The sequence below is a fragment of the Nonomuraea sp. NPDC049625 genome (assembly GCF_040675285.1).
Taxonomy (GTDB): domain Bacteria; phylum Actinomycetota; class Actinomycetes; order Streptosporangiales; family Streptosporangiaceae; genus Nonomuraea; species Nonomuraea angiospora_A.
Genome location: NZ_JBFAOQ010000024.1, coordinates 1 through 57,671, shown reverse-complemented (window position 1 = coordinate 57,671; position 57,671 = coordinate 1). Strand labels below are relative to the sequence as shown.

At 67.9% G+C, this 57,671-nt stretch carries 46 protein-coding genes and 1 riboswitch (1 of these 47 running past the window's edge); of the genes, 21 read left to right on the top strand and 25 right to left on the bottom strand.

Annotation, left to right across the window (positions count from 1 at the left end; all coding sequences use genetic code 11):
- A riboswitch (TPP riboswitch) is annotated at positions 1–10 on the top strand; it begins 135 nt to the left of the window's first position.
- Between the two features lie 69 nt (positions 11–79).
- The 8 genes from AB0J87_RS56750 to AB0J87_RS56715 form a co-directional block, all read right to left on the bottom strand.
- On the bottom strand, positions 80–268 hold the full coding sequence (locus AB0J87_RS56750; protein ID WP_363983010.1) for a universal stress protein: 189 nt from the start codon (positions 266–268) through the stop codon (positions 80–82).
- 2 nt (positions 269–270) lie between these two features.
- Positions 271–534, bottom strand: coding sequence for a hypothetical protein (locus AB0J87_RS56745; protein ID WP_363983007.1), 264 nt, complete (start codon positions 532–534; stop codon positions 271–273).
- A 105-nt stretch (positions 535–639) separates the two neighbouring features.
- The gene (locus AB0J87_RS56740; RefSeq protein ID WP_363983004.1) at positions 640–1,083 is read right to left on the bottom strand and encodes a DUF2267 domain-containing protein; all 444 of its coding nucleotides are present in this window, start codon (positions 1,081–1,083) and stop codon (positions 640–642) included.
- A gap of 408 nt (positions 1,084–1,491) precedes the next feature.
- Positions 1,492–1,926 carry a CBS domain-containing protein gene (locus tag AB0J87_RS56735; protein WP_363983001.1) on the bottom strand — a complete coding sequence of 145 codons (435 nt, stop codon included), beginning with the start codon at positions 1,924–1,926 and terminating at the stop codon, positions 1,492–1,494.
- A gap of 118 nt (positions 1,927–2,044) precedes the next feature.
- Positions 2,045–2,239, bottom strand: coding sequence for a DUF1918 domain-containing protein (locus AB0J87_RS56730; RefSeq protein WP_363982998.1), 195 nt, complete (start codon positions 2,237–2,239; stop codon positions 2,045–2,047).
- A gap of 90 nt (positions 2,240–2,329) precedes the next feature.
- Entirely contained in the window at positions 2,330–2,731 is a 402-nt protein-coding gene (locus AB0J87_RS56725) for an archease (RefSeq protein ID WP_363982995.1), read from the bottom strand.
- Positions 2,732–2,734: 3 nt separating this feature from the next.
- Positions 2,735–4,072 carry an RtcB family protein gene (locus tag AB0J87_RS56720; protein ID WP_363982992.1) on the bottom strand — a complete coding sequence of 446 codons (1,338 nt, stop codon included), beginning with the start codon at positions 4,070–4,072 and terminating at the stop codon, positions 2,735–2,737.
- Between the two features lie 165 nt (positions 4,073–4,237).
- Positions 4,238–4,636, bottom strand: a complete 399-nt coding sequence (locus AB0J87_RS56715; protein ID WP_363982989.1) for a hypothetical protein — start codon at positions 4,634–4,636, stop codon at positions 4,238–4,240.
- A gap of 6 nt (positions 4,637–4,642) precedes the next feature.
- Here AB0J87_RS56715 and AB0J87_RS56710 point away from each other — a divergent pair, with 6 nt between their 5' ends.
- The 5 genes from AB0J87_RS56710 (at position 4,643) to AB0J87_RS56690 (ending at position 9,205) form a co-directional block, all read left to right on the top strand.
- Complete coding sequence (locus tag AB0J87_RS56710; protein ID WP_363982986.1) at positions 4,643–4,912, top strand: phosphoribosyltransferase family protein; 270 nt, start codon at positions 4,643–4,645, stop codon at positions 4,910–4,912.
- 218 nt (positions 4,913–5,130) lie between these two features.
- Positions 5,131–5,472, top strand: a complete 342-nt coding sequence (locus AB0J87_RS56705; RefSeq protein ID WP_363982983.1) for a hypothetical protein — start codon at positions 5,131–5,133, stop codon at positions 5,470–5,472.
- Positions 5,465–5,959 (top strand): TetR/AcrR family transcriptional regulator, encoded by a 495-nt coding sequence (locus tag AB0J87_RS56700; protein ID WP_363982980.1) that lies wholly within the window; start codon positions 5,465–5,467, stop codon positions 5,957–5,959. Before AB0J87_RS56705 ends, AB0J87_RS56700 begins: the two co-directional genes overlap by 8 nt.
- 494 nt (positions 5,960–6,453) lie before the next feature.
- The gene (locus tag AB0J87_RS56695) at positions 6,454–7,569 is read left to right on the top strand and encodes a lectin (protein ID WP_363982977.1); all 1,116 of its coding nucleotides are present in this window, start codon (positions 6,454–6,456) and stop codon (positions 7,567–7,569) included.
- Between the two features lie 64 nt (positions 7,570–7,633).
- Complete coding sequence (locus AB0J87_RS56690) at positions 7,634–9,205, top strand: lectin (RefSeq protein ID WP_363982974.1); 1,572 nt, start codon at positions 7,634–7,636, stop codon at positions 9,203–9,205.
- 273 nt (positions 9,206–9,478) lie between these two features.
- Here AB0J87_RS56690 and AB0J87_RS56685 read toward each other — a convergent pair whose 3' ends face one another.
- The 3 genes from AB0J87_RS56685 to AB0J87_RS56675 all read right to left on the bottom strand — a co-directional run bounded on the left by AB0J87_RS56685 (position 9,479) and on the right by AB0J87_RS56675 (position 14,374).
- Positions 9,479–10,477: a glycoside hydrolase family 43 protein gene (locus AB0J87_RS56685; RefSeq protein ID WP_363982971.1), complete on the bottom strand. Its 999-nt coding sequence runs from the start codon at positions 10,475–10,477 to the stop codon at positions 9,479–9,481.
- A 283-nt stretch (positions 10,478–10,760) separates the two neighbouring features.
- Complete coding sequence (locus AB0J87_RS56680) at positions 10,761–13,184, bottom strand: glycoside hydrolase family 2 TIM barrel-domain containing protein (RefSeq protein ID WP_363982968.1); 2,424 nt, start codon at positions 13,182–13,184, stop codon at positions 10,761–10,763.
- 194 nt (positions 13,185–13,378) lie between these two features.
- Complete coding sequence (locus AB0J87_RS56675; protein WP_363982965.1) at positions 13,379–14,374, bottom strand: LacI family DNA-binding transcriptional regulator; 996 nt, start codon at positions 14,372–14,374, stop codon at positions 13,379–13,381.
- A 314-nt stretch (positions 14,375–14,688) separates the two neighbouring features.
- Here AB0J87_RS56675 and AB0J87_RS56670 point away from each other — a divergent pair, with 314 nt between their 5' ends.
- The 5 genes from AB0J87_RS56670 to AB0J87_RS56650 are packed head-to-tail and all read left to right on the top strand — an operon-like array spanning position 14,689 to position 23,548.
- Positions 14,689–17,688 carry a glycoside hydrolase family 2 TIM barrel-domain containing protein gene (locus AB0J87_RS56670; RefSeq protein ID WP_363982962.1) on the top strand — a complete coding sequence of 1,000 codons (3,000 nt, stop codon included), beginning with the start codon at positions 14,689–14,691 and terminating at the stop codon, positions 17,686–17,688.
- Between the two features lie 7 nt (positions 17,689–17,695).
- On the top strand, positions 17,696–18,607 hold the full coding sequence (locus AB0J87_RS56665; RefSeq protein WP_363982959.1) for an ABC transporter permease subunit: 912 nt from the start codon (positions 17,696–17,698) through the stop codon (positions 18,605–18,607).
- An 8-nt stretch (positions 18,608–18,615) separates the two neighbouring features.
- Positions 18,616–19,536: a carbohydrate ABC transporter permease gene (locus AB0J87_RS56660; protein ID WP_363982956.1), complete on the top strand. Its 921-nt coding sequence runs from the start codon at positions 18,616–18,618 to the stop codon at positions 19,534–19,536.
- A 38-nt stretch (positions 19,537–19,574) separates the two neighbouring features.
- Positions 19,575–21,236, top strand: coding sequence for a hypothetical protein (locus AB0J87_RS56655; protein ID WP_363982953.1), 1,662 nt, complete (start codon positions 19,575–19,577; stop codon positions 21,234–21,236).
- A gap of 8 nt (positions 21,237–21,244) precedes the next feature.
- Positions 21,245–23,548, top strand: a complete 2,304-nt coding sequence (locus AB0J87_RS56650; RefSeq protein ID WP_363982950.1) for a glycoside hydrolase family 95 protein — start codon at positions 21,245–21,247, stop codon at positions 23,546–23,548.
- A 129-nt stretch (positions 23,549–23,677) separates the two neighbouring features.
- On the opposite strand, the gene AB0J87_RS56645 is transcribed toward AB0J87_RS56650, so the two are convergent.
- Together AB0J87_RS56645 and AB0J87_RS56640 are read right to left on the bottom strand one after the other, a co-directional pair.
- Positions 23,678–24,118: a DUF1801 domain-containing protein gene (locus AB0J87_RS56645; RefSeq protein WP_363982947.1), complete on the bottom strand. Its 441-nt coding sequence runs from the start codon at positions 24,116–24,118 to the stop codon at positions 23,678–23,680.
- A gap of 399 nt (positions 24,119–24,517) precedes the next feature.
- Positions 24,518–24,871: a helix-turn-helix domain-containing protein gene (locus AB0J87_RS56640; protein ID WP_350737682.1), complete on the bottom strand. Its 354-nt coding sequence runs from the start codon at positions 24,869–24,871 to the stop codon at positions 24,518–24,520.
- A gap of 180 nt (positions 24,872–25,051) precedes the next feature.
- Between AB0J87_RS56640 and AB0J87_RS56635 the strand changes: the two genes are divergently transcribed.
- A complete protein-coding gene (locus AB0J87_RS56635) occupies positions 25,052–25,918 on the top strand; it encodes an NAD(P)-binding domain-containing protein (RefSeq protein ID WP_363982943.1) in 867 nt (288 codons plus the stop codon).
- A 73-nt stretch (positions 25,919–25,991) separates the two neighbouring features.
- On the opposite strand, the gene AB0J87_RS56630 is transcribed toward AB0J87_RS56635, so the two are convergent.
- The gene (locus tag AB0J87_RS56630) at positions 25,992–26,573 is read right to left on the bottom strand and encodes a TetR/AcrR family transcriptional regulator (RefSeq protein WP_363982940.1); all 582 of its coding nucleotides are present in this window, start codon (positions 26,571–26,573) and stop codon (positions 25,992–25,994) included.
- Positions 26,574–26,666: 93 nt separating this feature from the next.
- Between AB0J87_RS56630 and AB0J87_RS56625 the strand changes: the two genes are divergently transcribed.
- Positions 26,667–27,527: an NAD(P)-binding domain-containing protein gene (locus tag AB0J87_RS56625; RefSeq protein ID WP_363982937.1), complete on the top strand. Its 861-nt coding sequence runs from the start codon at positions 26,667–26,669 to the stop codon at positions 27,525–27,527.
- 304 nt (positions 27,528–27,831) lie between these two features.
- Here the strand turns inward: AB0J87_RS56625 and AB0J87_RS56620 are convergent, their stop codons facing one another.
- From AB0J87_RS56620 to AB0J87_RS56605, 4 genes are read right to left on the bottom strand one after another with little or no spacing between them, the layout of a single operon-like run.
- Entirely contained in the window at positions 27,832–29,448 is a 1,617-nt protein-coding gene (locus tag AB0J87_RS56620; RefSeq protein WP_363982934.1) for a beta-xylosidase, read from the bottom strand.
- A gap of 43 nt (positions 29,449–29,491) precedes the next feature.
- Positions 29,492–30,376, bottom strand: coding sequence for a carbohydrate ABC transporter permease (locus AB0J87_RS56615; RefSeq protein WP_363982931.1), 885 nt, complete (start codon positions 30,374–30,376; stop codon positions 29,492–29,494).
- Positions 30,360–31,313 carry a sugar ABC transporter permease gene (locus AB0J87_RS56610; RefSeq protein ID WP_363982928.1) on the bottom strand — a complete coding sequence of 318 codons (954 nt, stop codon included), beginning with the start codon at positions 31,311–31,313 and terminating at the stop codon, positions 30,360–30,362. The genes AB0J87_RS56615 and AB0J87_RS56610 overlap by 17 nt, the downstream gene beginning before the upstream one ends.
- A 41-nt stretch (positions 31,314–31,354) precedes the next feature.
- On the bottom strand, positions 31,355–32,671 hold the full coding sequence (locus AB0J87_RS56605; protein ID WP_363982925.1) for a sugar ABC transporter substrate-binding protein: 1,317 nt from the start codon (positions 32,669–32,671) through the stop codon (positions 31,355–31,357).
- Between the two features lie 217 nt (positions 32,672–32,888).
- On the opposite strand from AB0J87_RS56605, the gene AB0J87_RS56600 reads away from it, so the two are divergent.
- Positions 32,889–33,899 (top strand): LacI family DNA-binding transcriptional regulator, encoded by a 1,011-nt coding sequence (locus AB0J87_RS56600; protein WP_363982922.1) that lies wholly within the window; start codon positions 32,889–32,891, stop codon positions 33,897–33,899.
- A 300-nt stretch (positions 33,900–34,199) separates the two neighbouring features.
- The gene (locus tag AB0J87_RS56595; protein WP_363982919.1) at positions 34,200–35,627 is read left to right on the top strand and encodes an endo-1,4-beta-xylanase; all 1,428 of its coding nucleotides are present in this window, start codon (positions 34,200–34,202) and stop codon (positions 35,625–35,627) included.
- Between the two features lie 86 nt (positions 35,628–35,713).
- Here the strand turns inward: AB0J87_RS56595 and AB0J87_RS56590 are convergent, their stop codons facing one another.
- From AB0J87_RS56590 to AB0J87_RS56580, 3 genes are all read right to left on the bottom strand, one after another.
- Complete coding sequence (locus tag AB0J87_RS56590; RefSeq protein WP_363982915.1) at positions 35,714–38,422, bottom strand: glycoside hydrolase N-terminal domain-containing protein; 2,709 nt, start codon at positions 38,420–38,422, stop codon at positions 35,714–35,716.
- A 285-nt stretch (positions 38,423–38,707) separates the two neighbouring features.
- Complete coding sequence (locus AB0J87_RS56585; RefSeq protein ID WP_363982912.1) at positions 38,708–40,063, bottom strand: lectin; 1,356 nt, start codon at positions 40,061–40,063, stop codon at positions 38,708–38,710.
- Between the two features lie 343 nt (positions 40,064–40,406).
- Positions 40,407–41,177: a FadR/GntR family transcriptional regulator gene (locus tag AB0J87_RS56580; protein ID WP_363982909.1), complete on the bottom strand. Its 771-nt coding sequence runs from the start codon at positions 41,175–41,177 to the stop codon at positions 40,407–40,409.
- A gap of 110 nt (positions 41,178–41,287) precedes the next feature.
- Between AB0J87_RS56580 and AB0J87_RS56575 the strand changes: the two genes are divergently transcribed.
- The 4 genes from AB0J87_RS56575 to AB0J87_RS56560 are packed head-to-tail and all read left to right on the top strand — an operon-like array spanning position 41,288 to position 45,548.
- On the top strand, positions 41,288–42,565 hold the full coding sequence (locus tag AB0J87_RS56575; RefSeq protein ID WP_363982906.1) for an extracellular solute-binding protein: 1,278 nt from the start codon (positions 41,288–41,290) through the stop codon (positions 42,563–42,565).
- A gap of 4 nt (positions 42,566–42,569) precedes the next feature.
- Positions 42,570–43,532 (top strand): sugar ABC transporter permease, encoded by a 963-nt coding sequence (locus AB0J87_RS56570; RefSeq protein ID WP_363982903.1) that lies wholly within the window; start codon positions 42,570–42,572, stop codon positions 43,530–43,532.
- A complete protein-coding gene (locus tag AB0J87_RS56565) occupies positions 43,532–44,359 on the top strand; it encodes a carbohydrate ABC transporter permease (RefSeq protein ID WP_363982900.1) in 828 nt (275 codons plus the stop codon). Before AB0J87_RS56570 ends, AB0J87_RS56565 begins: the two co-directional genes overlap by 1 nt.
- A 1-nt stretch (position 44,360) precedes the next feature.
- On the top strand, positions 44,361–45,548 hold the full coding sequence (locus AB0J87_RS56560; RefSeq protein ID WP_363982898.1) for a mandelate racemase/muconate lactonizing enzyme family protein: 1,188 nt from the start codon (positions 44,361–44,363) through the stop codon (positions 45,546–45,548).
- A 32-nt stretch (positions 45,549–45,580) separates the two neighbouring features.
- Here AB0J87_RS56560 and AB0J87_RS56555 read toward each other — a convergent pair whose 3' ends face one another.
- Entirely contained in the window at positions 45,581–47,083 is a 1,503-nt protein-coding gene (locus AB0J87_RS56555; RefSeq protein ID WP_363982894.1) for an arabinofuranosidase catalytic domain-containing protein, read from the bottom strand.
- 286 nt (positions 47,084–47,369) lie between these two features.
- Positions 47,370–48,107, bottom strand: a complete 738-nt coding sequence (locus tag AB0J87_RS56550; protein WP_350743100.1) for a FadR/GntR family transcriptional regulator — start codon at positions 48,105–48,107, stop codon at positions 47,370–47,372.
- Between the two features lie 337 nt (positions 48,108–48,444).
- On the opposite strand from AB0J87_RS56550, the gene AB0J87_RS56545 reads away from it, so the two are divergent.
- The 3 genes from AB0J87_RS56545 to AB0J87_RS56535 all read left to right on the top strand — a co-directional run bounded on the left by AB0J87_RS56545 (position 48,445) and on the right by AB0J87_RS56535 (position 55,481).
- Positions 48,445–50,829: an RICIN domain-containing protein gene (locus AB0J87_RS56545; RefSeq protein WP_363982890.1), complete on the top strand. Its 2,385-nt coding sequence runs from the start codon at positions 48,445–48,447 to the stop codon at positions 50,827–50,829.
- A gap of 72 nt (positions 50,830–50,901) precedes the next feature.
- The gene (locus AB0J87_RS56540; RefSeq protein ID WP_363982887.1) at positions 50,902–53,721 is read left to right on the top strand and encodes a carbohydrate-binding protein; all 2,820 of its coding nucleotides are present in this window, start codon (positions 50,902–50,904) and stop codon (positions 53,719–53,721) included.
- A gap of 11 nt (positions 53,722–53,732) precedes the next feature.
- Positions 53,733–55,481: a ThuA domain-containing protein gene (locus AB0J87_RS56535; RefSeq protein ID WP_363982884.1), complete on the top strand. Its 1,749-nt coding sequence runs from the start codon at positions 53,733–53,735 to the stop codon at positions 55,479–55,481.
- Positions 55,482–55,561: 80 nt separating this feature from the next.
- Here the strand turns inward: AB0J87_RS56535 and AB0J87_RS56530 are convergent, their stop codons facing one another.
- Both AB0J87_RS56530 and AB0J87_RS56525 read right to left on the bottom strand, forming a co-directional pair.
- Positions 55,562–56,506, bottom strand: coding sequence for an aminoglycoside phosphotransferase family protein (locus AB0J87_RS56530; RefSeq protein ID WP_363982881.1), 945 nt, complete (start codon positions 56,504–56,506; stop codon positions 55,562–55,564).
- A gap of 56 nt (positions 56,507–56,562) precedes the next feature.
- The coding region (locus tag AB0J87_RS56525) for a nucleotide pyrophosphatase/phosphodiesterase family protein (protein WP_363982878.1) at positions 56,563–57,671 on the bottom strand (1,109 nt) is incomplete at its 5' end.

The following is a 57,671-nucleotide window of genomic DNA, read 5'->3' as shown; positions in this document are numbered from 1 at the left end:
TCACAGGTCTTTGTCGTGTGCAGCCCGGGGAACTCCGACCACCGGCTCCATGGAGTAAAGCATCGACCCCCGAACGTGTTCAGTCGGCTCGGACACGTGGCCGTACGACGGCGACCGGGCAGGATGCGTACGTAGTGCAGGACATCGTGGCTGACCGAGCCGAGCGGCTCACCCCCCGGCCCCGCGAGCCCACGGCGACCAGATCGGCACGAGCGGAAGTCTCGCACGGCGCCGCGATGGGATTTCCGCGGAAGGCCGACTCGGTCACCTCTACGCGGGGATACCGCTTCGCCCATGGCGACAGAACGTCATGAACATGCTGTTGCCGCGCTTGGGCGATGAATTCGAGATCGGGCCGGAAGTTCGCGACCACCCTGCTCGACGGGAGATCCCATGCGCGACCCACAGCCGGGCTCCGCGGGCCTGCGCCTCCTCGAAGGCGTAATCGATGGCCAGGTGCACGGCGTCCTCGGGATCCAGACCGGCCACGATCTCGCCCTGCACCACGCTGGGTGTGCCGCGGACCACGATCACTGCCCGAGCGGCGGCCTCTGCCGGCAGCCGTCCGCCGCCCACAGCACCGCGGCCAGCGCTCCCCGGGAACCGTCCACCCCTACGATGATCGGCTCGGACATGCGATCAACCTGATCCGGCCGTCCCGGTGGGTTGCAACACGGTACGCACGTCCCGAGGGAGCCGGTCGAGCACATGCGTAACCGACACCTCCGAGAGCTCCCCGCACAGGAATTCCGTGACAGTGGCAGCGAACTGGGGCACATCCCTGAGCGCGACGCGGGCAGAGCGTGCGAAGTACTCGATGAACTCCTCCCGGCTCCGGCGGATCGGCACGCGGCTGGGCTCCCAGCCGTTGTAATACACCCCACGGAGCAGATCGGGCAGTTGCGCGGCCAAGTGGGCCGCGCTGTCCACGGTCAAACCGTCCCTGACCGCGTGCAGCCAGCCCTTCAACACCCGCTGGGCGAAGTCCCGGTCCTCGGTGCCGAACGCGTCAGCCAGATCGCCCAGCCATCGGTTGGTGGTCTGGACAGTGCGCTCGATGCTCTGTACTCGTGTGTGCGGCATTGTTCCCTCCCTGTGCATGCCCGCCGCCACAGAACCTTCAAGTCCGGGCAAGTAGGTCGTCCAGCGGCTCATCGCGATGGAGCCGTCCGATGGCATCGGCCGGTAGCGAGGCCACCGAGCACACCCCAAGCCGCATCGGTGGCGTAGGCGGCCGGGCAACGGTGTCGGTGACCAGCACCCGATGGATCCCGGCACGATCGAGACGCTCCGCCGCTGCCTCCACGAACAAGCCGTGAGTCGCGGCCACGACGATCTCCGGCGCCGCGCTGTGGGCGGATCGAGCACGATCAGGCGTCGCGTCCCGACCGAAACAAGCGCCTGGAACCGCTCCGCCGTCACCGGGGCCGGCTCGCTGCGGAGTCATCACTATCCACCACTCCGCCGGCAGCGGAGTATCAGGCCGGCGTGTCAGTCGAGTGCGTAAACGCGATGAACGAACTCGGCAAGCTTGTTGTCGGGCAGTTCTTTCGCGAGATCGGCCTCGCTGATGATGCCGGCAAGGCGGTGACTTTCGATCACGGGCAGGCGCTTGACGTGGTTCTGCTCCATCTTGAACAGCGCCTCCTCGAGGCTGGCATCGGCGTCCACCCATACCAGCCCACGAGCCAGCTCCCCGGCGGTGGTCTGGTCGATGTCCCCGCCGTGGGCGCAGCACTGGACCACGATGTCACGGTCAGTGACGATGCCCTTGAGCCGGTCGTCGTCCCCGCAGATGGGCAGCGCGCCGACGCCGAGATCGCACATCATCTGCGAGGCGACGCGCAAACTCTCGTGTTCGCCGATGCACTGGACCCCCTCGTGCATCACGTCCCGGGCTTTCACTCCGGTTTCGCCTATATCCATCGCTCGCCTCCCCAACAGGGTACGAAGCGCTTTCATCTGCCCCTACCCGTGCTGGTCCGAGCATGGGCAGGCGTGCCGCCGGAAGATGTAAAAATCGTTCGACGAACTCTGGGGTGCCTCATGCGTTCACGTGCTCGACCCTCGCATCGGGCCCTGGGAACACCAGGGTGTCGTGCTCTGAGTCGAACCAGTGCACCACGTAAGGCGGCGAGCCGTCCGTGTGCTCCACCTCGGTGATGACGCCGACCCGGCGCGGATCACTTTCGTGACGACCCTCGATGACCAGCTTGTCTCCAACGACAGCCTTCATCATGCACCTCCGTTGGTCCTCTCCCCTCAAGGGACGCTCTTCCCACATTCGGCATGCCGACTCCGGAGGCAGGACCCGAGCGTCGGCCGGCGGTCACACGTCAAGGGTGACCGTGCACATCCATTGGTCCCCGCGCTGCTCGAAAGCCAGCCGGTGCAGGGTGACCGCCTTGGGAACCGCCCCGATCTGCGCCATCGTCTCGACCTCTGCCGTCGCCAGCAGCAGCCCGTCCTCCTCCGGCGTGGCGCGGATGGGAACCTGGCCGGTGGTGTCCATCCGGTAGATCACCTCATCGAGCGCGGCGACGAGCCGGTCCTCCGGGCGGCCCGGCGCGACGCGCACGCGCTGCTCGGCGCACGCGACCCCACCTGCCGTGTCCAGGAAGCTGTCGCTCATGGCGACGACCGCCTCGGCGATGCACTCCATGGCCGTCGGCGCCCAGGCCTGGATGCGGGTGTCGGCCGTGTGCGGCAGCGTACGATGCCCGCGGGTCATCTCTCACCCCTTGACCACGCCCAGCGGCACCAGCCTGGCCACCTTGCGGCACAATCCCGCGCACTCGGCGGCGGTCACCACCTCGTCGACGTCCTTGTACGCGGCCGGGGTCTCCTCGGCCAGGCCTCGCCAGGTGGAGCCGCGCACGGCGATGCCACGGGCCTCCAGCCGATCGCGCAGTTCACGGCCCCTGATGGAGCGCGCCGCCCGGTGGCGGCTCTGGGTACGGCCCGCGCCGTGGCAGGTGGAATGGAACGCCTCGCCGCCGGGGACGCCGACCAGCACGTACGACGCCGTGCCCATGGTCCCGGGAATCAGCACCGGCTGCCCGACGGCCGCCAGGTCGGCGGGCAGATCTGGATGGCCGGGCGGCAGGGCGAGGGTGGCACCCTTGCGGTGCACGCACAGCAGCCTGCCGTCGTGCTTCTCGATCTTGGCGAGATTGTGCGAGACGTCGTACACCAACTCCAGTTCCGCGCCTGTGACCTCGGCGAACGCGCGCCTCACCGCCTGGCCGAGCAACTGACGGTTGGCCCGGCCATAGTTGGCGGCGGCGGCCATCGCCCCCAGGTACGCCCGGCCCTGGGGGGAGCCGACCGGCGCGCAGGCGAGCTGCCGATCCGGAACCTCGATGCCATATCGGGGCATGGCCACCTCCATCGCGCGGACGTGGTCGGTGCATATCTGGTGCCCGAGCCCGCGCGATCCGCAGTGGATCATCACGCACACCTGGCCGGCGCGCAGCCCGAAGGCGGCTGCCGCCTTCTCGTCGTAGACCTGGTCGACCGCCTGCACTTCCAGGAAGTGGTTGCCCGAGCCCAGGCTGCCCACCTGACCCTGGCCGCGTTCCATGGCCCGCGTGCTCACGTGAGAGGCATCGGCGTCGGCGACCGCTCCGCGGTCCTCGCAGCGCTCCAGATCGCGGGCGACGCCGTGGCCCTGCTCGACGGCGTAGCGGGCGCCGCCGTACAGGATGTTCTCGAGCCGGGCACGGCCGGGCGACTGCCAGACCGCGTCCCTGCTCGGGCCCCGCGGGATCGTGACGTCGAGGAGATCCATCAGCCGGTCGCGGCGCAGCCCTTCACTGTCCACGTCCGCGGCCAGCAGCCGCACCCCACAGGAGATGTCGAACCCGACCCCACCGGGCGAGACGACACCACCCGCTGTCACATCGGTGGCCGCCACGCCGCCGATCGGGAAGCCGTACCCCCAGTGGAGATCGGGCATCCCGTACGAGGCGCCGACGATCTCTGGCAGGGTCGCCACGTTGATCACCTGCTGGAGCGCCTCGTCTTCAGGCAGCAGCGCGCGGGAGGTGAACACGATTCCGGGCACTCGCATGGCCCCATGCCTGTCGACACGGAATCGATGGGAGGTTTCCTCGACGAGCTCCATCCGGGCTCCTCATGAGGGTCTGGAGACGAAACCTGTCAGACCCGCGGAACGAGCGACTCCCTCGCCCGCCTCGCGGGCAATGTCCATCCTCCCTCCCGCCGGCTGATTCCCTCAGGGGCGAAAGACCTTTAACCCCGGCCCGTTCGGCCTGATCTGGTCGGCGCAGACGGCTCGGTGCGGGCCATACCGGCGATTCTCGACGCAGACGCCCTCACGCCCCCGCTCCTTCTCGAACGAGCTGGGGCGGGACCGTTCAGCCTTGTGGCCGGCCGTGGCAGTGCCGGCCAGGTCCATGACGACTTCATCGCCGGCCCGGTGGACTCGGCGGACAAACTCCTCTAGCTCATCGGCAGTCGCCAGGTCGGGTTCCCCGCTGACCATGATGATGGTGACCCCTGCCAGGTACTGCCGCCCAAGGGCGATCCCCGCAAGCTGGGATTCGGCGCGGTCGGAGAGGGCGGCGTACGCGTGATCAATTCGGATGTCGTCCGATGGGCGGATGTGACGCATGAGGAGATGCCCGAAGTGGAGAAGCGCGAGCAGGCCGAGGTGTCGCGCCGTGCTCGCCGCTTTCGCGGCGATCGCGCACCGATCGACCTTGCGGGCCGTACGGTGATCCTGGTTGACGATGGGATCGCCACGGGCAGCACCGCTCGGGCCGCCTGCCAGGTGGCTCGTGCGCGCGAGGCCACGCGAGTGATCTTGGCGGTCCCTGTCGGAACGACTTCACCCAGATCACCGACGAGCAGGTGGTCGAACTGCTGCAGCGGGCCGCGAGGTCGATGAGCCGGTAGGCCTGGGCACGAGAGATCCGAAACTCGCGGCGGCGCACTCATCCCGAGATCCATATCCGCCTGCGGTGCGCACGCCGCGTCCGCTCAGCCGGGACCGTGACTGCCTGCCGTGCCTCGGCGAGCGGCTGCCCGGCTCTAGAAAGGCTAACGGTGTTAGCCTATGCTGATCGATATCAGCTAACACCGTTAGCCGTTGCGAAGGGGGACGTCATGAGCGTTGAGGCCATGCGGGGCCGGGGATGGGGCGCGTGGGTGCGCTGGGCGGGGTGGGTGCTGCTCGCCGGATTCCTCGGAGCGTTCGCCGTGTTCGAGTCGGCGAAGTACGGGCTGCCGACCACGGCAGCGGCGGTGGCGTTCTTCCTGCTGCCGGATCTGTCCGGCAAGGTCGCGGGCGGGCGGCGCTGGATCGTCGCGGTCGCGAACTCCGGCTGGATTCCGGTCGTGATCCTGGTCGGCTACTCCCTCTCACCGATCGCCTGGCCGCCGCTGTTCACCGCCGGGCTCGGCTGGGCGACGCGGCTCGTAGTCGGACGGGTGGTGCGGCGTGGTTGAGCGCCGCGAGCAGATCGTCGCGGCCGCGTTGGAGCTGCTGGAGGCCGACGGCCGCGAGGCGATGTCCATGCGGAGCATCGCCGAGCGCGTCGGCATCCGGGCGCCGTCGCTCTACAAGCACTTTCCCGACAAGGCGGCCGTCGAGCTGGAGCTGACCGTGATCGGGCTGACCGAGATGACCGAGGCGCTCGAGGCCGCCGAGCCCGGGCTGCTGCCCTGCGCACGCGCCTACCGGAGCTTCGCATTGGCGCGGCCGCACCTCTACCGGCTGACAACCACCAATCCGCTGCCGCGGCTGTTGCTGCCCGAAGGACTCGAGGAGCGGGCCGCCGGTCCCATCCTGCGCGCCATGCACGGCCGCGCGGATCTGGCCCGCGCGGTGTGGGCGTTCGCGCACGGGATGGTGATGCTCGAACTCGACGGCCGGTTTCCGCCCGGAGCCGACCTGGAACCCGCCTGGACCGCGGGTTGCACGACCTTCCAATGAGAGAATCGGTTCGATTAGGTGGTCGGCGCCCAGGAGGCCGGTGCGCCGGTGCGTCCTGGGCGTGCCACGCCGCCGCCGGATGAACGTTTCATCAGCTCGCCCGCCGTGACAGTGCGACCGCGCCCGGTCAGCTCTGATCGGCCCGCTTCGGCACGCGGCGGAAGAGAGCGGGCCCTTGACGGATCTTCTCGCGTCATGTTTGCTCCGCCACACCACCACCTCAGCAGGCCGGTGTGGAAGGAGCCCCGGATTGACCACAGTGATGTTAACGCTAACAACGGCATCGGAAGCCGCCGCCGGCATGCCGAAGGGGACAGCACCCGACCGTGCCCGCCGTGGGCCGGTTACGGCGACCTCTCAGCACGATGCCAAGTCGCCGATCCTCACCGAAGGAGGTCCTCGTGTCCGCAACAGGCAGGCCGGAGCGCAAGGGCATTAGCGCAAAAATTGCTACTCGATTCGACCTGCCCCCTGACCGCCACGAGGGTGGGAGCATGCGTACGTGGGGACGATGGTGCGCCGCCGCGCTGATGGCCGTGGCCTTGGTGGTAGCGGGTACGGCGATGGGGGCGGGGATAGCCGTCGCGGAGTCCAACGGCGGGGTGCGGGTCATGCCGCTGGGCGACTCGATCACCGAGGGCACGCAGGTGCCGGGCGGGTACCGGATCGGGTTATGGCAGCGCCTGGCCGCCGGCCGCTACACGGTCGACTTCGTCGGGTCGCAGTTCAACGGGCCGGGCAGCCTGGGTGACCACGATCACGAGGGCCATCCCGGGTGGCGGATCGACCAGATCGACGCGAACATCACCGGCTGGCTGCGTACGTATACACCGCGCACGGTGCTGCTGCACATCGGCACCAACGATGTCCTGCAGAACTACAACGTGGCCGGTGCCCCGCAGCGGCTGTCCACGCTGATCGACCACATCACCACAGCCGTGCCCGACGCGGACGTCTTCGTCGCCACCATCATCCCGCTGTCCAACGCCGGCCAGGAGTCGGCCGCCCGCACCTTCAATGCGGCGATCCCCGGCATCGTCCAGAGCAAGGTGAACAGCGGCAAACGTGTCCACCTGGTCGACATGCACAGCAAGTTGACGACCTCCGATCTGATCGACGGCATCCACCCCACCGCCGGTGGTTACGACAAGATGGCCGCCGCCTGGTACGGCGCGCTTCAATCGGTATCGGGCAGCATCGGCCAGCCGGGGAGCGGCACCCCTGGTGCGGGCGCGATCAGGGGTGTGGGGTCGGGCAGGTGCCTTGATGTCTCCGGCGCCTCGCAGGCGAACGGCGCGCAGGCGCAGATCTGGGACTGCAACGGCCAGGCAAACCAGCAGTGGACGCCGACCGCGAGCGGTGAGCTGCGGGTCTACGGCGGCAAGTGTCTGGACGTCTACGGCGCCGGCACCGCCGACGGCGCCAACGTCATCATCTGGGACTGCAACGGCCAGACCAACCAGCAGTGGCGCTTCAACTCCGACGGCACCATCACCGCCGTGGGTGCGAACAAGTGCCTGGACGTGCCGAACTACTCCACCGCCAACGGCGTGAAGCTCCAGATCTGGTCCTGCGGCGGCGCCGCCAACCAGCGCTGGACCCGCTCTTGACGCATGACATCCCGGTGGATCGCCCGGAGATCTCCCCCGACACCCCGGTAGGTAGAGGAATCAGATGCGCAGAATCCTTGGCTTAGCAGTGGCGGCGGTACTCGCGGCCGGCTCCGTCGTCGCGATCGGCAGTGAGACGTCGCCGGCCGCCGCGCTGGACAACGGCCTGGCCCGCACGCCCCAGATGGGCTGGAACGACTGGAACAGCTTCGGCTGCAACGTCAACGACTCCCTGATCCGTCAGACGGCTGACGCCATGGTCTCCAGCGGCATGGCGGCGGCGGGCTACACCTACGTCAACATCGACGACTGCTGGTCCACCAAGAACCGCAACTCCAACGGCGACCTGGTGCCGGATCCGCAGAAGTTCCCCAACGGCATCAAGGCCGTGGCCGACTACGTCCACTCCAAGGGGCTCAAGCTCGGCATCTACTCCTCGGCCGGAACCACGACGTGCGCGGGGTACCCGGCCAGCCTGGGCAACGAGCGACGGGACGCGGCCCTGTGGGCGTCCTGGGGGATCGACTACCTGAAGTACGACAACTGCGGTGATCACCGGGGCCAGAACGGGCAGCAGCGGTACACGGCCATGCGGGACGCGCTGGCCGCCACCGGGCGTCCGATCGTGTACAGCCTGTGCAACTGGGGCCAGGAGAGCGTGTGGACCTGGGGGATGCCGGTAGGCAACTCCTGGCGCAACACCGGCGACATCGCGGCCAACTGGAACTCGATCACGGGCATCCTGGACCAGCAGGTCGGGCTCGACGCGTACTCGGGCCCCGGCGGGTGGAACGACCCGGACATGCTGGAGGTGGGCGTCGGCGGGGTGACGGGGACCGAAGGCCGCGCGCACTTCAGCCTGTGGTCGCTGCTGAACGCGCCGCTCATCGCCGGAAACGACATCCGTACGATGAGCGCCGACACGCGTACGATCCTCACCAACACCGAGGTCATCGCGGTCAACCAGGACTGGGGCGGCAGACAGGGCCACAAGATCAGCGACAACGGCAACCTGGAGGTCTGGCGCAAGCCGATGTCGAACGGCTCGGTCGCGGTCGTCCTGCTCAACCGGGGCACCTCGACCTCGACGGTCTCCACCACCGCCGCCGCCCTGGGGCTGGGGTCCGCGTCCTCCTACTCGGTGCGCGACCTGTGGGCGCACACGACGTCCTCCTCGTCCGGGACGATCAGCGCGTCGGTCCCCGGACACGGGGCGGCCATGTACGTCGTGACCGGAGGGGGCATCGTCACGCCCCCGCCCACCGGGACGATCAGGGGCGTGGGGTCGGGCAGGTGTCTTGATGTCTCGCAGGCGAACGGCGCGCAGGCGCAGATCTGGGACTGCAACGGCCAGGCGAGCCAGCAGTGGACGGCGACCGCGAGCGGCGAGCTGCGGGTCTACGGAGGCAAGTGTCTGGATGTGTACAACCGGGGCACCGCCGACGGCACCAACGTCATCATCTGGGACTGCAACGGCCAGGACAACCAGAAGTGGCGCTTCAACTCCGACGGCACCATCACCGCCGTCGGGGCGAACAAGTGCCTGGACGTGCCGAACAACGCCACCGCCAACGGCACCAAGCTGACCATCTGGTCGTGCAACGGCGGCGCCAACCAACGCTGGACCCGCGCCTGAGCCTCGCGAAGGCGCCCAGGCCAAGCACCGTCCACTCTGTCGACCGACGGCCCTGCGCCGCGACCTACCGCACCACCGACCTGTGGTCCGGCGGCTACCAGGGCGAGGGTCACGGTGACGGCTGTGGCCTGTGCGCGACGACGCCATGAACGGCCGCGTTGGGTGCACCGCTGTGGTGGTGCGCCCAACGCGTCTTGTCCGCCCGGAAGCTCAGCGCCACCATGACCGGCGCGTGGCAAGGGGGCGGAGAGGACTGCGGTCGATCGTGCGTGATCAGGAATCGCTCTCTTGGCCGCCGTAAGCGCTCAGCAGCCGGTCGTGCTCCGCCCGGGTGAGGGGGAGCACCGAGCCGTGCTTGGCTCCGGGGGGCAGTTGGTAGCTCGTCGAGGGCATCCATTTTCCGGAGTCGAGATCGGTGGTCTCGAACGGGACGTAGTTGCGCCCTCCGAATTCGTCGATGAACATGTACCACCTCTCTTCGGTGTTCGACTTGAACACGGCCGGTCCTTCGCCACGCTCGATCTCCCCGTCGCCGATGCGGTCGGCCACGAAGTCATAAGTGGTGGAGGTCAGTTCTCGGGACTTCTCGGCGGTGATGAGCTTGGCGCTGGGCGCGGAAGGCGTCCGGTCCCGCTCGTCCTTGGTGTAACGGTAGTAGACGCCGTTGTGCTTGATCACGGCCGAGTCGATGACCGCATGCCCTGGATCGTGCCAGATCCTGGGTTCGCTGAACTCGCGGAAGTCGGTGGTGGTGGCGTACAGCATCCGGTTGTGTGTCGTTCCGGTGTGATCCGGGTCGTCCTGGGCGTAGAGCTTCGAGGCCCAGAAGACGACGTACTTGCCGAGTTCTTCGGCGTAGCACGCCTTCGGTGCCCAGGTGTTGCCCGCGGTGTCGCCGGAAACCTTGACGAGGCGCTGACCGGTCCAGTTGACCAGGTCCGTGGAATCCCAGACCACGATCGACTTGCTGCCGGTGCGCTCGGCTCTGTCCCAAGTGAGCTGTACCAGGTCCTCGTCGCCGCCGGACGTCAGCAGATCCGTGGCGATCAGGTGGAACCTGTCGCCCTCGGGGGAGCGGATCAGGAAAGGGTCGCGCACTCCCTTGGTGCCGAGGTCGGAGGTCAGGATCGGCTTTCCGGAATTCAACTCCCGGTAGTGCAACGGATCGTTGCCGAGGCTGAGCGCCATCCGGATCCGTTCGTCGTCGGCGGCGGGGCTGCCGACGAAGTAGACGAGCAGGTAGCCGGCGTAGACCGGTTTCGGCTGAGGCACAAATGCTCCTGAGCAGAGGGAAAGGACGGGTGCGCAGGGACGTACCCGCCGGCAGGGCGACCGTGATCCGTGCATTGTCCGGTGGTGAGAGAGATGTTCCGGGCCTGCGGTGTCCAGCGTGGGGGCCGACATGTGGGGATGCGGTGAGGTGCTCGCTCGTGTCGCCCGGGGTGTTCTCCAGAGAGAACGAGTCTGCGCCGCCGGTCGACCGCGACGAGCCCGTCCGGCTCGATCTGCCCCCCATGGCCTGAAGCGTGTTGGAGGAGGCTGTGATCAGGGGTGGTCAGCGACCATGGACTCTCACCTCCTTGACCTCGGCCGGAGCCCCTGGGAACACGAGCTTCACCGCGTGCAGCGCGCAGCCTCGCAGGTCGAACGACATCCGCCGCTCGGTGGTGCCGGTGGCCACCTCCTCGGCGGCCTGTCCGCCGGAGACCTCCAGCCGGTACGGCACGGCGTCCGGCTCGCCGAGGAGCACCGTGACGGTGTCCACTCGCCACAGGCCCTCGAGGTCCACGCGGATCCAGGCGCCCGGCTGGTTCGTGGCGCTGATCCAGCCCTCGCCGGTGGAGTAGTCGGTGATCAGGTGCGCCGGACGGTCGGGCAGTGAGCCGCTGCTGAAGACGGGCCGTTTGGCCGACAGCAGGCGCGGGGCGCCGGAGGAGGGCACGAACGAGCGCGAGGGCGGGCCGGGGGCCAGGCGGCGAGGTCGGCCACGCCACTGTTCCCCGCCGACGGCCTCGATGGTCAGTTCCGCCGGGGCCAGCCCGTCCGCGACGGCCCGCAGCGTGTTGGGGCCGGCGAAGTAGGAGCGGAACTCGATCGCGCCGATCCCGTCGAGCAGGCCGCGATTTTCGGGGGACAGCGTGATCGAGGTTCCGGTGGGGAAGACGCCGCCGCCCTCGACGACCTCGATGCGCACAGGGCGTTCGTCCGCGACCACGTGGCCTGACGCGTCGAGGAGTTCCACCATGATCTGGGCGTCGTCGGTGCCGTCGGTGGCGATCGTCATGCGGTCCGCGCTCAGCCGCAGGGCGGTCGCGGTGCCGGGGAGCGGCCACGGGGGCGGTTCGACGCCCCGAAGCTCGCGACGGTACCAGTACCAGGACCGCAGCGGGAGGCGGAAGTAGTCGATGAAGCCCATGCGGGACATGTCGGCCACGATGCTGCCGTGATGCATGCCGCACCAGAGCACGATGCCCGACCGCCAGGGGTGCGGGGTCTCGACGCCGTGGGCGTACCGGGGGCCGTAGGCGCCGGGGCGGTCCTCGATGAGGCTGCCGTACTCGGAGACCAGATTGGGCCACGGCGGCTTGTGGTAGAGCGATGCCCCGTCGCCGTTGTAGCCGGCCACATCCCCGAGTTCGTCGAAGCCGCGGCGCTGGGCGCCGCCCACCGCGGCCGGCCGGGTGGGGTCGAGCTCGTGCACCAGGTCGACCAGGCGACGGGTCAGGTCCTTGGCTTGCGGGATCACCTCGTCGTCGCTGAAGAACACCTCGTTGCCGGTGCTCCACGCGATGATGCTGGGGTGATTGCGGTTGACGCGGATCATCTCCGTCATCGCTCGCAGGCAGCTGTCCTCGAATTCCGCGCGGTCGGCTTCGTGCGGTGGGTAGGCGCTGGCGGTCCAGAACCCTTCGGCGCTCTGCCCGCCGATGCCCCAGAAGCACAGCTCCGACCAGAACAGCATGCCCTGGCGGTCGCACTCGGCGGCGAACTGCTCGTGGTGGGGGTAGTGCGAGCCGCGGATGAAGTTCATGCCGCTCTCGCGGATGAGCGCCACATCGCGGCGGATGCCGCTGTGGGTCGCCGCGTCGCACCACCCGGCACGGTCCTGGTGCACGTTGGCGCCGTGGATCGGCAGGTGCTCGCCGTTCAGGAAGAAGCCCTGGTCGGCGGTGAACTCGACGGTGCGCACCCCGAAGGTGGTGACGGCCTCGTCCAGGCAGCGCTCATCCTGGGTCAGGCGCTGCTCCAGCGTGTAGAGGTGCGGCGTGTCGGGATGCCACAGTCGCGCCCGGGGCAGGGTGAACTCCTGGCGGCACGTGCTCGTGGCTCCGGCCGGCACCGACACGCTCTGGCTCAACCGCAGGACCGGCTCCCCGGCCAGGTGGATCTCGGCGGTCAGGTCGCCCTCGAAGTCCGCGTCGCCGTCGTTGACCAGCTCGGTGGCCACCTCGATGACGGCGTCGCCGTCCAGCAGCTGTCGAGTGGTGACGAACGTGCCGTACCAGGCGATGCGGGTGCGCTCGGCCACGATCAGCGCGACGTCGCGGTAGATGCCGCCGTTGAACGTGTGCTCTCCGGCGCGAGGCGCAAGCCGCGGATTCCATTCGTTGCTGACCCGTACGGCGAGCTGGTTGGCCCCGGCGCGTACGGCGGTGGAGATGTCGATCGCGAAGGCCGTGTAGCCGCCGAGGTGCCGGCCCACCTGCCTCCCGTTGACGTACACCTCGGCATCCTGGAACACGCCCTGGAACTCCAGCGCGAGATACTTGCCGAGATCCTCGGGACGTATGTCGAGGACCCGCCGGTAGACGCCGCGGCCGACGTAGAAGCCGGTCTCCATGAAATACGGGATGCCGAAGGAGTGCGGCAGGCCGACGTCGTAGAGGTCTCCGTCGTCGAAGTCCTCGTCGACCGCGCCGGCGGGGTCGCCGTAGGCGAACTTCCACGCCCGGTTGATGAGCTCTCTACGACGGGTCATGACGCGTCCGTCCCGGTCTTGACGGCGGTCAGGCGCACCTGCGGGAAAACCCGATGCGCGCGACGGACTGTGCTGTAGGGCAAGGGCACGATGAACAGCTCTCCAAGGGGGAATCATGGTGGCCGTGAACGTTCACGGCCACCGTGCGAAACCTCACCGTAAAGAGCGGGTGCTTATGTGTCAATGAGCGTGCGTCAAGCGGATTCGCGCCACAGCATGCGTGGGCGCACCGTACGCCGCATGGACGGCAGCTCGGCGAAGTCGGCGGCGGCGAGCGCGTCGGCGATGTCCAGTGCGTTGCTCACCAGCGCGTGGCGATCGATGGACATCGTCGTCAACGTCGGATGCACGGCCTCGCCCAGGGTGAGACCGTCGATGCCGCAGATCCGCACCTGACCGGGGACGTCGATGCCGAGGGCGTGCGAGGCCTGCACCGCGCCGATCGCCATGAGGTCGTTGAAGACCAGCACCGCGTCCATCTCCGGATGAGCGCCGATGAGTTCGGCGAACGCCTGTCCGCCACCGGCCATCGACTCCTCGCCGATGACGACCATGTCCGCCGATTCGGCCCCGGCGAACTCCTCGAAGTACCCGCGCCGCGGGGAAGGCAGGTAGGTGGGGGAGAAGCGCAGGGAGTAGGCGGAATCGATCATGCCGATGCGCCGCGCGCCCTTGCCGCGCAGGGACTCGATCGCTTCACGCACGCCGTCGCGGATGTCGACCTCGACGGAGTGCATGCCGGGCAGGCTGCCGGTCCGCTCCAGCATCACGAGCGGGATGCCGCGGCTGGTCTTGAGGAGATCGTCGTCGTCCTGGGCGAAGTGCCCGACGAACAGGTCCACCTGGCCGGACAGCATGTCGAGCGCGCTCGCCTCGTCCTCCGTCTCCGTCGAGGCCATCACCACGTGCCAGCCGCGCTCGGCCGCGGTGTTGAGCAGGTCGCCGGCGATCTCGGTGAAGTACGGGTTGCGGAAGGAGGCCACCAGATACCCCATCGCGCGGGTCTTCTTCCGCACGACCAGGTTGCGGGCGAACCGGCTCGGCCGGTACCCGAGCCGCTGGCAGGCTTCCAGCACGCGCTGCTTGGTCTGTTCGTTGATCTCTCCCATGTCGTTGATGGCCCGGGTCACGGTCTGCCGGGAGACCCCGGCGGCCTGGGCCACGTCGTTGATCGTCACGCGTTTCGCCATCGCCGTCCTAGGTTCGGTGCCTGGATCGATCGTACTGACGGAACAGGGCCACAAGCCGTCGTCGCTCGCGACAACCTGCGGAATCCGCCCGAATCCCGACTATTGACAGCCAAACCACCGATGTTTAGGTTGTGTTTCACGCCAGTGTCGTGAACGTTCACGGTACCTGCCTCGTGAACCTTCACGGCACCGGCCCCGCCCCTGCGACCTGTGCCACGGCAGCCCCAGCGCTCCCCCCACCCGAAGGGGTGGTTCACCAGGTAGCGGGCGAGCGTGCGGATCCCATCCATCATCTTTCATGGGCCGGTGGAACATTGTCCTTCAGCGAAGCAGACCGTAACGTCTCATCCTTCGAGCCAGGCGCAGGCCGACTGAAGCCCCGCGCCGGCTCGGCCAGCAGTGCCCGCTCCATCCCCCTGGACGGTTATTGGACATTTCACCTGGCTCCCCGCCTTCGGGAAATGAGCGACGGCTTCGAGAGTCCTGACTTCGACGATTCCGCCTGGGCCACGCTGCGGGTGCCCGGGTCGTGGCAGATGGAAGGCCTCCGCGGTCCCGACGGCACCCTGCGGGAGCGCGGGCAGGCGCAATGGGGAAGACCCGCGTACACCAATGTGATCTACCCGTTCCCGATCGACCCGCCTCACCCGCCGGACGCCAACCCGACGGGGGAGTACCGCCGGGCCTTCGAGGTGGACAGGCCTGGAGCCGCGAGCTGGGTGTTGCGGTTCGAAGGCGTGGACTCCCACTTCACCGTGTGGCTCAACGGGATGGAGCTCGGCTGGGGCACCGGCAGCAGGCTGCCGACCGAGTTCGACGTGACGCAGGTGCTGCGGGAGGGGCCGAACGTCCTGGCCGTCCGGGTGCACCAGTGGTCGGCGGCGAGTTACCTGGAAGACCAGGACATGTGGTGGATCTCGGGGATCTTCCGCTCGGTCTCCCTCCTGGAACGTCCAGTGGGTGCGATCGGCGACCACTTCGTCCAAGCCGACTTCGATCACGAGGCAGGAGAAGGCATCCTCCGCGTCGAGACCGACGTCCCGGCCGTCGTCGACATCCCGGAGCTGGGCGTCACCGGCCTGCCGGCGGGCGAGAGCCTCCGCATACCCGGCGTCGGCCCATGGAGCGCCGAGACCCCGAGGTTGTACGCCGGGGTGCTCACAAGCGAGGGGGAGTCCATCGAGCTCCGGATCGGGTTCCGGACCGTTCGGGTCGTGGACGGGCTCATCACCGTCAACGGGTCGCCGGTGCGCTTCCGCGGCGTCAACCGGCACGAGTGGCATCCGGAGACGGGCCGCACGCTCGACCCGGAGACGATGCTGGCCGATGTCCTGCTGATGAAGCAGCACAACATCAACGCGGTGCGGACCAGCCACTACCCGCCGGACAGCCGCTTCCTCGATCTGTGTGACGAGTACGGCCTGTGGGTCATCGATGAATGCGATCTCGAGACCCATGGCTTCGTCCAGGTCGGCTGGGATCGCAACCCTTCCGCGGACCCGCGGTGGAGACCCGCCTACCTGGATCGGGTCGAGCGCATGGTCGAGCGCGACAAGAACCATCCGTCCGTGATCATGTGGTCGATGGGTAACGAGTGCGGCGTCGGCGACAACCTGCGGGCGATGGCCGAATGGGCCCGCAGCCGCGACAGCACCCGGCTGATTCACTACGAGGGCGACTACGACAGCTCTTACGTCGACGTCTACAGCCGGATGTACGTGGACATCGGCGAACTGGAGCTCATCGGCAAGGGCGCCGACGAGCGCACGGTGGATGCCCAAGCGGACGCCCATCGTCGCGCGCTTCCGGTCATCCTCTGCGAGTACGCCCACGCGATGGGCAACGGCCCGGGCGGCCTGGCGGAGTACGAGGAGCTGTTCGACCGGTACTCGCGGCTGCACGGTGGATTCGTCTGGGAGTGGATCGACCACGGCATCCTGCAGCGCGCGACCGAGGGCCCCAACGCCGGGCAACTGTTCTACGCCTACGGGGGCGACTTCGGGGAGGTCGTGCACGACCGCAACTTCATCGCCGACGGCCTCGTCTTCCCTGATCGAACTCCGTCTCCCGGGCTGCTGGAGTACAAGGCGGCGATCGCGCCGGTGGTCCTGTCCATCGACAACGACAGCACGCTGACCGTCCGGAGCAGGTTCGACCACATCGACACCTCCGGCCTGGTCTTCGCCTGGCTGCTCGAAGAGGACGGCGCCGAGCTGGGCGGCGGCACCGTCGAGGTCCCCCCTGTCCCTCCGCGCGGCACTGCCCGGGTCCGGCTCGACGACACCATCGCCGAGCTGGCCCGCGATGCCGCGGGCGAGATCGTCCTCACCGTGCATGCGTCGCAGGCCAAGGAACGTGACGGCGTGCCCGCCGGCCACGAGATCGCCTTCACTCAGCGGATCCTGGCCGAGGCCCGGCAGCAGGAGACCGGCTCCACTGAGGGCCTTCCGGTCGTGGTGTCCCAAGGCGGCTATCGACTCGGCGACGCCGAGTTCGACTCCGACGGGCGGCTCGTCATGCTGGGTGAGCTGCCGGTGCTCGGCCCTCGGCTGGATCTCTGGCGTGCGCCCACCGACAACGACCTGGCCTGGCTGGGACAGGCGAAGGCCTGGCGTGATCTCGGCCTGGACCGGCTCGAACACCGTACCGCCCGGGTGCAGCCAGGGGATGGCGAACTTGTCGTCGAGACGGTGAGCATGGCCGCTGGACGGGAGGCCGGGATGCGGACCCAGATGATCTGGTCCGCGAGTCCCGAGGGCGACCTCCAGCTGCGCCTCCACCTGAGCCCGGTCGGCCGGTTCGACACCGGGCTCGCCGCTCTCATCCACGACTCCGGCCGGGTGAAGCGGGGCACCGTACCGCGACTGGGCATCCGCATGGGGCTACCCGGTGGTGAGGCGACGCTGGAGTGGTATGGCCTCGGCCCGGGCGAGAACTACCGCGACAGCCGGATGGCGGCCCGGCTCGGCCGTCACCGGGCCACGGTTGCCGAGCTGCAGACCCCTTACGTCCACCCGCAGGAGAACGGCAACCGCGGGGCCGTACGTTCCGCGGAGATCTCCTGGCAGACCGGTGAACGAGTGAGCATCACCGCACCGTCCGGCGTCGACGTGAGCTTGCGGCCCTGGACCAGCGAGGCCCTGGACGCGGCGCGGCACACCACCGATTTGGTCCCGGACGGCAAGCTCTGGCTCAACCTCGACATCGCCCACTACGGGCTCGGCTCGGCCGCCTGCGGCCCCGACGCATGGCCGGCCCACCGGCTGTACCCCCATACCTGCTCACTCCTGGTCCGCCTCGCCCAGGTGCGGTGACGCGGCCATGAAGTGGAGTGCCGCCAGGCGGAGTTTCCGGCGCTATTGGCAGCTCTACCTGCTGATCGTCGTGCCGCTGGCCTACTTCGTGATCTTCAAGTACATCCCGATGACGAACGCGGTCATCGCGTTCAAGGACTACAGCGTCGTCGACGGGATCTGGGGCAGCGAGTGGGTCGGCCTCAAGCACTTCTCGGCGTTCTTCGCCAACCCCGTCTTCTGGAAGCTGGTCGAGAACACCTTCCTGCTGTCGGTGTACTTCCTGCTGGCCGGCTTCCCCATCCCGATCATCCTGGCCCTCGCGCTGAACGAGGTGCGGCTGCGTGCCTTCAAACGCACGGTCCAGCTGGTCACGTACGCGCCCTACTTCATCTCCACCGTGGTCGTCGTCTCCATGGTGATCCTGATCCTGTCGCCACGGATCGGGCTCATGGACAGAGCCTTCGGCTTCTTCGGCGTGGACGCGCCCGACCTCCTGGGTGACGCGGACTACTTCCGCCACATCTACGTGTGGAGCGATATCTGGCAGACGGCGGGCTATTCGGCCGTCGTCTACATGGCCGCGCTGTCGGGCATCGACCCCAGCCTGTACGAGGCGGCCCGAGTCGACGGAGCGACGCGCCTGCAGAAGATCGTCCATGTCGACATCCCGGGCCTCATGCCGACGGCGATCATCATCCTGATCCTGGGCGTGGGCAACATCATGGCGGTCGGGTTCGAGAAGGCGTTCCTCCTGCAGAACCCGCTCAACCTCGGCAACTCAGAGATCATCGCCACTTATGTCTACAAGGTCGGCCTGCTGAACGCCGACTTCAGCCAGGCCACCGCGGTAGGCCTGTTCAACTCGTTGATCAACCTGGCGCTTCTCATCGGGGTCAACTTCATCGCCAAGCGTGTTTCCGGGAGTGGTCTGTGGTGACCGGCACAATGACGCGGACCGCGGAGAAGAGGCGCCTGCGCCCCGGCCGGGTCAGGGACTCCGGTGTCGACCGCCTCTTCATGGCGTGCGTCTACCTGCTGCTCATCACGTTCCTCGCGGTCGTCCTCCTCCCCTTGATCTACATCCTGGCCAGCTCCTTCAGCAGCCCCAACGCCGTCTCGTCCGGACGGGTGTGGTTGTGGCCGGTCGATTTCTCGATCCGGGGCTACGAGGTGGCGCTGAGCAATCCGCAGATCGTGACGGGCTTCGCCAACTCGCTCTTCTACACCGTCGTGGGCACGGTCGTCAGCGTCGTGCTCACGATCGCCATCGCCTATCCGCTCTCCCGCAAGGATTTCTACGGACGCAACGTCATCACCGCGTTCATCGTCTTCACGATGATCTTCGCGGGCGGGCTCATCCCCACCTACCTGGTCGTACAGAAACTCGGCCTGCTCGACACCCGCTGGGCGCTGATCGTGCCGGGGGCGATCGGCGTCTGGCAGGTCATCATCGCCCGCGCCTACCTGCGCAACAGCATTCCCGACTCGCTCTACGAGGCCGCCGAGATCGATGGTGCGAGCAGCCTGCGCGTGCTCTGGTCGGTGGTGCTGCCGCTGGCCAAGCCCATGATCGCGGTAGTCGCCCTGATGTACGCGATCGGGCAGTGGAACGCGTACTTCGACGCGCTGCTCTACCTCAAGAGCGACGACCTCTACCCGCTCCAGCTCGTACTCCGCAACGTGATCATCCTCAACACCCAGGCCGGCGGCCAGATGGACGCCGCCATCATGATGCAGCGGCAGCAGCTCGCCGACCTGCTCAAATACTCCCTGATCGTCATCTCCACGGTTCCCGTGCTGCTGATCTACCCGTTCGTCGCCCGCTATTTCACCAAGGGAATCATGATCGGCGCGATCAAGGGCTAGTCCGGCGGCCGTCCTTCACCCCCCGAAAGGCATGACCCATGTCCACCCTGCCCAGAAAGCAAGCGGCCCTGCTGGCCGCACTGTCGCTGGCCGCCCTGCCCATTGCCGCCTGCTCGTCGTCCGGCGAGAAGCCCGCAGCCCCGGCAAGCCAGGGAGGAATGACCGAGCTCACGGTCTTCATTCCGCAAGGCGCCGACCAGAATCTCCAGACCAACGCCTACACCAAGCTGCTCAGCGGCAAATTCAAGATCAATTTCAAGTTCCAGACGACGACCTACGACGCCGGCCCGGCGGCGGAGAAGCGGCAGATCTCGCTGGCCAGCGGCGACTACCCCGACCTCTACCTGCTTGTCCCGTGGGTGGACCAGTTCGCCCGGCCCGAGTTGCTCAAGCTCTCCAAGCAGGGCGTGATCCTGCCGCTCAACGACCTGATCGCCAAGTACGCCCCCAACATCCAGAAGGCGCTGGAGACGACCCCCGCCTACAAGACGATGGCCACCGCGCCCGACGGCAAGATCTACGGCCTGCCGGAGTGGAACGACTGCTTCCACTGCTCCTACCAGGCCAAACTCTGGCTCAACACGGACTGGCTGAAGAAACTCGGACTGTCCATGCCGAAGACGACCGAGGAGATGCGCACCGTCCTGCGGGCCTTCAAGACCAAGGACCCCAACGGCAACGGCAAGGCCGACGAGATCCCGCTCACGGCCGCCACCGGCGATCCGCTCCTGACCTACTTCATGAACGCCTTCATCTACGACCCGCGCGGGGCCGGCGTCGCCGCCTCGACGCTCGCGTTGAACAACGGCAAGGTCCAGCTCCAGGCCGCGCAGGCCAAATGGCGTGAGGGACTGCGCTACATCGCCTCCCTCTACAAGGAGGGACTCATCGACCCGGGTGCCTTCACCCAGAACGGGGACGCGCTGAAGGCCAAGGGGGACAACGCCGACGCAGTGATCGTCGGGGCCGGGACCATGCTCCACCCGGCGCTCATGGTCACCCTGGGCCAGAAGGACGGGCGGGACAAGGACTACGACGCGGTGCCCCCGCTGACCGGCCCGGAAGGAGTCGGCTACACGTCCTACAGCTCGCCCAGCCTTCCGGGCGCCACGTTCGTCCTGACGAACAAGGCCACCGAGCAGGACCAGATCGCCGCCATCAAGATGCTCGACTACATCTTCACCGACGAGGGGCAGGTGCAAGGCCAGTTCGGCCAGGAGGGCGTCGGCTGGAAGAAGCCGGATGACGGCGACGTGGCCCTCGACAAGAACCTGAAGCCCCTGTACGAAGTGCTCCCCGCCAAGCCGGGTGCGCCGCCCTCCAACGCCGGATGGGGAGCGCTCACGCAGTACAACAGCACCAGGGCGTTCCGCGACGCCCAGGTCCAGCCGACCGACACCGACAAACCGGAAGGCTACGAGCGAAGGCTTTTCGACGCCACCAAGCTGTATGAGAGCAAGGTGCCGAAGGACCAGATCTTCCCGTCCTGGAACCTGTGGCTCGGCACCGACGTCACCGCCGAGGCCGCGACGCTGCAGACCAACATCCAGAACTACGTGGGCCAGTCCAACCTGGAGTTCGTGACCGGCAAGAAGAACATCGACAGCGACCAGGACTGGGCCGCCTACCTGGACGGTCTCAACGGTCTCGGGCTGCAGCGGTACCTGCAGATCCAGCAGCAGGCTTACGACGCTCAGTGAGAAACGACATGGACGAACGACACCGCATCCGGCTGGCCGCTCCCGCCGCCGCGTTCCACGACGCCTTCCTCCTGGGGAACGGCAGTCTGGGCGCGACGGTGTACGGGCGGGCCGGGGTCGAGCGCGTCGACCTCAACCTCGACACCGTCTGGTCGGGCGGTCCCGGGAGCCCGGAGAGCGGCCCTCCGGCCGGCGAGCTGCTTCCCGAGCTGCGGCAGGCGATCCGCGAGCGCGACCACCTGCGCGCCGACCAGCTCGCCCGTTCCCTGCAGGGGCCCGGCTACACCCAGTCCTACCAGCCACTCGGGTGGCTGGAATGGAGCTACGCCGCGGACCGTCCCCTTGACGGCTACCTCCGCGAGCTCGACCTGGCCGAGGCGGTCACGACCACGACCTATGGGCCGGTGCGGGTGGAGAGCTTCGTCTCGGCACCCGACGGAGTCCTCGTGATGTCGGCCACGGGTGGGGACGAGGTCGCCGCGCCCGCGTTCCGCTCGGAGCACCCGACCATGGAGATCGAGCAGCGGGAGGAGAAAGGCGTCCACTGGCTCGTGGCCACCGGGCGCGCGCCGGCACACGTGCTGCCGAACTACGTCGACGCGGAGCCGGCCGTCGTCTACGCGACCGAGGAGGGGATGGGGTTCGCCGTGGCCGTGGCGGTGCACCGGACCGGCCCCGGAGAGGTACGGCTCATCGCCGCCGCGGCGAGCGGTTTCCGCGGCTACGATCAGCGGCCCAGCACCGATCGCCGGTCGATAGCCGCCGAGGCCGAGCAGCGGGTCGCGCGAGCCCTGTCCATCGAGACGTCGAAGCTGCGGGCGCGACATCGCGAGGACTACCGCGGCTACTTCGACCGGGCCGATCTGGACCTCTCGGGATCCGGGTCCGAGGCAGCCGGGGCCGAGCTCTTCTTCCACCTCGGCCGGTACCTGCTGATCTCGAGCTCACGCCCAGGTACCCAGGCGGCCAACCTCCAAGGCATCTGGAACGTCGACGTCCGTCCCGGCTGGAGCTGCAACTACACCACCAACATCAACCTCCAGATGAACTACTGGGCGGCGGAGTCCACCGGGCTCCCCGAACTGCACGAGCCGCTGTTCCGGATGACGCGCGAGCTCGCCCGGAGCGGAGAGCAGACGGCTCGCCGGTACTACGCGGCCCGCGGCTCGGTCGTGCATCACAACACCGACCTCTGGCGGTTCTCCACGCCGGTGTCCGGCGATCCCCAGTGGGCCAACTGGCCGTCGGGGCTCCTGTGGCTGTCGGCTCACTTCTGGGACCACCTCGACTACGGGGCGGACGACGAGTTCGCCGCGGAGACCGCTCTGCCGGTTTTCCGGGCGGCGGCGCGATTCGCACTGGACATGCTGGTTCCGGACGGGCGAGGCGAGCTCGTGATGAGCCCCTCCACCTCGCCCGAGCACCACTTCCTCGTCAGCGCCTCGGCTCACGCGGCCGTGTCCGAGGGAACGGCGATGGACCAGGAACTGGTCCGCGAGGTGCTGGCGCGATACGTGAGCCTGGCCCGGCGCTACTCCCCTGAGGAGGAAGACCAGGTAGAACGGGCCCGGACCGCGCTGGCCGACCTGCGCGATGTGGCGGTCGGAACGGGTGGCGAGCTGCTCGAGTGGTACGACGAGCGCCCACCGCGCGAGCCGGGCCACCGCCACCTGTCCCACCTGTACGGCCTGTATCCGGGCACCCGCATCACCGAAGCGGCCACACCGGACCACTTCGCGGCCGCTCGCCGGGCGCTGCGGCACCGCCTGGAACACGGCAGCGGCTACACCGGATGGAGCCAGGCGTGGACCCTCTGCCTGGCCGCCCGCCTGCGTGACGCGGAGCTCGCCGAGCGGGCGATCTCGATCCTGCTCAACGAGCTGAGCTCGGAATCCCTGCTCGATCTGCACCCGCATGGCGACTGGCCCGGCGGCAACATCTTCCAGATCGACGGCAACCTGGGCGGTGTCGCCGGGATGACCGAGCTGCTCGTGCAGAGCCATGAGGGAGCGATCAGCCTGCTCAAGGCGCTGCCGCCGAGCTGGCACACCGGATCAGCACGAGGCATCCGCTGCCGCGGCGGACATCAGGTCGAGCTCGCCTGGCGGGCGGGGACCTTGGCCCGTGCGGACGTCACGGCCGGCCGGCCCGGAAGGATGGTCGTCGAAATACCCGGGGACACCCCGCCCTTGAACGTCGTCGACGAAAACGGCACGCACGTGCCTCTTGCCGAGGTGGGGGGAGCGATCCCCGGCCGGCTCCGCCTGGCGTGGAACGGCCTGCCCGGCCGTCGCTACACGGCCCGCACCTGAGCGGCTGTGGCGCCCCCTCACGCACGTGCTTCTCCTTGTCGGTGAGCCGGCGTGCGGTGCCCGAGGCTGCTCAGTTACCTGAGATGGGAGATGTACGGCTCAGTCCAGAGACATGAGCTACCGCTCTTGTCAGCGGTCGGTGGCCCGGTCAACGCCCTTGTGTACCCGCACCGTGCGGTCGATGAGCTCGCGCAGCGCGCTCTCGTCGACGTCGTCGAGTCGCTTCAGGTAGAGGCATCCCTTTCCGGTCCTGTGCGGACCGAGCCGGGCCAGCACGGATGCGTGCCGCTCCTCGAACCCGCCCACCAAATAGACGACGAGTTGCTGCTTGCGTGGTGAGAAGCCCGCCAAGGGCCAGTCACCCGTGCGCCCACTCGCGTAGGTGTAGCGGTAGCTGCCGAAGCCGACGATGCTGGGGCCCCACATCACCGCAGGCTCACCGGTCACCTCGCACAGAATCGCGCGGAGGCGCTCCGCGTCGGCCTGTCGGCGTTCGTCAGAGACTGCGGCCAGGAAATCGTCCACGCTGGCGTCAGTCGGGACCGTCACCGGCTGTTTCGAGGTCACCATGACGTCATGCTCCCACGCCGGTGTGACAAATAGTGGTGGGCACAGGGGACCCCGATCCCGGCCGTCGCGAACCCCAGTACCACGGGCGTACACCTGCTCCCAAGAGCGTAAAGCGAGGACGAAATCCGTCAACTCAACCTGAACGCCGACAACTACCCGCGAATGCCGACAGCTTCAACTGCGACCGACAGTTTTTGTCCCATCCAGATGAAGTTGGCGGAACAGACACGTGTTGAACTGCGACACGACACCTAGGCTCGGACGACTTCGAGCGGAGCTGTTCAGGTCTTCCTTTCGGCGAGAATGCCTCAAGGCCGGTGGTCGTGGCGGTATCGACGGCGGGCGGCAGAAGTGTGCAGCCAGGCGGCAATGCGGCCTGCCGATCCATCCGCGCAAGGTTCACCCCACCTGGTCCCACGGGATGGCCTCGATGCGCTCGACGTGCTCCTCGCCCCACTCCCCGAGCGGCGCCATCGCGGTGTTGAGCGAATGACCGAACTCGGTGAGCGAGTACTCCACCTTCGGCGGGACCTGGTGATAGACCTCACGATGCAGCAGCCCGGTGGCCTCCATCTCCCGCAACTGCAGGATCAGCACCCGCTCGCTGATGCCGGGCACCGCGCGCCGCAGCTCCCCGAAGCGCAGGGGACCATCCTGGAGCGCGAAAAGGATCAGTCCTTTCCACTTGCCTCCCATGACGGCGATGGCCGCGTCGAGACCGCAGGTGAACGTCCGCTTCTTCGTCTCCTTCACCGACCCATACTCACACTTATGTCAGTACCCGGCAAAAAAGTAGGTACTTGAGAGAATGCAGGTGCTCCAGCCAGCATGAATCAGGCCCGCGCCAAGACCACGACGGTCTCCAAGGCAGCGCGCTCGCCTTCCTGTCTCTGTGGCTGGAGTACGCATATGACTGCAATGAACCTGACACCGGTGACCATCATCGGACTGGGCTCGATGGGCTCGGCACTGGCCGAGGCCTTCGTCAAGGCCGGACACCCGACCACCGTCTGGAACAGGACCGCCGCCAAAGCCGCGCCCCTCATCGCCATGGGAGGCAGGCATGCGGAGGCCATTGAGGACGCGGTAACGGCAAGTCCCCTGGTCATCACCTGTCTGACCACCTTCGAGGACACCCGGCCGGCACTGCGGCCGGCCGGCGCGTCGCTGCGTGGGCGGGCCCTGGTCACCCTCAACAGCGGATCCCCGGCCGGCGCCCGCGAGACGGCCGCCTGGGCCATCGACCATGGCGCCCGGTTCCTGGCCGGGGCGGTCAAGAACGTGCCCTCGGCCGTGGGAGCGCCGGACACCCTGCTGTACTACAGCGGCGACAAGACGGTCTTCGAGGAGTTCGAGACGGCCCTGAAGGTGCTGGGCGGCGACACCGTCCACCTCGGCGACGAGGCCGACCTGGCTGCCCTGTACGAGATGGCGGTGGGCGCCATGCTGCTGCCGGCGCTCGTCGGCTTCTTCCAGGGCGCCGCCGCGGTCCAGGCGCGCGGGCTGGAGGTGAACACGATGGTGCGCTTCGCCGGCAAGTGGCTGGACATGATCAAGTCCCTGCTGCCGATCTACGCCAAGGAGATCGACGGCGGCGACTACACCGACGCCGCCTCCTCGGTGAACCTCTTCCTGGCGGGGGTGGCCCACGACGAGGACCTGGCCAAGGAGACGAACGTCGACACGGCCTGGCTCGGCCCGCTCCATGACCTGGTGAGGCGGGCGGCTGAGGCAGGCCACGGCGATCACAGCATCTCGGCCCTCACCGAGGTGCTCAGAACGCCGGTGGGACAGCCATAAGCCGGACGGGTCCAAGCCCGGACGAAGCGTCCCATCAAGACCGCACCTGACGAACTGGCCGGACCGGCTCACCTCATCGGTAGGAGTCGATAAGCCGTGCGAGGTGCCTGCCGGCGATCTCCAGCGGCGCCTCGCTCTGGGACACCTGCGCCGACAGCTCCGCGCCCTCCAGCATGTTGATCACGCTGTGGGCGAGGTCGTGCGCCACGTCGTCGGCGAAGCCGGAGCGGCTGAGTTTGTCGCGGACCAGCGTGCGCCAGTTCTCGTAGGCGTCCTCTGCGGCCTGCTGGATCTCGGGCACCCGGCCGGCGCTCTCCAACGCCGTGGTGGTGACGGGACAACCGTCCATCCAGCCGGACTCGCGCAGCCCCTTGGCCAGGTCGCGGGTGCAGGCGACGATCGCCGCGGCCGGATCGTCCTCCTGGTCGAACGCCGCGCGCAGGAATTCCGCGAACTCTCTGTCCCCGTGGCGGACGGCCTCGACCGCCAGTTGCCGCTTACCGCCCGGGAAGAAGTGGTAGACCGAGCCGAGTGTGGCCTGCGCCTCCTGGGAGATCTGCTTGAGGCCCGTCGCCTCGTACCCCTGCCGCTGCATCAGGCGAGAGGTCGTCCGGACGATCCGCTCCCGGGTGCCGATCTCGTGCTGGGTCCGCATGGCTCCCATCGTACTGAATAGAGCGCTCGTTCTAGTCGTGTGCTACCGTGCCGTCTAGATAGAGCGTTCGTTCTAGTGGTCGGGAGAGCGTGGATGAAGTCTGTGACGGTGATCGGGTTGGGCCCCATGGGACACGCCATGGCAGGCGCCTACCTCGACAGCGGCTACGAGGTGACCGTGTGGAACCGTACTCCTGCCAGGGCAGACGAACTGGTGGCGCGGGGCGCGAGGAGAGCGGGATCCGTCGAGGCGGCGCTCACCGCCAACGAGCTGGTGGTGCTGAGCCTGACCGACTATGACGCGATGGATGCCATCCTGGCCCAAGCCCCGCGTACCGCCCTGGTCGGACGTACCCTGGTCAACCTCACCTCCGACACCCCGGACAGGGCACGTCAGGCGGCCGTGTGGCTGGCCGAGCGCGGGGCCGTGCAGATCACCGGGGGCGTGCAGGTGCCGCCTCCGGGCATCGGCACGCCGGACGCGATGACGTACTACAGCGGCCCCAAGGACGCCATCGAGGCGCGCCGGCCCGCCCTTGAGGTGCTGACCGGGATCGACTACCTCGGCGAGGACCCGGGATTGGCGGCGCTGTACTACCAGATCGGGATCGACATGTTCTGGACGGCGCTGGCAGGCTACCTGCACGGCCAGGCGGTGGCGGAGGCCAATGGCATCTCGGCGGAGGATTTTCTGCCGCACGCGGTGAAGACCATGGACCTCCGCTATTTCCTGGAGTTCTACGCGCCGCGCATCACGGCAGGCAACCAAGAGGGGGACGTCGACCGAGTCTCCATGGGCGTGGCGAGCCTGGAACACGTGCTGCGCACCACACAGGCGTCCGGCGTTGATGGCTCACTTCCGGCCGCCGTCCTGAAGATCTTTCGCCAAGGCGTCACCGCCGGCCACGGCCAAAACAGCCTCACGAGCTTGATCGGCGTGCTGAAGCAGCGATGATGTATCACCGATCCAGTCCCAGGAGAGGGCCTCGACGCTTCCATGTGCGCTTGCCTGCTCGTCGGACGGGGCCGTCATCTTGACCTGGCCGATGTCGGAGTCGATCACGTCGCGTTGTCGGTGAACCTGTGTGAGGTGCGTTGGCTTTGCCAGATCGCGCCGGAGAAGGTCTCCATCGAACGGCGCGGCCTGATCCGCCGGGACCCGCAGCCCGGCGCGGGCCGGGTGCTGCGTGCCCGCCTCACCCGCAAGGGCCTGTCCACCCTGCGGCGCTGCGACCGCTCCGTCGACGAGATCGACGCGGTCATGCCGACTGCCTCAACGACATCACGGCCCATGGCGCGAGTTCGACGTCGAGGTCCAGCACGCCGCTGTCGGGCACGGTCAGCGTGAACCTGAGGAGCGAGTCGGCGACTCCGCTCAGGTACTCGCTCTCGGCTCGGGACAGGTTGAGGGGGGACCCGAGCCGGTACCAGGCCTCGGCGGCGTTCCCGTGCTCCCAGTCCACGATCTCGACGAGGAAAGTGGCGCCCGGCTCCAGTCCGCCGATCGAGTGGTGGATCCTGCGGCTCGGCCCCATCTCGGCCAGCGCGCGTGCCGCCGGGTAGGAGTTCTCCGAGCCGACACCCCTCGTGCCCATGTCCTCGGGGTAGTTGAAGAACACCGCCGAGACGGCCGACGTCCGGCTGTCACGGGTCACGACCCCGTCGGGCGTCGCGAGGAGCAGCCGGTCGCCGAGCCGTTCCAGCATCGTGAACGCGTGGAACGTGGGCTTGTGGATGCCGCCCTCGTTCACCAGGCCGAACCCGCCGTGGAACGGTCCCATTCCGGCGCCTCCCTCCTCGAACACGTCCGTGAAGGTCCAGTAGGAGATCGAGTCGGCGAGGGTGGCGCCCCTCAGATACGACCGCGTGATGGAGGTCGCCGCGAACGGCGTGTCGTGGATGAAGTCGCGGGCCGACGGCGACGTCGACCACTCCGTGATGTGGATCTCCGCCTCGGGATAAGCGCTGTTGTTCACGAGCTTGCGCAGGAGGGTCAGGTCGTCGAACGTCGCATCGGCGTACCGGGTGATCTGCACGGCCTCGCCGTCGGTGCCGTACGCGAAGTCGGTGGGGTACAGGTGGGTGGAGATGAAGTCGATCGGGAGTTCGCGCTCCGCGCACCAGGCGATGAAGTCCTCGATCCATACCGGGCGCCAGTCGAGCGCGTCCACGTCGGCCGCGGCGGCCGTCTCGTGCATCGCGGACCGGTCCTCGACCTCGCCCTTGTAGCGGTCGTCGGGCACGAAGACGCTGGTCGCGGGCCCGCCCACCTTCAACGCGGGATCGATCTTCTTGATCGCCGTCACGGTCTGCTCGTAAAGCTCGAAGTACTCGGTTTTCGTCCCGGTCCAGAAGTGGGGAACCAGGTTCGGCTCGTTCCACACCTCGAACCGCCACTCCCGCACCTCGGCGAGGCCGTACCGGTCGATCCAGTGCTCGACCGACCTCGTGACCAGCTCGACCCAGCGCGCCATGTCCTTGGGCGGGCTGCAGTGAGCGCCCCACCAGAACACCGTCTCCGTCTCCGTCGCCAGCTCGCGCGGCATGAAGCCCAGCTCGACGAATGGGCGGACCCCGCAGTCCACAATGAAGTCGAACACCTTGTCCACATAGCTGAATGTGTGCACGGGCGCGGCAAGGGGCGTGTTCGGGCCGAAACCGCTGCCGTAGCTCTCCCGGTACACGAACATGTCGTCGTGAAAGACGCCGTGAAAGCGGACGTACTGGAATCCGCATGCGGTGACGGCCTCGGCGAATTGCTGCCGCCAGTCCGCGCGCAGTGCCTCGTTCGCCCGTCCGGCGCCGATACACCTGCTCCAGACGTGCGGAAGCGCACTCTCGTCGCACAGCCTGCCGTCGATCCGGAATCGGGTCATGATCTCACTTCTCTTCAGGAAAACGTTGGTGAATGGAGCGCTGCTAGCCCTTGACGGCGCCCAGCGACAGGCCCGACTGCCAGTACCGCTGCAGGCTCAGGAACGCGATGATCAACGGGATGATGGTCAGCAGCGCGGACGTGATCACGAGATTCTGGATGAGGACGCCGTTCCCCGCCGTCGAGCCCAGCTTGTTCCACTGGTTGATTCCGACGGTCAGCGGATACCAGGCGGGATCCTTGAGCATGATCAACGGCAGGAAATAGTTGTTCCAGATCGACACGAACGAGAAGAGCAGGACCGTCACGCTCGCCGGGGCGAGCAGCGGGAGCGCGATCTGGAGAAAGGTCCTGAACTCCCCGGCGCCGTCGATCTTCGCGGCCTCCAGCAGGCCGGTGGGCACGGCTTCGGCCGTGAACACCCACATCAGGTACAACCCGAAGGGGTTGATGAAGGACGGGATGAGAATCGCCCACGGGGTATTGGTCATGCCGACGTGCGCGAACAGCAGGAACTGCGGGATCGCCAGGGCGATGCCGGGGACGGAGATCGATCCCAGCACGACGAAGAGAAACACCCGCTTGCCCCTGAAATCGAGTTTCGCCAGGGCGTACCCGCCGAGGGCGGCCAGGAAGGTCGACACGGTCGCACCCACGACGACGTAGAGAACGGTGTTGAGGAGCCAGCGGGAGAAGATCCCGTCCTGGTAGCTGAAAACCTGCACGATGTTCTCCCACAGGGCGAACTCGCGACCGGGTGCGAGTCCGAACGACGACACGAAGTCGGCCTGCGACTTGGTCGCGTTGATGACCAGCCACACGAGCGGCAGCAGGCAGTACAACATGAACAGAGCTGTCATCACGGTGAGGGTCGTGCTCTTCTTGGGATTCTCCACCGTGTAGAGCCGGCGGCTACTGATCGGGTGCATTCCTCAACCCTCTGATCTGGACGACGTAGGCGACGGTGATCGTGATCGCCGCCATGACGAGCGCGAGTGCGGCCGCATAGCCCTGCTGGGACCCGGTGAACGCCAGGTTGTACGCGTACAGGTTGGGCGTGTAGAAGGTGGTGACGCCGCTGTTGGCCACCATCGAGGGCAGGATCTGCGGTTCGTTGAACATCTGGAAGGTGCCGATGATCGAGAAGATGATCGTGACGACCAGGGATCCGCGCAGTGCCGGCAGCTTGATCGCGCGGACGATCTGGAGCTCGTTCGCCCCGTCGATCGCGGCCGCCTCGTACAGTTCGCGGGGGACGGCCTTGAGCGCGGCGTAGAAGATGAGCATGTTGAAGCCGGTGAACGCCCACGTCACCATCAGCCCGATGGAGATGAGCGTGGTACCGGGGGCGAAGGGATCGATGTCCGTGCCCAGAGCGTCGTTGAGGCTGCCGAACAGGCCGTACTTGACGCCCAGCAGGAATCCCCACATGAGAGTCGCCACGATCGCCGGCACCGCGTAGGGGAGGAAGATCGTCACCCGCATGAACCTGGTGCCGTGCACCCGCATGGAGTCCAGCGCCAGCGCCAGCGCCATGGCGAAGAGCAGCATGATCGGCACCTGGACGAGCGTGAACCGGAAGACGCGCCCCACCCCGTCCCAGAACTGGGGATCCTGGAACAGCTTGCCGTAGTTGGCGAATCCGACGAACGTGTTGCCCCCGACGAGCTTGTCCTGGAAGAGGCTGAGGTAGGCGGCGTACAGGATGGGCACGATGAACACCAGGGCGAACAGCGCCCCGAAAGGTGCGATGAACGCCAGCCCGATCTGTGACTTGCGGCGCTTGCGAGCCGGCGCCGGATGCTGTGCGGCATCCGGCGACGCCATGGCCGAAGCGGTGAGGCCGACCCGACGTGCCAGGCCCATGTCCGTGTTCCTTCCGATTCGTTGAGGTGGCCCAGGGCTCGCTAGTCCACTTGGAAGCCCTGCTCGTTGCCGTACTGGATGCAGCGCTGCTTCCACTGCTCGAGGATCTCGGCGAGCGAGCCCTTGCCCGTGGTGTAGAACGGCGATGCGAGGTCGCCGTAGACCGAGCGTGCCCACTCGAAGAACGGCGGGTACTGCCAGCCGCTCCCGACGATCTCCGAGGCCTCGGCCAGCACCGCGCCGACCTTCTGGTCGCCGAAGTACTGGTTGGCCTTGCTCTGGAACGCCTCGCTGTCCAGGACCGACGTGTTCGGCACGAAGGCACCCGCGTCGACGCGGGACGAGAGACCGGCGCCGTGCGTGAAGTACTCGAGGAACTTGAAAGCCGCGTCCTGGTGCTCGGCCGCGGCCGGGATGCCGAAGGAGCTTCCGCCGTTCGCCGCTCCGACCTTGTCTCCCTGCTTCCACTGGGGCATCAAGGCGACCCTGAAGTCACCGGCGGCCTTCGGTGCGCGCTCCGGCAGCGTGGAGGTCAGCCAGCCGCCCATGGTCTGGGTGGCGAGGCTTCCGTCGTTGAGCGTCCGGTTCCAGTCGTCGGACCATCCTGTGATCTTGGTGTTGATCAGGCCCTCGTCGAGCATCTTCTGCCAGAAGGCCACGGCCCTGGTCGTGCCCTCGTCGGTGAAGTCGATGTGCACTTTGTTGCCGTTCACCTTGAACGGGCGGCCACCGGCCTGCCAGATGAGCGAGAGCAGGAAGAAGATGTCTCCCGTGTCCTGGGCGATGTAGTGGTCGCCGCCGAGCCCCCGAACCTTCTTGGCGGCCTCGTAGTACTCGTCCCACGTGGCCGGCGCCTTGTCGATGCCGGCCTTCTTGAGGGTGGCCGTGTTGTAGAACAGCGCCGAAGGACCGTAGTCGGACGGCAGCGCGTAGACCTTGCCGTTGACCGTCACGTCGCTCCACGCGCCCGGGACGTAGTCCTTCCTGAAGTTCTCGACGCCGTACTTGCCGAGATCGGCGAGCTTGCCGGGAATGGCGAAGTAGGGCACCGCGAAGTACTCGAACATCACGACGTCAGGTACGCCGGAACCGGCCTGGATGGCGTTGTCGAGCGCCTTGTACTCGTCCTGGGAGGAGCCCGCGTTGACGACCTCGACCTTGATGTTCGGGTTCGCGGCCTGGAAGCCCGGGACAGCCCCCGCGACGGTGCCGTCCCAGCTCCAGACCGTGAGCTTCACCTGTTGGTCACCGCCGCTGCCGGTCGCGCTTCCGCCGCCGGAGCCGCCCGAGCAAGCGGTCAGCGCGAACAACGGCACCAGTACCGCTGAAAGGAGTCTTGTCTTCTGGGAGAGCCGCATCGAGCCTCTCCTCTCGTCCTGGAGGTGGGTCCGAAACTATTTCGAAACTTGTTCGGTGCTGGCAGGACACTAGGTGGTGTGTCTGTTCCGTGTCAACGGGACGAACAGCGAGGATGTCGGGCGGCAATGGACGGAAGGGTCCGTGGTAGATTCGAAATAGTTTCGAAGTCCGAAAGGAGCCCTGATGTCACGGCGAGGTCGTTCGGAGCGAGCTACCTTGGCGGACGTCGCCCGATTGGCCGGCGTCTCGCCGGCGACCGCCTCGAAGGTCCTCAACGGGCGGAGTGATGTGGGCGCGAGCACGCGTGAGCATGTCCTCGGGGTCATGGCCGAGATCGGCTACATGCCGACGGCGGTGCGACATGAGCGAACCCGCGACCGGACCCTCGTCACGGTGCTCGACATCGTGGAGTCCCGTTATGCCGGGACGGTGCTCCAAGGGGTACTCCTGGCAGCGACCTCCGCGCAGGCCGAGCTCCTTCTTCGCCTGCCGCCCGACGAGCCGATCAGCACGAGCCGTACGGCGGCCCGTGCCTGGATGGAGGAGCAGAAGGCGTCCGGTGTCGTCGGTGTCATCGCGCTCGCCGTCGCCGTGCCCGACTCGGTGCTCCTCGCCGCGGAGGAGTTGGAGGTGCCCATCGTGACGATCGACCCGATCGATACGACCGAATCGCGTCTTGTCAGCATCGGCTCCACCAACTGGGCGGGCGGTCGCTCGGCGACCGAGCATGTCATCAAGCTCGGCCACCGCAGGATCGCCTGGATCGGCGGGCCGCTGGGCTCTGCCCCTTCGCTGGAACGCTTCCATGGATACCAGGCCGCGCTCGACTCGGCCGGCGTCGCGCCGGATCGTGCGCTGATCCGCCACGAGGCGTTCTCCGTCGAGGCGGGGCTGCGGCACGGCCATGACCTGCTCGCGCTCGACGAGCGGCCGACCGCGATCGTCGCGGGCAACGACGAGATCGCCGTCGGGGTCCTCGCCGCGGCCAAGGAGCTTCACATCACCGTGCCGGGAGAGCTGTCGGTCACCGGGTTCGACGACACGCCGCAGACCCAGTGGACCACGCCCCGGCTCACGTCCGTCCGGCAGCCTCTCGTCGGCATGGGCCGGATGGCGGTCGAGACCGTCCTCGGCATGGCGGACGGCGTCCAGCCCGCCTCCCGGCACCTCCAACTCGCGACGACCCTCAGCGTCCGCGACTCGACAGGCCTCGCCCCTTCGTCCTGACCCACCCAGGTTCAGATGCAAAATATGAAACTTTCATGGCCTGCCGTCCCCCGCGGGAGAAACGGGCGAAAGTTTCGGTGCGCATCGTTGGTGGCTGAGGCCCTGTAGCCCCGAAGCAGGCAGCCGAATGTGTCTGAAACTTTTCATAGCTGCCTTGACATGTTTCGGAAGCATTTCCACACTGAGTCACCAAGTGACGCCTTGATGGCGTGTCCCCACGTGTTCCCGTTTCCGTATCTCAGACATGGAGGCTCAGGCATGGGCGCAAACGCCATACCCTCGTCTGAAACCAGGCGGCCCTTGAACGGCTTACGCTGGTCCCTGATCGTCGGTGCTCTCGGCGTGCTCGCCGTGATCATGGCGCTGATGGCGCCGCTCCGCGCCGACGCCGCGGCGAGCACGCTCGGCGCGGCCGCCGCGCAGAGCGGGCGGTACTTCGGCACCGCCATCAGCGCGGGCAGGCTCGGCGACTCGCAGTACACCACCATCGCCGCCCGCGAGTTCAACATGGTGACGGCCGAGAACGAGATGAAGATCGACGCCACCGAGCCGAACCGGGGGCAGTTCAACTTCACCAACGGCGACCGCGTCTACAACTGGGCCGTGCAGAACGGCAAGCGGGTGCGCGGCCACACCCTGGCCTGGCACTCCCAGCAGCCCGGCTGGATGCAGTCGCTGTCGGGCAGCAGCCTGCGCCAGGCGATGATCGACCACATCAACGGCGTCATGGCCCACTACAAGGGCAAGATCTACGCCTGGGACGTGGTCAACGAGGCCTACTCCGACAGCGGAGGCGGGCGGCGCGACTCCAACCTGCAGCGCACCGGCAACGACTGGATCGAGGTCGCCTTCCGCACCGCGCGCGCCGCCGACCCGGCCGCCAAGCTCTGCTACAACGACTACAACATCGACAACTGGACCTGGGCCAAGACCCAGGGCGTCTACAACATGGTCCGCGACTTCAAGCAGCGCGGCGTGCCGATCGACTGCGTCGGCCTGCAGTCGCACTTCAACGGCAACAGCCCGTACAACAGCAACTACCGCACCACCATCTCCAGCTTCGCCGCCCTCGGGGTGGACGTGCAGATCACCGAGCTGGACATCCAGGGCGGCTCCGCGCAGACCTACGCCGCCGTGACCAACGACTGCCTGGCGGTGGCCCGTTGCGCCGGCATCACGGTGTGGGGGGTGCGCGACCAGGACTCCTGGCTCGGCGCCAACGCCAGCCCGCTGCTGTTCAACGGCGGCAACAAGAAGCCCGCCTACGACGCGGTCCTCAACGCCCTGAACGCCGCCAACCCCGGCCCCACGCCCACGGTGACCCCGACGCCGCCCGGCGACAACGGCCAGATCAAGGGGGTGGCCTCCGGTCGCTGCCTGGACGTGCCCAACGCCAGCACCACGGATGGCACCCAGGTGCAGTTGTGGGACTGCAACGGCCAGTCCAACCAGCAGTGGAGCTCGACCTCCGCGGGTGAGATCAAGGTGTACGGCAGCAAGTGCCTGGACGCCGCCGGCACCGGGAACGGCACGAAGGTGCAGATCTACGGCTGCTGGGGCGGCGACAACCAGAAGTGGCGCGTCAACTCCGACGGGAGCATCGTCGGCGTGCAGTCGGGACGCTGCTTGGACGCCGTCGGCGCGGGCACCGGCAACGGCACCCAGATCCAGCTGTACGACTGCTCAGGCGGCGGCAACCAGAAGTGGACCTGGAGCGGGCGTTCCTGAAGCCGCGTCGGTAGGCCCATGGCTTCGCCGCAACCGGTGGCCGGTTGCGGCGAAGCGCGTGCGAGGGTCTGCGAGCGTCGTCGGGTTCACACGCCCGTGATGGTCCATTGGTTGTTGGTGCTGTTGTTCGGCGTCCACATGGCGACGGTGGAGCCGGCTGTGCTGTTGCCCATGCCGTCGAGGGCCGTGCCGGTGCCGCGGTTGATGATCTGGTAGCGGCCGTTGCCCGTGCTGTTGAGGCGCCACTGCTGGTTGTTGCCGCCGCCCCACGCCGCCTGCCTGGCGTTGGCTCCGTTGGCGGTGTTGCCCCAGCTGTCGGCGACCATGCCGTTGGTACGGTTGACGATGCGGTACCACCCGCCGCCCAGGTCCACGAGCTGCCACTGCAGGTTGGTGCTGCCGTCCCAGTTCCACTGCTTGAGGTTCGCCCCGGAGGCGACGTTCCCGCCGCTGTCCAGCGCCAGGCCGGTGGTCGCGTTGGTGATCCGCACGTAGGTCGCCGGCGGGGGGCCGCCGGACCCGGTCATGCGGTACGTACGACCGGCCTGGCCGGTCAGCCCGATGACGTCGTTCTCGGGTTTGGCGACGCTGACGGTGTCGCCGGTCGTGGTGTCGACCACCTGGTAGGTCCCGGCGAAGATCCGGCTGCGCACGTTGACCGTCCCGTCACGGTCGAACCTGATGAGGATCTCGGTGGCCCCGCCGGAGCTCCACGTCGCGTCCACGGTGTAGCCGCCGCGTCCTCGAAGACCCTGCGCCTTCCCGCTCGGCCAGGCCGCCGGGAGCGCCGGCAGGACGTGAAGCTCGCCGTTGTGGCTCTGCAGCAGCATCTCGGCGATGCCGGACGTCGCGCCGAAGTTGCCGTCGATCTGGAACGGCGGGTGCAGGTCGAACATGTTGGGCGCGAGCCGGGCCGTCGTCACGAGGGCGCGGATCAGGTCGTGCGCCCGCGTGCCCTCCTCCATCCGCGCCCAGTAGTTGATCTTCCATGCCAGCGACCAGCCCGTGCCGTCGTCACCGCGCAGTTCGAGGGTCCGCCGCGCGGCGGTGTACAGCGCGGGGGTGCCGCGCTTGGTGATCTGGTTGCTGGGGTGCAGGCCGTAGAGGTGGGAGATGTGCCGGTGGTTCTGCTCGGTCTCGACCCAGTCGTACAGCCATTCCTGGATGTTGCCACGTGAGCCGGTCTTCATCGGCGGGAGCCGGTCCCGGGCGGCGAGGACCTGCGTCCGGAAGCTCGCGTCCGTGCCCAGGAGCTCGCTCGCCTTGGCGCAGCCGTTGAACAGGTCCCGCAGGATCTGGTTGTCCATTGTTGGTCCGGCGCAGACGCTGACGCCCGCGTGGTGGGTCAGTTCCGGGGAGTTCGACGGGTTCGTGACCAGATATTTGAGGCTCGGTTCTTCCACGAGGGTCTCCAGGAAGAACTGCGCGGCCCCCTTCATGGCCGGGTAGTACTGCCGGAGGAAGTCGAGGTCGCCGGTGAAGAGGTAGTGGTCCCAGATCATGGTGGCCAGCCATGCGCCGCCGGTCTGCCACATGCCCCAGGTCGCGCCGTCGACGACCGAGCTGCCCCGCCACCCGTCGGTGTTGTGGTGGGTCACCCAGCCGCCGGCGTTGTACTGCACCCGGGCCGTGCGGGCGCCGCTGACCGTGAGGTCGTTGATCATCCTGAACACCGGCTCGTAGCACTCCGACAGGTTGGTCGTGTCGGCCGGCCAGTAGTTCATGGGCAGGTTGGCGTTGAGGGTGTACTTCGAGTCCCAGGACGGGGTCAGCGAGTCGTTCCAGATGCCCTGCAGGTTGGCGGGCTGGGTGCCCGGCCGCGAGGAGGAGATCAGCAGGTAGCGGCCGTACTGGAACAGCAGCGCCGAGAACTGCGGGTCGTTGCCGCTCGCGTGCTGCGCGATCCGCACGTCGGTCGGCTGGTCGGCCGCCGAGGTGCGGCCGAGGTCGAGCGTCGTGCGCCCGAACAGCCGCTGGTAATCGGCGGTGTGCCGGCCACGCAGGTCGTCGTAGGTCCGGCCGGCGGCGGCGTCGAGATGGCGCCGGGCGATGCCCTGGTAGTCGCCGCTGACGTCCTTGTAGTTCACGTAGCCGGAGCCGATGGAGATCAGCACCGTCACGCTGTTGGCGGACCTTACCTGCAGGGTGCCGCCGGAGCTGCTGACACTGCCGCCTTCGGCGACGGCCCGGGCCAGCGCCAGGAACTTGACCTTGCCGGCCAAGCCCCTCTGGTCGCCGGAGATGCCGTCGAGCGCCACCGTCGTGCCGTCCGGGCTGGACCGCGTCGTCCGCTGCGGGCTGCCGAACGTCGCGGAGAACGTGATCGAGCCGGGCTTGTCGGCGGTCAGGCGGACGGCGATCACCTGATCCGGCGCGCTCGCGAGCACCTCGCGCCGGTACCGTACGCCGTTCTGCAGGTACGTCACCGTCGTGGTGGCCGTGGTCAGGTCCAGGGAACGGTTGTACTCCGAAACCCCGGTGGCGCTGCCGAAGGTCAGTCGCAGGTCGCCCACGGGCTGGTAGGCCAGCTGAGCCGAAGGGTTGCCCAGCATGTTCTGGTCGACCAGGGTCTGGGCCTGGCTCCACTGGTTCTGGAAGACCAGCTGCCGGATCTGCCCCAGCGCCGCCGCGCCCTTCGTGTTGCTCTGGTCGTACGGGCCGCCGGCCCAGATGGTGTCCTCGTTGAGCTGCAGCCGCTCGGTGTCGACGTTGCCGAACACCATGGCGCCCAGGCGGCCGTTTCCGATCGGAAGCGCACGCAGCCACTCCGTGCCGGCGCTTTCGTCGTACCACAAGGCCAGATCGTTCGCGGCTCTCACCTCCGCAGGCGCCACCGACGCGGCCCGAGCCGCGGCCGTCCATGGTATGGGCAACAGCGCGCCTCCGGCTCCAACCGCGCCGAATCTCAGCACTTGTCTTCGCGATAAATCAGCCATTTCGGTTCTCCAAGCCCTTGGGGGTTTCGCGGGCGGTCGGCCTCCGTCGGGTACGAGCACGAGCCTCGCACCGGGCGTGCCCATGGCCATCGCCGGGGCGATGAGTCGTCCCGGCGATGGCGCATGGTCAGCTGTCACGGGCTGTCAGGCGCGGGCCCACTTCTGGTTGGTGGCGCCGGTGCAGGTCCAGATCTGCACCTTGGTGCCGTTGGCGGTGCCGTACCCGGACACGTCCAGGCACTTGTTCGCTCCCACCGCGGTGATGGTGCCGTCGGCGTTGAGGCGCCACTTCTGGTTGTTCTGGCCGTTGCAGTCCCAGATGATCACGGCGGTGCCGTCCGCCGTCCCGGCCCCGTTCACGTCCAGGCACTTGCCGCCGTAGACCCGCAGCTCACCGGAGCTGGTGGAGGCCCACTGCTGGTTGGCCTGGCCGTTGCAGTCCCAGATCTGCGTCTGCGCGCCGTTGGCCTGCGAGGCTCCGCTGACGTCCAGGCACCGCCCCGACCCCGCGCCCTTGAGCGCGCCCGCCGCCGGCGGATCAACCGTGGGGGTCGGTGTCGGGTTCGGGTCGCCGCCTCCGAACTGCGTGAAGAAGTTCCACACCACCGGCCTGGTCCAGGACTTCTCGCCGGGCTCGAAGTCGCCGGGCTTCCCGTCCACGGGACCGGGGGTGTGGCCGGCGTCGAACGCCGCCCACGCGACCGGATACCCCGCCCGGCACCCCGAGTAGGTGGTGACGACGTGCGTCAGGCTGCCCTGCGCCGGCTCCGGCGGGTTCTGGGGGGTGCAGCCGTTGTTCCTGACGAACCTGTCACGCAGCGACCGGCCCGCGGAGATGTTGAGCACCGGATCCCTGAGGCCGTGCAGCCCGATGTACGCGATGGGCTCGTTGCCGCCGCTGCACCCGCTGAGCTGCCCGCCGGAGTAGACCGCCACCGCGCGGAAGACCGTCGCCCGGACGCACGCGAGCGCGTAGCTCATGCCGCCGCCGTAGCTGAAGCCCATGGCGAAGCGCTGGGAGGTGTCCACACAGAGGTCCGCCTCGATCCGCCGGATCATGTCGTCGACGAAGGTGACGTCCTCACCGCCCGAGTTGGCCCAGCCGTTGTTGAAGCCCTGAGGCGCGACGAAGATGGCGGTGTTGTTCGACAACGCCCTGAGCCCGTAGTAGGACCAGGGGTACCCGCTGGTTCCGCCCCCGTCGACATCGTTGGCGGTCCCGCCATTCCAGTGGAATCCGAAGATCAACCGGTAGGGGTTATTGTTGTTGTAGTTGTCCGGAATTCTCAGAATGTAGCTGCGATTTTTCCCGCTGGTGGTAATCGACTGCGTACCGCTTCTCAGCGTCGGGGTCTTGCCGCATCCCGCGGTGCCCGCGAGGGCGCTCCGTTGTGCGAGAGACGGGGGCGCGCTGTCGCCCAGCGCCGTATGCACCGTGGCCAGGACGATGAGCAGTACAGCGGACGCGATAGCGGTGAAGAGGTACCTGAGCCTCGACATCACGCGAATTCCTTTGCCGTTCTTGGGGGTGAGAAACGTAAAAGGGAAGCCACTTCCACCACCTTTTCCGGAGGTGCGGGCGTTGGAAGTGTTAGCGCTCACTCAACGCCGCAGTAATGGGATCTCCTTTCTTCCTGGCGGCTGGAGGCGATGGTGCAGCGGAGCAAATATGACCGTGACAAGACCTGTCAAGGCTCGGCCTTCTCGACGTTGGGGGTCTGTGCCTGAGGCGACCCGTCGCTCCGGCGTCTGACCAGGAGAAGCGGCCGTGGCCGCCACTGACGTGCCGCGATGAAACTTTCACGGCCCTCGATCGAATCGGTTCCGAGGACGCGAACGGGTGCTAACGCCGCAGCCGCACGGGGTCGGCCGGTCCGCTGCGGCGGACGATCCAGGCCTCGGTGATGTGATTGAACATCGCCTCGGCGGCGCCCCCGGGATCGTGGGCGGCGATGCGTTCGTAGATGCGGCGGTGGCCGAGGTTCGACGCCACGCAGAGCGCCCGCTCGGTCCGGCCCAGGTATCGGGCGGTGTTGATGACCTGGCTTTCCAGCGCCCGTACGACGCCCCGGGCGATGCGGTTTTCCGACGCCTGCATGATCGTGTCGTGGAAGGCGCGGTCGCTTTCGGCGTACGTGACCGGGTCGTCCACGAGCTCGTCCATCCGATCCACCAATGCCCGCAGCTGCTCCACGGTGTCCGGCCCGGCCAGGCGGGCGGCGACGTTGGCCATGTCGGACTCCAGCACCCGCCGTGTGACGACGAGGTCGTCGAGGATCGCCAGGCTCTCTTCCTCGGCGATGGTCGCGGCGAGGACGAGCTCGTCGAGCATGTCCCACATCGTCGGCGGGGTCACCATGGTCCCGGAGCCCTGACGAACCCTCACCAGTCCCTTCTCCTGCAGGAGTTTCACCGCTTCCCGGACGACGGTGCGGCTCACGGAGAAGGCCTCGCAGAGCGCGGGCTCGGGGGGCAGCGATGTCCCCGGCGGGTGCACCCCGCGAACGATGCGCTCCACCAGCTCGGCTGTCACCGCTCTGGCGAGACTGGCAGGACGTCGCACCCAGGCCGGTGGCGTCGGGACGCTGCCAGGCGTTTCCTGCGATGTCGTCATAGACCCCTCCTGGCGCGCCACCGCGTCAGTATACGTGAGCCCTATTGACGTTATACGTCATACGAATTATGTTTGCGCCTGGTCCAGCGGTCCTCGGAAAGCGGGCAGCAATGAAGCAGCGAGCATTGTGGTCGGCCTTGATGGCCGCCGCGCTGGTCCTGGCCGGTTGCGGGAGCGCGGCCAGGACCCAGTCACCCTCCGGAAACTCGACGCAGAAGCAGCAGAAGATCGTGGTCTGGGACTGGAAGTCCGGTGAACCGGCCGCCGCGGCCTACATCGAGAAGGCCAAGGCCGACTTCGCCAAGCGGCATCCGGGAGTCACCGTCGAGTTCGTCTCCCAGCCGTTCGACCAGTACTACACCCTGCTCGGCACGGCCATCCAGTCCAGCAAGGGGCCCGACGTCATGCTCTTCAACGGGGGAGGGCAGATCCGCGACCGGGTCACCGCGCTCCTTCCGCTGGACCAGTACGTGGCCGAGGACAAGAGCCGGCTGGCGGGCTGGGACGCGTTCAGCAAGGACGGCAAGACCTACGCCGCACCGGTGACCCTGCAGGGGCACCCGATCTACTACAACAAGACGCTCTACGAGAAGGCCGGCCTCGACCCGGCGAACCCGCCCAAGACCTGGAACGAGTTCGTCAGCGGCTGCGCCGCCATCAAGAAGGCGACCGGGGCCACCTGCTTCGCGCTCGGCAACAAGGAAGGCGCCGGAATCCAGTTCTTCCTGTCGGGCCTCGGATCCGGCGTCCTGACGCCTCAGGAGTACGACGACTGGATCGCCGGGAAGCGCGACTGGACCTCTCCTCACGTGAGGCGGATCTTCGAGCTGTGGAAGGACGCCGGCGACAAGGGGCTGAACAACGACGGCGCCAACTCCACCGCGATGTTCACCGACATCTTCAGAGTCTTCGAGACCGGTAAGGCCGCGCACATCATCGGCCTGATGTCGGACATCGGGCACTGGAAGGATTTCGGCGAGTTCCTGCCGCCCGACAAGATCGGCGTCATGCGGGCTCCCGTCGTCACCGGCGGAGCCACTCCGAGTCTTCCGTACGACGGCGGCATCGGCTACGCGGTCGCCAAGTGGACGAAGGACCCCGCGCTGGCCGCCGATCTGGTGCGATCCCTGACCTCGACCGACGCCTTGACGGCGTTCTACTCGAAGGCCGGCGCGATCGCGTCCGACACGACGATCGACTTCTCGCAGGCCGGCCCGGCCGTCGCCACGATCGCGTCCGAGATCAAGACCGGCAAGCCCGCCCTGCACGTGGCGCTGTCCTCCAAGACCCTGGACCTGATGGGAAGACTGTCGCAGCAGCTCCTGAGTGGTTCGACCACCGTGGACAAGGCCGTGGAGCAGCTGGCCGCCTCCGACCGGGCGGGCTGACCGCGTGCCGATCGGAAGTCCGTCCCCGTTGGTCCGCCCGGCCGGCTCCGTGCCGGCCGGCGGAGGGACCGTCAAGCACCGGGGACGCCGCCGGGACGCCCGTAGGGGGCGCGCGGAGCGCCTCGCGCCCTACGTCCTGGTGGCCCCGGCCGTACTGATCATCGTGGTGCTGCGCCTGTGGCCGCTGGTCCTGGGGGTCAACTTCTCCTTCACGGGTGACGGCGAGCTCAACGGAACGCCGGTCGGCCTGGGCAACTACCTGGAGCTGGCCGGCGACCCGTTGTTCCGCACCTCGCTGCGCAACGTCGGGCTGCTGGTGCTGCTGCTTCCCGTGGCGGTGGCGATTCCGGGGCTGCTCGCGACCTTCATCTATCTGCGCGTGCCGGGTCACCGGGTCTACCGCAGCGTCTATTTCTTCCCGGCCGTGCTCTCGCCGGTGATCGTCGGTGCGATCTTCAACCTCATGCTCGGGTTCGACGGCCCGTTGAACGCCGTCCTCGGAGGGGTCGGCGTCGGCCCGGTCGACTGGCTCGGCGATCCGGGCATCGCCATGTTCACGGTTGTCGGCGTGCACGTATGGGCGACGTTCGGGATGGCCCTGGTGGTGTTCCTCGCCGGATTCAGCACCCTGGACGCCTCGCTGCTGGACGCCGCCCGCGTGGACGGCGCGTCGCTCCGCCAGATCATCTGGCACGTGATCATCCCGAGCCTGACGCGCACCATTCAGTTCGTCTTCGTGACCACGATGATCGGGATGCTGACATCCATGTTCGGCCTGCTCTTCGTCATGACCAGCGGAGGCCCGGAGGGATCGACCTACCTGCCGGAGTTCTACATCTGGCACCAGCAGGGACAGATGAACCGGCCTGCGCTCGCCTCGGCCGCCTCGACGGTTCTCTTCGTCGTCATGCTCGTGGTGGGGCTCCTGCAGATCACTCTGCTCCGCCGCACGGGGAGGCAGGACTGATGCCCGGCAGACGTCTGGCCAGGTGGGTGGCCGCTGTCCCCATGGCCGTCCTCGCGCTGGCGACGATCTATCCTCTCGTGTTCACCGCCAACGTCGCGATGAAGACCCGCCGCGACTACGTCCTCGACCGGTTCTCCCCGGCGGGTTCCCTGCGCTGGGACAACCTCGCCGAGGCGTGGGCCGGCGCCGGAATGGCGCGGTTCTTCGTCAACTCGTTCGTCGTCGTGGCATTCGCCGTGGCCCTGCTGCTGCTGTTCGGGTCGATGGCGGGCTTCGCGCTGAGTCAGCTGCGGTTTCGCGGTTCTTCGGTGATCTTCCTGGGCTGTCTCGCGGGGCTGTTCGTCCCGTTCCAGGTGATCATGGTGCCGCTCACCAGGGTCATGGCCGACAGCGGGCTCATCGACACCTATCCGGGACTGATCCTGGCCTACGTCGCGCAGTTCCTCCCGTTCACCGTCTTCCTGATGACGAGCCACTACAGGACCATTCCGGCGGAGATCGTCGACGCGGCCAGGATCGACGGGAACACGGTGTACGGCGTGTACCGGCGGATCATGCTCCCGCTGGGCGTTCCGGCGCTGCTGTCGGTCGGCATTCTCGACGCCTTGTTCTGCTGGAACGACGTGCTCATCTCCCTGCTCATGATGCCGTCGCCCGAGCATCGCACCCTCATGATCGGGGTCAACGCGCTGCGCGGACAGTATTCCGACGACATCCCCACCTTCGCCTCGGGGGTCCTGATCGCGGCGGTACCCGTGCTGATGATCTATCTGTTCCTCCAGCGCCAGATCGCCGACGGCGTCACCGCCGGTTCCACGAAGGGCTGACATGCGGATCACGGGGTATCGGACCACGACGACGGTCCAGGAATGGGGCCGTCCCGTCGGTGACGCCAACGGCGTCTTCGCCGACGGAGTGGTATCGGTGCCGCTCGTCATGGTGGACACCGACGAGGGGATCACCGGTATCGGCCTCGGGCCGCACGTGGAGATCGAGGCCGTCTTCGCCGCGATCGAGGGCGAGGATCCGCGCGGCGTGACGGCGCTCTACGACCGCATGCTGCGGCAGACCTTCAAGGCGGGCCACGCCGGCGCCGTGTTCGGAACGATCGGCGCGCTCGACACCGCTCTGTGGGACATCAAGGCACAGTTGGCCGGGGAACCGCTCTGGCGGTTGCTGGGCGGACGCGACCGGCGGGTGCCCGCCTACGCCTCAGGCCTCGACATCGGCCTGACCGACGACGAACTCGTCTCGGCTTACCAGCTCTATGCCGAGCGCGGTCTGCGCGCGGCCAAGATCAAGGGCGGCCTCGACATCGAACGCGACCGGCACCGCCTGACGCTGGTACGGGACGTCCTGACCGAGGCCGGGCACGGATCGCGGCCGGGCCTGATGCTCGACGTGAACGAGGCCTGGACCCGCAAGCAGGCGGTCCGGCACGTCTGCGAGCTCGAACGCACCCTGGACCTCACGTGGATCGAAGAGCCGGTCCGGCGATGGGACGCCGAAGGCCTGGCCGTGGTCGGCCGCGGGATCCGCGCCTCCGTCGCCACGGGGGAGAACCTCACCGGGCTCGAGCAGTTCCGTCCGCTGCTGGCCGCGGGGGCCGTCGACATCGTCCAGACGGCCGCGGTCTGGGGGGTGTCCCACTTCCTCCGGGTGTCCGCTCTGGCGCACGCCCATGAGCTGCCGGTCAGCCCGATCGGGACCACGCCGGTCGCGCTGCTGCACGCCGCGACGTCGGTGCCGAACCACCTGGCCAGCGAGTTGCAGGACCTGCACCCGCCACTCGGACTGTCGCTCGACCTGTACGTCGAGGACGGCGCGTTCATCCTCGGAGACTCGCCCGGTCTGGGCATCACGATCGACGAGCACGCGATAAACGCGTGCACCCGCAAGCCGAACGCCAGGGCCGCCGAGGGCCCCAACATCCGCCCGGAACCCGCCGGACGACGGCTGCTGGCGGTCAACGGCGACTTCCATCCGGCCACCGCCTCCCCTCATCGGGCGGAGTAGGTGGCCGGCGTTCGGTTTGCCGAGGGACCGGGTCAGCGGTAGCCGGCGGCGATGATGTTGGCCTGGACCGCGTTCTCCGTGGCGTCGGTGGGATAGCCGGCGACCATGGCTCCTTCGTAGAAGGTTCCGGCGCTGAGGTTGGCGCCGCCGTCAGGCTTGCAGCAGTCGCCGCCGCTGCCCAAGATGATGGCCCCCTGCTTCTTCATCGGGCTGTAGCCGTTGGGGAGCGATCCGTCGTACAGGGTGTACAGGCTGCCAGACTGCGCGTTGCTGCCCTTGATGGCGAATCGGCTGGTGCCGTTGTTCTTCAGCGTGGCGGTGACGAACTTGTGGGGGAAGGCCCGCTGGTTGGGGTTCCAGGACTGGCTGCCGCCGGGGTAGAGCCCCCATTCGAGGTCGGCCTGGACCCAGGGGCCGGTTCCCTGGCAGCCGCCGAACCAGCACTGGGTGCTGAAGTTGATGGCGTCCATGGCGCCGGCGGCGTCGGCCTTCCTGGTCGTCTCGCTGTTGCCGTAGTCGAAGCAGCAGCCGCCGTTGACGTGGGTGCCGCTGGTGACCATGTACATGCCCTCGGGTGCGCTGCCGGTGGGCACACCGGTCAGGTGGCCGTCCCGCCAGTAGCTGTTGCCGGGGTTGATGTAGAGCGAGTACGCCTTGCCGCCGCCGACGGTGAGCGACTCGGTGGTGGCGATCGCGGGCCTGCTCTGAGGGGAGCCGGGGACCACGCTGGATCCCTGGTACCACAGGTCGTTGCCCCGCCCGGACTGGTCGTACACGACGGTCATGACGCATGTGGCGCCGGTGCAGAACGAGTCCTGGGCCGCGGCGTCGGCGACACCGCCCGCGGTCAGCACGGCGATGTTCCTCGTCGTGTTGTCGGAGGAGCGCCTGACCTGGTAGAGGCTGCCGTTGTACGAGCCGTAGAGCGCCCGTGTCGTGCTGTGCGCGGCCACGCACGGCGTGCCGCCGGAGGCGTAGATGTCGCACGGGCGCGCGCCGGGCGGCGGCGGGGTCGGCGTCGGGGTGGGCTCGGCTCCGGTGGTCCATTTCTGGTTGGTGCCGCCATGGCAGGTCCAGATGTGCACCTTGGTGCCGTTGGCGGTGCCGTACCCGGAGACGTCCAGGCACTTGTTCGCGCCGACCGCGGTGATGGTGCCGTCGGCGTTGAGGCGCCATTTCTGGTTGTTCTGCCCGTTGCAGTCCCAGATGATCACGCTGGTGCCGTCGGCGGTGCCGGCGCCGTAGGCGTCCAGGCACTTGGTGCCGTACACCCGCAGCTCACCCGCGGCGGTCGACGTCCACTGCTGGCCGGGCTGGCCGTTGCAGTCCCAGATCTGCACCTGCGCGCCGTTCGTCTGCGAGGCGCCGCTGACGTCCAGGCACCGCCCCGACCCCACGCCGACCAGTGGCGTGGTCGCTGCGGAGGCCGGTGCCGACCAGGTCAGGGCGGTGGCCAAGAGGACTGCCAGCGCCGCCACCACGGCTGCGACGACGGCCGCCCGGGAGCCCGATAAGGGAACGGATGAAGGCTGCATGTCGTACTCCTTGGGGGTAGGGCGAGACGGAGACAGCCGCGCTCGGAGGCCGGTGCGAATCGATTCGCCACCATAGTGCGTTCACTCAGGAGGGGAGGCAGCGGTGTACAGCGAAGCACATACGACGGGTTGACCGCCTGTCAAGGCTCCGTCCTGTCCGGCGGCCTGCCGGAAGCCCCGCCCGGCGGCACTCGTGGTGGGGCTCGATGAAACGTTCATCCGCCGCAGGCTCGGCTGATCACGTCCGTCGGATTGCCGGCGGGGCGAACCGGTTCGGCCCGCCGGATCACTGGGATGAGAAAAGGCGCTGCTGGATCTCTCTCCGGTAGTCGTCGAGGGTGTTGTCGATGTGCGTGGCCGCGGCCTGGGCGGCCGCTTCCGGGTCGCCGGCGCGGATGGCCCGGTAGATGGCGTCGTGCTCCTCGACGGCCTTGGCGGCATGCCCGCCCACCGACCCGCTCAGCCCGATGAGGTTGGACTGCGCCTGCAGCCTGCGGGCCTCCCGCACCGCCACCTGGAGGAACATGTTGTGCGAGGCCGTGGCGATGGCGGTGTGAAAGGTGTCGTCGCCCTGGTTGAACAGGTCTTCTTGGCCGGTCTCGAAGCCGTGGCGGCACAGGCCGGCCGCCTCCTCGATGGCCCTCAGCTCCGCGGGGGTGGCGCGGCGGGCGGCCAGCCTGCTGGTCTCCATCTCCTGCACCCGGCGGAACTCGAACAGCATGTAGACGTGGTCGAGGTCGGTCGGGAGGAAGAAGGAGGCCCAGCGCCCGGTGCCGAACATCCCCTCGTCGTCGGCCACGTACAGGCCGCGGCCCTTCTGGGCGCGTACCCGTCCGAGCGCGGAGAGCAGCTTTACCGCTTCGCGTACCACCGTGCGGCTGGTGCCCAGTTGCCGGGCCAGCTCGATCTCGGTCGGCATACGGTCACCCGGACGCAGGCCGAGCCGGACGATCAACTCCAGCACCTGCTCGGCCGCCACCTCGTAGCCCGGCCGGTATCCGCTCTCGCGCGGGGTGTCGGTCACCGTGCTTCCTCCTCGCCGTTCCCTGCAAAGTATGACTGATGAGGGCGCCCTCCCAGGGCCTCAGGCGCTGGGGTCATGAGTACGACACATCTGAACGGTTCATATGAAACCGATCGGCGCGGGTGTGCGCGGCGCGGGAATTCATGCTGGTAAATGGCGCAAATCGGCTAACCATGGCCGGAGCCTTGGTGTGCAAATGGTGAAATAAGCGGGCTTAAGGTCTTGACGGACATCAATACTCACAACGTAATTAGAGGCGAAGACCCTCAGAAGGGCGTCACCTGCCCGAGCAGCAGGGCGTGACCTGGCCACACCCGTACCCCCCAAAGGAACCACCGTGCAGTCATCTTCGCCCGTCACGGCGCTGAGACCGTTCCTGATCGGCATCGTCGCGGCGCTGGCCGCGGCGTTCGCCCTCGTCGCCCCCGCCGCCCCGGCCCTCGCGGCCACCACGACCCTCTACGCGTCACCCACCGGCACCGGCACCGCCTGCACCTCCACCCAGCCGTGCTCGCTGTCCGCGGCGCAGACGGCGGTGCGTTCGCTGAACGGCGCCATGTCCGGGGACATCGTCGTCGAACTGGCCGACGGGGTGTACCGGCTGACCGCGCCGCTCCGGCTGACCGCCGCCGATTCCGGGAACAACGGCTACACCGTCAAATGGCAGGCCGCGGCGGGCGCCCGTCCCGCCATCAGCGGAGCCAAGGCGGTCACCGGATGGACCGTGGCCGATTCGGGGAAGAACATCTGGCGCGCCGACGTCGGCACGGGGATCGACACCCGGCAGCTGTACGTCAACGGCGCCGTCGCCACGCGGGCGCGCACGACCGTGAACCGGTCCGACTTCACCGCCACCACCACCGGTCTGAGGTTCGGCAACAGCGCCCTGAGCTATCTGAACAACCTCGCCAACCAGAACCGGGTCGAGATGGAGAGCGTGGGCTCGTTCACGGACCGCTACGTGACGGTGCAGGGCATCAGCGGGAACTTCATCACGATGCAGCAGCCCGGCTGGAACAACAACACCTTCGGGTACGACACCTTCACGCAGCCGCACCGGGCGGGTCCGCTGTACCTGGAGAACGCCTACGAGTTCCTGGACGCGCCGGGGGAGTGGTACATCAACCCCGGCACCGGCGTCCTGTACTACATCCCGGCTGCCGGGCAGAACATGAGCAACATCAGCGTCGAGCTCCCGATTCTCCAGTCCCTGGTGAACGTCGGGGGCACCTACGACGCGCCCGCGCACCACATCACGTTCAGCGGGATCACGTTCTCCGGCACGACCTGGCTCGGGCCCAGCGGCAACCAGGGCTACGCGGACCAGCAGACCGGCGCCTACATCGCGGGCAACTGGAACTGGCCCGCCGACAGGCTGACCTCCTGCCAGGAGGGGTGCCAGCAGTTCGAGGCCGCGCGGCCGAACTGGCAGCAGATGCCGGCAGCCGTGCAGGTGTCCGCGGCCGGCAACATCACCTTCACCGACTCCCGGTTCGTCAACCTCGGCCAGACGGCCGTGGGCATCGGCAACGACGCCAACGCGCACGCCAGCGGCGTCGGCCTGGGCGCCGGCGACATCACGGTCACCCGGTCCGAGATCGCCCAGAGCTCGGCCGGCGGCATCGTGGTGGGCGGCGTGCGCGCCGACGCGCACCACCCCAGTGACCAGCGGATGGTCAACCGGAACATCACCGTCAGCAACAACCGCATCCACGACCTCGGCCTGGACTACCGGGGCATCGTCTCGGTCCTGACCACCTACGTCACCAACACCGACGTGTCACACAACGAGGTCTACAACCTGCCGTACACCGGCATGTCGATCGGGTACGGCTGGGGCGCCAACGAGCCGGGCGGCAGCAACCAGTACGCCAACCGCGGCCTGTACAACTACCAGCCGCGTTACACCACTCCCACCACCGCGTCAGGCAACAAGCTCATCGGCAACTACGTGCATGACGTCATGCAGCAGATGACCGACGGGGGCTGTATCTACACGCTGTCGTGGAACCCGAACGCGGTGATCAGCGGCAACCACTGCCTGCGGACCAACGGCTGGTTCGGGATCTACTTCGACGAGGGCTCCAAGTACTACAGCGTCACCGGCAACGTGCTCTCGAACACCGGCACCTGGGCCACCGCCAACTACTGGGGCGGCGAGAACATGGGGAACTTCACCGTCACCGGCAACTGGTCGACCAACGGCAGCACCAACGTGACCAACGGCGACCGCGGCAATGTGGTGAACAACAACGTCACCGTCACCAACGGCGCCTGGCCCGCGGGCGCCCAGGCCGTGATGGCGTCCGCCGGGCCCCAGGGCCAGCCTTCGGGGAGCACGAGTGCGTTCAAGGGTGCGGGGTCGGGGCGGTGCCTGGACATCAGCGGAGCCTCGCAGGCCAACGGCGCGCAGGCGCAGATCTGGGACTGCAACGGGCAGCCGAACCAGCAGTGGACCTCCACCAGCTCCGGTGAGCTGCGGGTCTACGGCGCCAAGTGCCTGGACGTGAACGGGGCCGGGACGGCGGACGGCACCGCCGTGATCATCTGGGACTGCAACGGGCAGAACAACCAGAAGTGGCGCCTCAACGCCGACGGCACCATCACCGCGGTGGGAGCGAACAAGTGCCTGGACGTGTCCGGGTACGGCACCGCCAACGGCACCAAGGTGCAGATCTGGACCTGCACCGGCGCCACCAACCAGAAGTGGACCCGCGCCTGACGACGCCCCCACCCTCGAGGGCGGGAAGCGTGCCCTCCTTGCTCGAATCGCTTCGATAGTGGAGGAACACTCATGCCCCGACGTCCGTGGCTCACCTTACTGACCACGATGGCGCTGATCACTCCCGGAGCACTCACGCTCGACGCCTCCCCGGCGAACGCCCTCGCCATCCCGGCGGCCGACTACCAGCAGGTGTCGCTCGCGTCGGGAGGTGCCGAGCTGGGTGAGGCGATGTCGCTGGCCGTGATGCCGAACCGGTCGGTGGTGCACACGGCGCGCGACGGCACGGTGCGCGTCACCGATGTCAGCGGCAACACGAAGGTGGCCGGCAGGCTCAACGTCTACAGCCACGACGAGGAGGGCCTGCAGGGTGTGGCGGTGGACCCCGACTTCGCGTCCAACCGGTACCTCTGGCTCTACTACTCGCCGCGGCTGAGCACGCCGAACGGCGATGCGCCGACCAACGGCTCGCAGGCGCAGTTCGACCAGTGGAAGGGCGAGCTGCACCTGTCCCGGTTCGTCCTCAAGCCGGACGACACGCTCGACCTGGCCAGCGAGAAGGTGGTCCTGCGGGTCCAGAACGACCGCGGCCAGTGCTGTCACGTGGGCGGGGACCTCGACTTCGACGCCGCCGGAAACCTCTATCTGACCACCGGCGACGACAGCAACCCCTTCGAGTCCAGCGGCTACTCCCCGCTGGACGAGCGGACCGACCGCAACCCGCAGTTCGACGCCCAGCGCTCGGCCGGCAACACCAACGACCTGCGCGGCAAGCTCCTGCGCATCAAGCCGCAGCCCGACGGCACCTACACGATTCCCAGCGGCAACCTGTTCCCGCCGGGGACGGCGAAGACCCGGCCGGAGATCTACGCGATGGGCTTCCGCAACCCGTTCCGGATGAGCGTGGACAAGGCGACCGGCATCGTCTACCTCGGCGACTACGGGCCGGACGCGGGGGTGACCAACTCCAACAGAGGGCCGAGCGGGCAGGTGGAGTTCGACCGCATCACCGGTCCGGGCAACTACGGATGGCCGTACTGCACGGGCACGAACACCACCAGCGAGACCTACAACGAATGGAACTTCGCCACCAACAGCACCGGGCCGAAGTACAACTGCGCGGGCGGCCCGACCAACAACTCCTTCCGTAACACCGGCCTGACCACGCTGCCTGCGGCGAAGCCGGCGTGGATCAGGTACGCGGGGGACGCCGGAAGCCCGCCGGAGTTCGGCTCCGGGTCGGAGTCGCCGATGGGCGGTCCGGTCTACCGTTACGACCCCAACCTGAACTCGGCCGTCAAGTTCCCCCAGGCGCTCGACGGGCGGTATTTCGCCGGTGAGTACGGCCGGCGCTGGATCAAGGCGATCGAGGTCAAGGCGGACGGCGCCTACGGGGAGATCTCGGCGTTCCCCTGGACGGGGACGCAGGTGATGGACATGGCCTTCGGGCCTGACGGGGCCCTGTACGTCCTCGACTACGGCGACGGCAACAACAACCAGGCGCTGTATCGCATCGAGTACATCGGCAGTGCCAACCGCAACCCGATCGCCAAGGCGTCCGCCGACAAGACGTCGGGACCCGCTCCGCTGACGGTGAACTTCTCCTCGGCGGGCAGCTCCGACCCGGAGGGCGGCGCGCTGACGTACTCGTGGAACTTCGGCGACGGCACCACCTCCACGGCGGCGAATCCGAGCAAGACCTACACCACGAACGGCGCCTACACGGCGACGCTCACGGTCCGGGACCCGCAGGGTCTCACCGGCACGGCGAGCGTGATCGTGAACGTCGGCAACACCGCGCCGACGGTCACCCTCAACACCCCCGCCGACGGGCAGCTGTTCTCCTTCGGCGACACCGTGCCCTTCCAGGTCACCGTCACCGACCCGGAGGACGGCACGATCGACTGCGCCGGGGTCACCGTCGCCTACTTCCTCGGCCACGACAGCCACCGCCACCAGATCACCTCCAAGACCGGCTGCTCGGGCTCCATCTCGGTGCCGGTGGACGGTGAGCATGACGCCGCGGCCAACATCTACGGCGTCTTCGTGGCCTCCTACACCGACAAGGGCGGTCTGACCTCCACCAGCGACCGTACGCTCCAGCCGCGGCACCGGCAGGCCGAGCACTTCGGCGCCCAGCAGGGCATCCAGACGGCCGACCACGCCACCGCGGAAGGCGGCAAGACGGTCGGCTTCACCGACGACGGCGACTGGATCTCCTTCCAGCCGTACAACCTGGGCAACGCGACGAGGATCACCGCCCGGGTCTCCTCGGCCGGCGCGGGCGGCCGGATCGAGGTGCGCGCGGGCTCGGCGACGGGCACACTGCTGGGAACGGTGAACGTGGCGAGCACCGGCAGCTGGGACACCTTCGCCGACGTCTCGGCGAACCTCAGCGGCGCGCCGGCCGGCACCACGACGCTCTATCTGGTCTTCCGCGGCCCGACCGGACAGGGCTACCTGTTCGACGTGGACGCCTTCACTCTCGACACCGGCACCCCGCCCTCGGGGAGCACGAGCGCGTTCAAGGGTGTGGGGTCCGGTCGGTGCCTGGATGTCAGCGGAGCCTCGCAGGCCAACGGCGCGCAGGCGCAGATCTGGGACTGCAACGGGCAGTCGAACCAGCAGTGGACGTCGACCGCTGCGGGTGAGCTGAGGGTTTATGGCGGTAAGTGCCTGGATGTGAGCGGGGCCGGGACGGCGGACGGTGCCGCGGTGATCATCTGGGACTGCAACGGGCAGAACAATCAGAAGTGGCGGCTCAACGCCGACGGCACGGTCACGGCGGTGGGGGCGAACAAGTGCCTGGACGTCAACGGCACCGCCAACGGCACCAAGATGCGCATCTGGACCTGCACCGGAGGAACCAACCAGCGCTGGACCCGCGTCTGAAAGGACACCCCATGCTGCGACATCTCACCCCCGCCGCGCTCGGGCGCATCGCGGGGAGCGACCGGAGGACATCTGTGCTGCGACGCCTGTCAATGACGGCGGTGGCGATCACCGCCGCCGCGACGGTGATCCCCGCCATCCCCGCCCAGGCCGCCGCCTTCAAGGTGCTGGTGTTCTCCAAGACGGCCGCGTTCCGGCACGACTCGATCCCCAACGGGATCCAGGCCATCCGCGACCTGGGGGCCGCCAACGACTTCGCCGTCGACGCCACCGAGGACGCGAACGCCTTCAGCACGGCCAACCTGGCCCAGTACAAGGCGGTGGTGTTCCTCAGCACCACCGGTGACGTGCTGAACGACAACCAGCAGGCCGCCTTCCAGACGTACGTGGACGGCGGGGGCGGTTACGTGGGAGTGCATTCGGCGGCGGACACCGAGTACAACTGGGCCTACTACGGGCAGCTGATGGGGGCCTGGTTCAACAACCACCCGGCGATCCAGCAGGCCACCGTGCGGAACGAGGACCGGGCGCACGCCGCGACCGCCCACCTGGGGGCGACCTGGTCACGTACCGACGAGTGGTACAACTACCGCACCAACCCCCGACCGAACGTCCGGGTGCTGCAGAGCCTGGACGAGGGCAGCTACAGCGGCGGAGGCATGGGCGATCACCCGATCACCTGGTGCCACCCCCAGTCCTCCGGCCGCGCGTTCTACACCGGCCTGGGCCACACCAAGGAGTCGTACGCCGATCCGAACTTCCGCACGCTGCTGCTCGGCGGAATCCGGTACGCGGCCAAGGCCACCAACGCCGACTGCCGCCCGGAGACCGGGTACACGACGTTGTACAACGGCTCGACGACGGGCTGGTCGCAGGCCGGGCCAGGGTCGTTCGCCAACAGCGACGCCACGCTGACCTCCCAGGGCGGCATGGGCATGCTGTGGTACAACGCCAAGGAGTTCCGCTCCTACTCCGTCAAGCTCGACTGGAAGATGACCGGCGACTCCAACTCCGGCGTGATCGTCGGTTTCCCGGCCACCAGCGACCCCGACGCGGCGCTCAACACCGGATATGAGGTGCAGATCGACGCGACCGACACTTCTGACAAGACGACCGGGGCGATCTACGGGTTCAAGGCCGCCGACATCGCCGCCCGCGACGCGGCGCTGAACCCGCCGGGTCAGTGGAACACCTATGAGCTGCTGGTGGAGGGTGAGCGGCTGCAGGTGTTCCTGAACGGCACCAAGATCAATGATTTCACCAACACCGATCCGGTCCGCTCGCTCCAGCAGGGCTACGTCGGCATCCAGAACCACGGGTCCGGCGACGTGGTGTCGTTCCGCAACATCCGCGTCAAGGAACTGACCAGCACACCGGGCGGTACGGGCGCGCTCAAGGGTGTGGGGTCCGGTCGGTGCCTGGATGTCAGCGGAGCCTCGCAGGCCAACGGCGCGCAGGCGCAGATCTGGGACTGTAACGGGCAGTCGAACCAGCAGTGGACGTCGACCGCCGCGGGTGAGCTGCGGGTTTATGGCGGTAAGTGCCTGGATGTGAGCGGGGCCGGGACGGCGGACGGTGCCTCGGTGATCATCTGGGACTGCAACGGGCAGAACAATCAGAAGTGGCGCCTCAACGCCGACGGCACGATCACGGCGGTGGGGGCGAACAAGTGCCTGGACGTCAACGGCACCGCCAACGGCACCAAGATGCGCATCTGGACCTGCACTGGAGGAACCAACCAGCGCTGGACCCGCGTCTGAGGCCACCCGTCCACACCCTCGCGCGGCCCCCGACGGGCCGCGCGAGCCACAGGGACGCGGCGATCAACGAGTGGCCGTGGTCACGACACCTGGGTGCCGAACACGGTGTTGTGGCGCAGCTGTTCGGCACACCACCGGAAGTGCCCGTCCTCGTCGCCCATGCCGAACAGATCGTAGGTGGTGAGGGCGTATACGGCCTGGTAGGCGAGGAGGGCAGCGGGCGCGTAGCCGAGTTCTCGCGCGAAGAACCGGGTGAGCTCCGCGGTGTGCTCCTCGGCGTACGGGCCGTACATGTCCCAGACGGCCGCGGTGACGGCCGCCTCGAAGGCCGGATCGCCCGCGGTCGTGTAGAAGCCGAAGTCCAGGACGGCGACGGGCCGGCCGGCGGCGTCGGTGTGGATGTTGGGCGGCACGAGGTCACCGTGGATCGCCGTGACAGGAGCATCGGGAAGCGACCGCAGGGCGTCCAGCGTGCGTTCGACCCCCGCGCTGAAGTCCGGCACATGCACAGCCAGCGCGGAGCCGTGCCGGGCCGCGGCTCGAACGACCAGGGCCGCGAGCGCGTCCTGGAAGCGGTCGTGCCCCTGCCACAGCGGACGGTCGTCGCCCTGGACGGTGAGCCGGCGCATGGCGTCGGTACCCGGCACCGAGGCGAGGCCGCGCAGGACGGTGAGCAGCGCGTCCCCGTGATGAGCGGGCAGCTTGTGCGCAAAGTCGCCCCGCATCGGGACGCCCGGCAGCTCACGCTCGTACGTCACCACGACACCCTCGTGCTCCTGGACCTGGAGGATCTCCGGGGTGGCGAATGGCAGCCGGTGTCGCGCGATGTCCGCGTACACCTGGCGGGTGAGTTCGGTCGGCGGCCGGCCGGTCCACACCTTGGCGACCTGGCCGTCGCCCAGCCTGTAGACGACGCCTTCGACGCCGGCACCGAGACGGCGGGCTCCTGGGTGTCCGCGCTCGGCGAAGTATCCCGGCCACGGATCGGCGGCGCGGGCCTCCCCGGCTTTCAGCGAGATCTCCATCTGCGCATTAGACCAGCAGCTGTACCGGGCCTACCAGGCATTTTCGAGGTGCGCGGTCAGCGGACTCGCCGGGCCAGGCGGGCCAGGAGTTCCTTGACCTCGGTCGCGTCGTAGCGGTCGCGGTCGAAGGGGCCGATGAGCAGGGGGCCGTCGTCGGGGCTGTCGGGCAGGCGGCCGTGGCTGCCCCGCACCGGTGCCGGGTCGAGTGGCACCACCGGCATCGTGTAGCGGAAGCCCAGTTTCTTCCTGGCCAGTGCGGTGGCGGCGCGGAGTTTGACGAAGGGGTCACGTGGGTTCATGAACAGTTCGGCGGGGTCGTAGCCGGGTTTGCGGTGGATGTCTACGAGCCTGGCGAAGTCGGGGGCGCGGTCGTCGGTGAGCCAGTAGTAGTAGGTGAACCAGGCGTCGGGTTCGGCGATGGCGACGAGTTCGCCGGCGCGTTCGTGGTCGAGCCCGTACTTGGCCTTTCCTGCCTGGTCGAGTACCTCGTCCACGCCGGTCAGTTCGGTGATGACGGTGCGGGTGCGGTCGAGGTCGGCGGGGTCGCGGACGTAGACGTGGGCTACCTGGTGGTCGGCGACGGCGAAGGCCCTGGACGTCCACGGGTCGAGGTATTCCATCCCGGCCTGGGTGTGGACTTCCAGGAGCCCGGCGGCGCGCAGCGCCCGGTTGATGTCGATGGGGCGGGATGCGGGGGTGATGCCGTATTCCGAGAGCACGACCACCTCGGCGTCCTCGGCGAGCAGCGGAGCGAGCGCGGTGTCGACGGCGCGGGCCGCCGCGATCGCTTCGGGGCCGGCGGGGCCGTGCCGCTGGAGGTCGTAGTCGAGGTGTGGGATGTAGATGAGCAGCAGGTCGGGGTGTTCGCGGGTCAGGATGTGGCGGGCCGCGGCGATGATCCATTCGGAGGAGGTGATTCCTGCGGTTGGGCCCCAGTAGGTGAACAGGGGGAACGGCCCGAGGGCGGCCTCGAGGTCGTCGTGGAGTGAGGGTGGGCGGGTGTAGCAGTCGGGGTCCTTGCGGCCGTCGGCGTGGTAGATGGGGCGGGGGGTGATGAGCAGGTCGGTGGCCGCGCCCATCGCGTACCACCAGCAGACGTTGGCGGTGCGCAGGCCGGGTATGGCGGTCCACAGTTGGTCGCCCTGGATGAGTGCGTTGTGCTGGC

Bases quoted from the DNA above. Each gene is read 5' to 3' on its own strand.
- AB0J87_RS56740 (WP_363983004.1), bottom strand. From the start codon at position 1,083: ATGCCGCACACACGAGTACAGAGCATCGAGCGCACTGTCCAGACCACC.
- AB0J87_RS56620 (WP_363982934.1), bottom strand. From the start codon at position 29,448: ATGACCCGATTCCGGATCGACGGCAGGCTGTGCGACGAGAGTGCGCTT.
- AB0J87_RS56695 (WP_363982977.1), top strand. From the start codon at position 6,454: ATGCGTACGTGGGGACGATGGTGCGCCGCCGCGCTGATGGCCGTGGCC.
- AB0J87_RS56715 (WP_363982989.1), bottom strand. From the start codon at position 4,636: ATGCGTCACATCCGCCCATCGGACGACATCCGAATTGATCACGCGTAC.
- AB0J87_RS56565 (WP_363982900.1), top strand. From the start codon at position 43,532: ATGCCCGGCAGACGTCTGGCCAGGTGGGTGGCCGCTGTCCCCATGGCC.
- AB0J87_RS56660 (WP_363982956.1), top strand. From the start codon at position 18,616: ATGACGCGGACCGCGGAGAAGAGGCGCCTGCGCCCCGGCCGGGTCAGG.
- AB0J87_RS56560 (WP_363982898.1), top strand. From the start codon at position 44,361: ATGCGGATCACGGGGTATCGGACCACGACGACGGTCCAGGAATGGGGC.
- AB0J87_RS56530 (WP_363982881.1), bottom strand. From the start codon at position 56,506: ATGGAGATCTCGCTGAAAGCCGGGGAGGCCCGCGCCGCCGATCCGTGG.
- AB0J87_RS56585 (WP_363982912.1), bottom strand. From the start codon at position 40,063: ATGTCGAGGCTCAGGTACCTCTTCACCGCTATCGCGTCCGCTGTACTG.
- AB0J87_RS56540 (WP_363982887.1), top strand. From the start codon at position 50,902: ATGCCCCGACGTCCGTGGCTCACCTTACTGACCACGATGGCGCTGATC.
- AB0J87_RS56535 (WP_363982884.1), top strand. From the start codon at position 53,733: ATGCTGCGACATCTCACCCCCGCCGCGCTCGGGCGCATCGCGGGGAGC.
- AB0J87_RS56680 (WP_363982968.1), bottom strand. From the start codon at position 13,184: ATGACCCGTCGTAGAGAGCTCATCAACCGGGCGTGGAAGTTCGCCTAC.
- AB0J87_RS56630 (WP_363982940.1), bottom strand. From the start codon at position 26,573: ATGCGGACCCAGCACGAGATCGGCACCCGGGAGCGGATCGTCCGGACG.
- AB0J87_RS56730 (WP_363982998.1), bottom strand. From the start codon at position 2,239: ATGATGAAGGCTGTCGTTGGAGACAAGCTGGTCATCGAGGGTCGTCAC.
- AB0J87_RS56580 (WP_363982909.1), bottom strand. From the start codon at position 41,177: ATGACGACATCGCAGGAAACGCCTGGCAGCGTCCCGACGCCACCGGCC.
- AB0J87_RS56675 (WP_363982965.1), bottom strand. From the start codon at position 14,374: ATGGCGAAACGCGTGACGATCAACGACGTGGCCCAGGCCGCCGGGGTC.
- AB0J87_RS56650 (WP_363982950.1), top strand. From the start codon at position 21,245: ATGGACGAACGACACCGCATCCGGCTGGCCGCTCCCGCCGCCGCGTTC.
- AB0J87_RS56665 (WP_363982959.1), top strand. From the start codon at position 17,696: ATGAAGTGGAGTGCCGCCAGGCGGAGTTTCCGGCGCTATTGGCAGCTC.
- AB0J87_RS56720 (WP_363982992.1), bottom strand. From the start codon at position 4,072: ATGCGAGTGCCCGGAATCGTGTTCACCTCCCGCGCGCTGCTGCCTGAA.
- AB0J87_RS56710 (WP_363982986.1), top strand. From the start codon at position 4,643: ATGCCCGAAGTGGAGAAGCGCGAGCAGGCCGAGGTGTCGCGCCGTGCT.
- AB0J87_RS56735 (WP_363983001.1), bottom strand. From the start codon at position 1,926: ATGGATATAGGCGAAACCGGAGTGAAAGCCCGGGACGTGATGCACGAG.
- AB0J87_RS56655 (WP_363982953.1), top strand. From the start codon at position 19,575: ATGTCCACCCTGCCCAGAAAGCAAGCGGCCCTGCTGGCCGCACTGTCG.
- AB0J87_RS56625 (WP_363982937.1), top strand. From the start codon at position 26,667: ATGAAGTCTGTGACGGTGATCGGGTTGGGCCCCATGGGACACGCCATG.
- AB0J87_RS56615 (WP_363982931.1), bottom strand. From the start codon at position 30,376: ATGCACCCGATCAGTAGCCGCCGGCTCTACACGGTGGAGAATCCCAAG.
- AB0J87_RS56575 (WP_363982906.1), top strand. From the start codon at position 41,288: ATGAAGCAGCGAGCATTGTGGTCGGCCTTGATGGCCGCCGCGCTGGTC.
- AB0J87_RS56725 (WP_363982995.1), bottom strand. From the start codon at position 2,731: ATGACCCGCGGGCATCGTACGCTGCCGCACACGGCCGACACCCGCATC.
- AB0J87_RS56605 (WP_363982925.1), bottom strand. From the start codon at position 32,671: ATGCGGCTCTCCCAGAAGACAAGACTCCTTTCAGCGGTACTGGTGCCG.
- AB0J87_RS56555 (WP_363982894.1), bottom strand. From the start codon at position 47,083: ATGCAGCCTTCATCCGTTCCCTTATCGGGCTCCCGGGCGGCCGTCGTC.
- AB0J87_RS56645 (WP_363982947.1), bottom strand. From the start codon at position 24,118: ATGGTGACCTCGAAACAGCCGGTGACGGTCCCGACTGACGCCAGCGTG.
- AB0J87_RS56610 (WP_363982928.1), bottom strand. From the start codon at position 31,313: ATGGGCCTGGCACGTCGGGTCGGCCTCACCGCTTCGGCCATGGCGTCG.
- AB0J87_RS56690 (WP_363982974.1), top strand. From the start codon at position 7,634: ATGCGCAGAATCCTTGGCTTAGCAGTGGCGGCGGTACTCGCGGCCGGC.
- AB0J87_RS56705 (WP_363982983.1), top strand. From the start codon at position 5,131: ATGAGCGTTGAGGCCATGCGGGGCCGGGGATGGGGCGCGTGGGTGCGC.